Annotated in this window: 42 protein-coding genes, 2 pseudogenes and 1 riboswitch (1 of these 45 running past the window's edge); of the genes and pseudogenes, 24 read left to right on the forward strand and 20 right to left on the reverse strand. The window is 60.5% G+C overall.

The window, feature by feature from the left end:
- The 5 genes from AB8B31_RS18995 to AB8B31_RS19015 form a co-directional block, all read right to left on the reverse strand.
- Positions 1-543 carry the 5' portion of a ThuA domain-containing protein gene (locus AB8B31_RS18995; protein WP_018243682.1) on the reverse strand. It extends 207 nt beyond the left edge of the window, so 543 of the gene's 750 nt are visible here — the first part of the coding sequence; its start codon is at positions 541-543; the stop codon falls past the left edge of the window.
- A gap of 43 nt (positions 544-586) precedes the next feature.
- On the reverse strand, positions 587-1,669 hold the full coding sequence (locus AB8B31_RS19000; protein ID WP_018243683.1) for an ABC transporter ATP-binding protein: 1,083 nt from the start codon (positions 1,667-1,669) through the stop codon (positions 587-589).
- Positions 1,670-1,688: 19 nt separating this feature from the next.
- Entirely contained in the window at positions 1,689-2,600 is a 912-nt protein-coding gene (locus AB8B31_RS19005; RefSeq protein ID WP_166480760.1) for a carbohydrate ABC transporter permease, read from the reverse strand.
- Between the two features lies 1 nt (position 2,601).
- Positions 2,602-3,489 carry a carbohydrate ABC transporter permease gene (locus AB8B31_RS19010; protein ID WP_130759672.1) on the reverse strand — a complete coding sequence of 296 codons (888 nt, stop codon included), beginning with the start codon at positions 3,487-3,489 and terminating at the stop codon, positions 2,602-2,604.
- 104 nt (positions 3,490-3,593) lie between these two features.
- Positions 3,594-4,886, reverse strand: a complete 1,293-nt coding sequence (locus AB8B31_RS19015) for an ABC transporter substrate-binding protein (RefSeq protein ID WP_130759673.1) — start codon at positions 4,884-4,886, stop codon at positions 3,594-3,596.
- 203 nt (positions 4,887-5,089) lie between these two features.
- Between AB8B31_RS19015 and AB8B31_RS19020 the strand changes: the two genes are divergently transcribed.
- From AB8B31_RS19020 to AB8B31_RS19030, 3 genes are all read left to right on the forward strand, one after another.
- Positions 5,090-6,097, forward strand: a complete 1,008-nt coding sequence (locus AB8B31_RS19020) for a Gfo/Idh/MocA family protein (protein WP_028734727.1) — start codon at positions 5,090-5,092, stop codon at positions 6,095-6,097.
- Positions 6,098-6,106: 9 nt separating this feature from the next.
- Positions 6,107-7,105 (forward strand): LacI family DNA-binding transcriptional regulator, encoded by a 999-nt coding sequence (locus AB8B31_RS19025; protein ID WP_166480758.1) that lies wholly within the window; start codon positions 6,107-6,109, stop codon positions 7,103-7,105.
- Between the two features lie 203 nt (positions 7,106-7,308).
- Positions 7,309-9,552 (forward strand): glycoside hydrolase family 2 protein, encoded by a 2,244-nt coding sequence (locus AB8B31_RS19030; RefSeq protein ID WP_018243689.1) that lies wholly within the window; start codon positions 7,309-7,311, stop codon positions 9,550-9,552.
- Positions 9,553-9,660: 108 nt separating this feature from the next.
- Here the strand turns inward: AB8B31_RS19030 and AB8B31_RS19035 are convergent, their stop codons facing one another.
- The 4 genes from AB8B31_RS19035 to AB8B31_RS19050 form a co-directional block, all read right to left on the reverse strand.
- Entirely contained in the window at positions 9,661-10,776 is a 1,116-nt protein-coding gene (locus AB8B31_RS19035; protein ID WP_018243690.1) for an ABC transporter ATP-binding protein, read from the reverse strand.
- Positions 10,777-10,779: 3 nt separating this feature from the next.
- Positions 10,780-11,766: a carbohydrate ABC transporter permease gene (locus tag AB8B31_RS19040; protein WP_131703077.1), complete on the reverse strand. Its 987-nt coding sequence runs from the start codon at positions 11,764-11,766 to the stop codon at positions 10,780-10,782.
- A complete protein-coding gene (locus AB8B31_RS19045; RefSeq protein ID WP_131630967.1) occupies positions 11,763-12,716 on the reverse strand; it encodes a carbohydrate ABC transporter permease in 954 nt (317 codons plus the stop codon). The genes AB8B31_RS19040 and AB8B31_RS19045 overlap by 4 nt, the downstream gene beginning before the upstream one ends.
- 114 nt (positions 12,717-12,830) lie before the next feature.
- The gene (locus tag AB8B31_RS19050) at positions 12,831-14,090 is read right to left on the reverse strand and encodes an ABC transporter substrate-binding protein (protein ID WP_047623007.1); all 1,260 of its coding nucleotides are present in this window, start codon (positions 14,088-14,090) and stop codon (positions 12,831-12,833) included.
- A 308-nt stretch (positions 14,091-14,398) separates the two neighbouring features.
- Between AB8B31_RS19050 and AB8B31_RS19055 the strand changes: the two genes are divergently transcribed.
- The 4 genes from AB8B31_RS19055 to queE all read left to right on the forward strand — a co-directional run bounded on the left by AB8B31_RS19055 (position 14,399) and on the right by queE (position 17,427).
- Positions 14,399-15,451: a LacI family transcriptional regulator gene (locus AB8B31_RS19055; RefSeq protein ID WP_112905307.1), complete on the forward strand. Its 1,053-nt coding sequence runs from the start codon at positions 14,399-14,401 to the stop codon at positions 15,449-15,451.
- Positions 15,452-15,635: 184 nt separating this feature from the next.
- On the forward strand, positions 15,636-16,346 hold the full coding sequence (gene queC, locus AB8B31_RS19060) for a 7-cyano-7-deazaguanine synthase QueC (RefSeq protein ID WP_047623009.1): 711 nt from the start codon (positions 15,636-15,638) through the stop codon (positions 16,344-16,346).
- Positions 16,346-16,702 carry a 6-carboxytetrahydropterin synthase QueD gene (gene queD / locus AB8B31_RS19065; RefSeq protein ID WP_018446446.1) on the forward strand — a complete coding sequence of 119 codons (357 nt, stop codon included), beginning with the start codon at positions 16,346-16,348 and terminating at the stop codon, positions 16,700-16,702. Before queC ends, queD begins: the two co-directional genes overlap by 1 nt.
- Positions 16,699-17,427: a 7-carboxy-7-deazaguanine synthase QueE gene (gene queE, locus AB8B31_RS19070; protein ID WP_130717984.1), complete on the forward strand. Its 729-nt coding sequence runs from the start codon at positions 16,699-16,701 to the stop codon at positions 17,425-17,427. The genes queD and queE overlap by 4 nt, the downstream gene beginning before the upstream one ends.
- A 4-nt stretch (positions 17,428-17,431) precedes the next feature.
- On the opposite strand, the gene AB8B31_RS19075 is transcribed toward queE, so the two are convergent.
- The 6 genes from AB8B31_RS19075 to AB8B31_RS19100 all read right to left on the reverse strand — a co-directional run bounded on the left by AB8B31_RS19075 (position 17,432) and on the right by AB8B31_RS19100 (position 25,563).
- On the reverse strand, positions 17,432-18,652 hold the full coding sequence (locus AB8B31_RS19075; protein ID WP_047623012.1) for an adenylate/guanylate cyclase domain-containing protein: 1,221 nt from the start codon (positions 18,650-18,652) through the stop codon (positions 17,432-17,434).
- Positions 18,653-18,756: 104 nt separating this feature from the next.
- Positions 18,757-19,731: a class 1b ribonucleoside-diphosphate reductase subunit beta gene (gene nrdF / locus AB8B31_RS19080; protein WP_047623038.1), complete on the reverse strand. Its 975-nt coding sequence runs from the start codon at positions 19,729-19,731 to the stop codon at positions 18,757-18,759.
- An 87-nt stretch (positions 19,732-19,818) separates the two neighbouring features.
- Entirely contained in the window at positions 19,819-22,023 is a 2,205-nt protein-coding gene (nrdE, locus tag AB8B31_RS19085) for a class 1b ribonucleoside-diphosphate reductase subunit alpha (RefSeq protein WP_130759676.1), read from the reverse strand.
- Positions 22,002-22,406: a class Ib ribonucleoside-diphosphate reductase assembly flavoprotein NrdI gene (gene nrdI / locus AB8B31_RS19090; protein WP_130759677.1), complete on the reverse strand. Its 405-nt coding sequence runs from the start codon at positions 22,404-22,406 to the stop codon at positions 22,002-22,004. Before nrdI ends, nrdE begins: the two co-directional genes overlap by 22 nt.
- A 14-nt stretch (positions 22,407-22,420) precedes the next feature.
- Positions 22,421-22,642 (reverse strand): glutaredoxin-like protein NrdH, encoded by a 222-nt coding sequence (gene nrdH, locus AB8B31_RS19095; RefSeq protein ID WP_018243700.1) that lies wholly within the window; start codon positions 22,640-22,642, stop codon positions 22,421-22,423.
- A 265-nt stretch (positions 22,643-22,907) separates the two neighbouring features.
- Positions 22,908-23,131, reverse strand: a riboswitch (cobalamin riboswitch).
- Positions 23,132-23,295: 164 nt separating this feature from the next.
- A complete protein-coding gene (locus tag AB8B31_RS19100; RefSeq protein ID WP_130759678.1) occupies positions 23,296-25,563 on the reverse strand; it encodes a heavy metal translocating P-type ATPase in 2,268 nt (755 codons plus the stop codon).
- 71 nt (positions 25,564-25,634) lie between these two features.
- Between AB8B31_RS19100 and AB8B31_RS19105 the strand changes: the two genes are divergently transcribed.
- A complete protein-coding gene (locus AB8B31_RS19105; protein ID WP_130717990.1) occupies positions 25,635-26,057 on the forward strand; it encodes a MerR family transcriptional regulator in 423 nt (140 codons plus the stop codon).
- 68 nt (positions 26,058-26,125) lie between these two features.
- Positions 26,126-27,334 carry a TIGR03862 family flavoprotein gene (locus tag AB8B31_RS19110; RefSeq protein WP_130759679.1) on the forward strand — a complete coding sequence of 403 codons (1,209 nt, stop codon included), beginning with the start codon at positions 26,126-26,128 and terminating at the stop codon, positions 27,332-27,334.
- A 49-nt stretch (positions 27,335-27,383) separates the two neighbouring features.
- Here the strand turns inward: AB8B31_RS19110 and msrB are convergent, their stop codons facing one another.
- On the reverse strand, positions 27,384-27,869 hold the full coding sequence (gene msrB, locus AB8B31_RS19115; RefSeq protein WP_018243704.1) for a peptide-methionine (R)-S-oxide reductase MsrB: 486 nt from the start codon (positions 27,867-27,869) through the stop codon (positions 27,384-27,386).
- A gap of 209 nt (positions 27,870-28,078) precedes the next feature.
- Here msrB and AB8B31_RS19120 point away from each other — a divergent pair, with 209 nt between their 5' ends.
- From AB8B31_RS19120 to AB8B31_RS19165, 10 genes are all read left to right on the forward strand, one after another.
- Entirely contained in the window at positions 28,079-29,038 is a 960-nt protein-coding gene (locus AB8B31_RS19120; protein WP_130759680.1) for a helix-turn-helix domain-containing protein, read from the forward strand.
- Positions 29,039-29,204: 166 nt separating this feature from the next.
- Positions 29,205-30,713: an aldehyde dehydrogenase gene (gene adh, locus AB8B31_RS19125; protein WP_130759681.1), complete on the forward strand. Its 1,509-nt coding sequence runs from the start codon at positions 29,205-29,207 to the stop codon at positions 30,711-30,713.
- A 167-nt stretch (positions 30,714-30,880) separates the two neighbouring features.
- The gene (locus AB8B31_RS19130; RefSeq protein ID WP_130759682.1) at positions 30,881-31,273 is read left to right on the forward strand and encodes a DUF779 domain-containing protein; all 393 of its coding nucleotides are present in this window, start codon (positions 30,881-30,883) and stop codon (positions 31,271-31,273) included.
- Between the two features lie 106 nt (positions 31,274-31,379).
- Positions 31,380-31,976 (forward strand): DJ-1/PfpI family protein, encoded by a 597-nt coding sequence (locus tag AB8B31_RS19135; protein WP_028734550.1) that lies wholly within the window; start codon positions 31,380-31,382, stop codon positions 31,974-31,976.
- A 24-nt stretch (positions 31,977-32,000) separates the two neighbouring features.
- Positions 32,001-32,351 (forward strand): ribbon-helix-helix domain-containing protein, encoded by a 351-nt coding sequence (locus tag AB8B31_RS19140; protein ID WP_018243709.1) that lies wholly within the window; start codon positions 32,001-32,003, stop codon positions 32,349-32,351.
- A 177-nt stretch (positions 32,352-32,528) separates the two neighbouring features.
- Positions 32,529-33,236 (forward strand): SDR family NAD(P)-dependent oxidoreductase, encoded by a 708-nt coding sequence (locus AB8B31_RS19145; protein ID WP_018243710.1) that lies wholly within the window; start codon positions 32,529-32,531, stop codon positions 33,234-33,236.
- A 294-nt stretch (positions 33,237-33,530) separates the two neighbouring features.
- Positions 33,531-34,664 (forward strand): calcium:proton antiporter, encoded by a 1,134-nt coding sequence (locus AB8B31_RS19150; protein ID WP_018243711.1) that lies wholly within the window; start codon positions 33,531-33,533, stop codon positions 34,662-34,664.
- A 137-nt stretch (positions 34,665-34,801) separates the two neighbouring features.
- The gene (locus tag AB8B31_RS19155) at positions 34,802-35,566 is read left to right on the forward strand and encodes a DUF4239 domain-containing protein (RefSeq protein WP_026230670.1); all 765 of its coding nucleotides are present in this window, start codon (positions 34,802-34,804) and stop codon (positions 35,564-35,566) included.
- Between the two features lie 180 nt (positions 35,567-35,746).
- Positions 35,747-36,943 (forward strand): efflux RND transporter periplasmic adaptor subunit, encoded by a 1,197-nt coding sequence (locus AB8B31_RS19160; RefSeq protein ID WP_026230669.1) that lies wholly within the window; start codon positions 35,747-35,749, stop codon positions 36,941-36,943.
- A gap of 41 nt (positions 36,944-36,984) precedes the next feature.
- Entirely contained in the window at positions 36,985-40,155 is a 3,171-nt protein-coding gene (locus AB8B31_RS19165; RefSeq protein ID WP_130759683.1) for an efflux RND transporter permease subunit, read from the forward strand.
- A gap of 92 nt (positions 40,156-40,247) precedes the next feature.
- Here AB8B31_RS19165 and AB8B31_RS19170 read toward each other — a convergent pair whose 3' ends face one another.
- Positions 40,248-41,060: a hypothetical protein gene (locus tag AB8B31_RS19170; protein WP_026230668.1), complete on the reverse strand. Its 813-nt coding sequence runs from the start codon at positions 41,058-41,060 to the stop codon at positions 40,248-40,250.
- A gap of 267 nt (positions 41,061-41,327) precedes the next feature.
- Positions 41,328-43,851: pseudogene (locus tag AB8B31_RS19175) on the reverse strand (methyl-accepting chemotaxis protein).
- A 547-nt stretch (positions 43,852-44,398) separates the two neighbouring features.
- On the opposite strand from AB8B31_RS19175, the gene AB8B31_RS19180 reads away from it, so the two are divergent.
- The 5 genes from AB8B31_RS19180 (at position 44,399) to AB8B31_RS19200 (ending at position 54,977) form a co-directional block, all read left to right on the forward strand.
- Positions 44,399-46,087, forward strand: a complete 1,689-nt coding sequence (locus AB8B31_RS19180; RefSeq protein ID WP_130759685.1) for an ABC transporter ATP-binding protein/permease — start codon at positions 44,399-44,401, stop codon at positions 46,085-46,087.
- 100 nt (positions 46,088-46,187) lie between these two features.
- The gene (locus tag AB8B31_RS19185) at positions 46,188-46,856 is read left to right on the forward strand and encodes a CBS domain-containing protein (RefSeq protein ID WP_018446430.1); all 669 of its coding nucleotides are present in this window, start codon (positions 46,188-46,190) and stop codon (positions 46,854-46,856) included.
- Between the two features lie 406 nt (positions 46,857-47,262).
- A complete protein-coding gene (locus AB8B31_RS19190) occupies positions 47,263-49,728 on the forward strand; it encodes a phosphoketolase family protein (protein WP_113544240.1) in 2,466 nt (821 codons plus the stop codon).
- 30 nt (positions 49,729-49,758) lie between these two features.
- A complete protein-coding gene (locus AB8B31_RS19195; RefSeq protein ID WP_439007491.1) occupies positions 49,759-53,652 on the forward strand; it encodes a GH36-type glycosyl hydrolase domain-containing protein in 3,894 nt (1,297 codons plus the stop codon).
- Between the two features lie 5 nt (positions 53,653-53,657).
- Positions 53,658-54,977, forward strand: a complete 1,320-nt coding sequence (locus AB8B31_RS19200; protein WP_028734540.1) for a glucoamylase family protein — start codon at positions 53,658-53,660, stop codon at positions 54,975-54,977.
- 259 nt (positions 54,978-55,236) lie between these two features.
- Here AB8B31_RS19200 and AB8B31_RS19205 read toward each other — a convergent pair whose 3' ends face one another.
- Positions 55,237-56,415, reverse strand: coding sequence for an acetate/propionate family kinase (locus AB8B31_RS19205; RefSeq protein WP_130759687.1), 1,179 nt, complete (start codon positions 56,413-56,415; stop codon positions 55,237-55,239).
- Positions 56,416-56,451: 36 nt separating this feature from the next.
- Positions 56,452-57,012 (reverse strand): annotated as a pseudogene (locus AB8B31_RS19210) (phosphate acyltransferase); the annotation flags it as partial.
- Positions 57,013-57,671: the final 659 nt, after the last annotated feature.

A 57,671-nucleotide genomic window follows, 5' to 3' on the forward strand; every position in this document is an offset into this window, starting at 1 on the left:
GCTGCGGAACACCTCGCCGCCGGAATACCAGGAGATGAAGACAAGCTCGTCCGGCTGCGGAATGTCGAAGGGCTCGCCGTACATTTCCGAGGCATTGACCTCGAAATAGGGCGGCAGCCCCTCGGCGATCGGATGCGAAGGATTGACCACCCAGACGCGCTCCAGATCGCCATCCGGCGTCTCGCGCCAGGAGAGGTTGGCATTGGTGCCCATCAGCCGACGGAAGAGCTTGGAGTGGTGGCCGGAATGCAGCACCAGCAGGCCCATGCCCTTCAGCACGCGCTGCTGCACACGGTCGATCAGCCCGTCGCTGACCTCGTCATGGGCCATATGCCCCCACCAGAGCAGCACGTCGGTATCGTTGAGCACGCTGTCCGGTAGACCTTCATCAGGATCATCCAGCGTGCCGCGACGAATTTCGAAATCCGGATGGGCAATGCCGGCAGCGATCGCTCCGTCGATACGATCAGGATAGATCTCCTGAACCTCCTTGTGGAGTTGCTCGTGGCGTCCCTCGTTCCAGATGGTGACCTTGATTGTCATGGCATTCCTCGATGTCTAGGCTGTGATGTTTCAGGCGAAATTGTCAGGCGGTTGCCGGACGGATCACCCGGCCGGCGGAATCGAACAGATGGCAGGCGGCGGGATCGGCCGTCAGCGACACGCGGTCACCCGGCCGCACGGCGATATCGCCCTCAGCGCGCACCACGATCGGCTGCTCTTGCGAGCCGACGGTCATGTAGGTCTCGACGCCGAGGCGCTCGACGATGACGACTTCGGCTGTAAAGTGGTCCTGGCCCTCGGCGGCGATCTTCAGATGCTCCGGCCGGATGCCGAGCTTGGCATCGCCCTGCGGCAGCGCGCCGTTGGCATCGGCGAGATCGAGCGAAAGCCCGATCGGGCTGTTGAGATGCACCTTGCCGGCCGCCGGCCGCGTTATAGTGACAGGAATGACGTTCATCTTCGGCGAGCCGATGAAGGTCGCGACGAATTCGTTGTCCGGCTCATGATAGAGCGACATCGGCGCACCCGCCTGCGCTACCACGCCCTTGTTCAGCACGACGATGCGGTCGGCCATCGTCATCGCTTCCACCTGGTCGTGAGTGACGTAGACGACCGTCGCCTTCAGTTCGCGGTGCAGGCGTTGCAGCTCGGCGCGCATCTGCACGCGCAGCGCCGAATCGAGGTTCGACAGCGGCTCGTCGAACAGGATCAGCGCCGGCTTCTTGATGATAGCGCGGCCGATCGCGACGCGCTGGCGCTGGCCGCCGGAAAGCGCGGCCGGGCGGCGGTCGAGATAGTCGGTGAGCTGCAGGATCTCGGCAACACCCTCCACTTGCCGGCGGATCTCTGCCTCCGGCACCTTCTTCAGGCTGAGCGAGAAGCCGATGTTTTCGGCAACGCTCATATGCGGATAGAGCGCATAGGACTGGAACACCATGGCGATGCCACGTTTGTCGGGCGGCACGTCGTTGATGCGCTTACCGTTGAGGATGAGGTCGCCATCGTCGATGCCTTCGAGGCCGGCGATCATGCGCAGCAGCGTCGACTTGCCGCAGCCGGACGGACCGACGAACACCGCGAATTCGCCGTCTTCCACGGTGATGTCGACGCCCTTGATGACCTCGAGCGCGCCGTAGAACTTGCGAACGTTTCTGAGATTGATCATTTGTTTCTCTTTCTTGATCTCAGCCCTTCACGCCGCCCGAAAATGTCTGGACGAGGAAGCGCCGCGCAAAACCGAAGGCGACGACGGCAGGCAGCAGGTAGATGAATGCCAGCGCCGTCAGCAGGCCGTAATCGATCTCGTTGATGCGCAGAAAGGCGCGGAAGAGACCGAGCGGCAGCGTCTGCAACTCCGGCGACGACAGGAGGATCAGCGGCAGCAGGAAATCACCCCAGGCCGACATGAAGGCGAAAAGCCCGGCCGCAGCCAGCCCCGGCAGCGCCAGCGGGATCAGCACCCGGCGGATGCGCTGGATAAGTGTTGCCCCATCCATCAGCGCCGCCTCCTCGTAGTCCCTCGGTAGCCCGTCGAAGAAGGTCTTCATGATCCAGAGCGCCAGCGGCAACTGCATCGTCGCAAGCACCAGGATCAGCCCGAGATAACCGTCGATGAAACCGGTCCAGCGCATGATATCGCGGGCATAGCTGCCGAAGATCGGCCTAAGCACCGCCGCTTCCGCGTTGTTCAGCGTCAGCAGGAATTTGTAGAGCGGCACGACGAGCGCCGTCGGCGGCAGCACCCGGATGAGCAGGATCGCGTAGAGGAAGGGCAGCTTCCACCAGGCCCGGGTGCGCGATAGCGCATAGCCGCCAAGTCCGGAAAGCACCATGACGAGCAGCGTCGCGCCGCCGACCACGAACAGCGAGTTGAACAGCCACTTCGCCCCGTCCTCTTTGGTGAAGACCCTGACATAGTTGGCGAAGGTCCATTGCTCCGGCCAATGCAGGAAGAGCTGCGCATTGCCGTCGAACGAGGCGATCAGCACCCAGAAGAAGGGTACCGCGCAGAAGATCGAGATCAGCGACAGCGTCGCATAGGCAATGAGGTCGGACCGACCCCTATTTGCAATTTCGCTCGGGGAAACGACGGCCATGTCAGACCTCCACCTTCATGGCCCGGACATAGGCGATGCCAAGGATCAGCGAGATGACGAGCGCGACGACGGCGACCGCAGCACCGTAGCCCAGCTGGAACGCCGTGAAGGACTGGTTGTAGATATAGATGCTGACCACCTCGGTCGCCCCGCCCGGCCCGCCGCGCGTCAGCGCATAGACGAGGCCGAAGACGGCAATGGTGGAGACGGCCGAGATCAGCATGTAGAGCAGGATCGTCGGCATCATCAGCGGCAGGGTGATGCGGCGGAACATCTGCGAGGGTGTGGCGCCGTCCATGCGGGCGGCCTCATAGATCTCCGTCGGAATGGTACTGAGGCCGGCCGTTAACAGGATCATCGCCGTGGCGATGCCACGCCAGGTATTGACGACGATGATCATCGACAGCGGGAAGACCTGCAGCCAGTCGGCCGGCGTGATGCCGACGAAGCTGATGATGCGGCTGAGTGTGGCATTGTCGCCGCCCGCCAGCATCGAGATCCACATGAAACCGGCGACGACTTCGGGGGCTGCGTTCGGCAACAGGATGATCGACGAAAACACCCGCCGAAAGCGGATCGGGCGGCGCAGCGCAATCGCCGAGATCAGCCCGAGCACGAACTGGCCGATCACCGCCGAACCGATGACGAAGACGAAGGTGACGAACAGCGAATTCCAGAACTTCGCGTCGTTGAAGAGCCGCGTATAGTTCCTGAAGCCGACGAAGCGGGGCCGAAGGGCCGCGGCCCCGGTCAGCGCCTCGTTGGTGAAGCTCAGATAGATCGAATAGAGGGCCGGATAGATGACGAAGGCCAGAAGCAGCACCAGCGAGGGCAGCAGGATCAGCAACCATTGCCGCTCGGCACGCTTTTCATGAGAGTTTCTGGCCATGGAAGCTCACAACCTTATCGAATGAAGCCGGCGATCGAATGAAAGCGGGAAGACGCGGCGATGGCGCCGCGTCCCCGTCCTGGCGGAAGAGAGGGTGCCGGAGCTTACTTGACCATGTCGTCGCCGAGCGTTTCCTTGACGTAGTCGACAAGGATCTTCTGGGCGCCGGCGGCATCGGTCTCCTTGCGCAGTAGCGCTTCGGTGGCCCGCGCCACGCCTTCCGAAACCGTGCCGAAACCGGAGGCCTGTTTCAGGAACACGCCGTTTCCGGCCGCCGCATGGATCGGAACTAGTTCCGTCAGCTTCTGGAACTCGGCATTGTCAGCCGCATCCTTGCTGGCCGGGATGTTGCCGATGCGGGCGGCGTAGGAAACCTGCGTCTCGATCGAGCCGATCTCCATCAGCGCCTTGATCGCCAGCTCGGTATTGGCCGACTTGGAATTGACGGCCCACGGCGCGGCGAGATTGGCAAGCACATATTGGCCGCTGCTCTGGCCGGGAACGGTCCAGGTGCCGACCACCTTCGTCACGTCAGGGATCGGATTCTTGCTTTCGCGACCCCAGTCGAAAATATAGCACCAGGAGCCGCAGGTGGTGGCGACGAGCTTGCCGGCCGGGAACATCTGGTACTTCGGCACGACCCAGGGCTCAGGCCCGAGCAGCGGCTGCGTCGGCATCAGATCCTTGTCGATCAGTTCCTTGTAAACGTTGAAGACATCCTTGATGCCTTCGCCATTCAGATCGAGCTTGCCGTCGGCATCGACGAGCTGCGGCGTCTTGGAACCGACGAGCAGATGCTGGAAGCCTTCGTCGAAGGCGCCGCTTCCCCACGAGACGCCGGCCGGGAAGAGCAGGCCGTAGGCGCCGGTCTTCTGCTTGATTTCGGCCGCGCGGTCGAGAAGCTCCCGCCAGGTCTTCGGCTGTTCGGTCGAGATGCCGGCCTTTTCGAGAACGTCCTTGCGATAATAGATTTCCTGGATGCCGAGCATGAACGGCATCACATAGGTTTCGCCATCCGGGCTGACGGCAAGCTCCTTGGCGACGTCATAGAGCTTGGCGTAGCCATCCCAAGCCTTGAACTCCTTGGTAACAGGCGCGAGGTAGCCGGCTTCCACCATGTCGGCGACCGCAGCCGTGGTCGGGATGGAAAAGAGGTCGGGCGCGTTGCCGGCGCCGAGCTCCGTCAGAAGTTTGGTCAGGTAGTCCTTGTCGGGCGCCGGATATTCGATGACCTCGACGGTGACGCCATATTTCTTTTCGATCCGCTCGACCGTCGACTTCATCGCGTCGATGCCGGCCTGACCGTGATTTGCAATGCGGATTGTTTCAGCCTGCGCCAGCGTCGAAACCGCGCTCAGCAGAACGGCGCATAGGCCGCCAAGAACCATCTTCTTCAATTGAAGTCCTCCCTTTTTTAGAGACACGGCGCCCTCCAGCACCGGTTGCGAAAATGTACACGCATTCCCAATACTGACAAGATGGTTTTTGAAAAGATTCGAACGCGAGTTTTAATATACTGATATTGCTTATATATATAGATATTGCCATCGCTATACCGTTTGTGTAATCGTGTGCACAGTGCATTCAGGGAGGAATTTTCATGACTAGGAAATTGCGCCTCGGTGTCATTGGCGCTGGCTTGAAGGCGGCGGAATATGCCGAGAGCTGGGTCAAGATGCCGGAGGTCGAATTTGCTGCACTCGCCGACACCACGGCGGCTTCACGCCAGCGCCTGATCGACGTCTGCCTCGCCGCCGGCGCACCACAACCGAAGAGCTTCGAGGATTATCGCCGGATGCTCGCGGAATGCCGGGGCGAACTCGACATCGTCTACGTCTCTACCCCGCATGCCTTCCATGCCGAGCAGGCAACCGCCGTTGCCGAGGCCGGCCTCGACCTCTTCCTGGAAAAACCGATGGTGACGACGGTCGCCGAGGCCGAGAGGCTGATCGCCGCGCAGAAAAAGAGCGGCGTCACCATCGTCACCGCCTTCCAGGGCGGCCTCTCGCCGTTGGTGCTCGACACGCGCCGGCGGGCTCTCGCCGGCGAATTCGGCGAGCTGATCGCCATATCCGGCATGATCTGGGAAAGCTGGTCGTCCAACTATGACGGCCACTGGAAGCAGCAGCCTGATATCTCCGGCGGCGGCTTCATGTTCGATACCGGCGCCCATATGATGAACACCGTCTGCCTGCTCGCCAATTCGGATTTCGACAGTGTGTCGGCCTACATGAACAACCACGGCAGACAGGTCGATATCGCCACCGCCGTCTCCGCCCGGCTGAAAAGCGGCGCGCTGGCGACATTGACGGCCGCCGGCGAAGGCCCTCCGGGCTGCGCCTCCTACATCACCTTCTTCTATTCAAAGGCGATCGTGCGCATCGACGCCTGGGGCGGCTGGCGCGAGATCAGTGTCGGCCGCACCGCCGAGCCGCGCGAGGAGGCCGAGATTCTCGGCAACCCGATGAAGAATTTCCTCGCCATTCGCGAGGGAAAGATGGAAAACTCCGGCTCCGTTGAAATGGGCCTCAGATTCGCTAGGCTATGGGATGCAATCAAGGAATCGGCAGCGGCCGACGGCGCTTCCGTCAGGATCGTCGCCCAATAGGCGCTGAAGATGAGCGGTATGAGCAGACGGCGGATCACATCGAAGGAACTGGCGAAACTCGCCGGCGTCTCCTCCGCCACCATTTCCCGCGCCTTCTCGCCGGATTCACGCATCGGCAGCGCGACGCGCGACCGCATCCTCGCCGTCGCCCGTGAACATGGCTACCAGCCGAACGCTATCGCCCGCTCGCTGAACAACCAGCGCTCGCGCCTCGTCGCCCTGGTCGTCAATGCGATCGGCAACCCTTGCGAGGCCGAGGAGCAGCAGCTTCTCGTCCACCGCCTGCAGGCCAGACAATTGCTGCCGATCATCCTCTGCTGCGCCGATCATTCCGACCGGCTGCAGTTGATGCGCCTTGCCTCCACCTATCAGGTCGATCACGTCGTCGTCTTCTCCGACATGGTATCGATGCAGGATGCCGTCGATATCTTCCACACGACGAAGCCGATCATCGTCTCCTTCGAGCCGCTCGACAACGAAAACGTCTCCAGCATCCGCATCGACGGCTCTGAGGCCGCCGACGAGATCATCGACAAGATCGTCCACGACGGTAAGAAGCGTTTCGCCTACCTCTCCGGCACCAATTCCAGCTGGATCGACAAGCTCAGGCGCAAATGGTTCGCTGATGCGCTGACCAAGCGCGGCCTCGCCTTCGAGACGCAGGCCTTCGGCGATTATTCCTATGATTCCGGCTTCAAAGAAGCCGTGCTCCTGCTGCACCGGGACAAGGTTGACGCCATCATCTGTGGCAATGATGTCATGGCGATCGGCGCACGCGATGCGGCCCGCCGGGTGCTCGGCAAGAACACCCCTGATGATATCGCCATCGTCGGCCAGGATGGCATTGCCATGGCCGCCTGGGATTGCAATGACCTCACCACGCTGAGCCTCGACCACGTCGCCTTCATCGATGCCGTCGTCGAATTGATCGAACGCCATGACGCTGAGATCGAAGGCCCGCACAGCATCACGCTCACCTGCACCGCCCGCTGGGGCTCGACCGCCTGATGCATGTCGCCTGGAAGTGTACAGCGGTTCCGGGATGACGACATGCATGAAAAAAGCTAAAGCCCGTCGCATGAATCAAGTTCGCTGTGACGTGCTTAAGCGGCTCGCCCATCCATTGCATCGAGGAGGAATACCGATGACCCGATTTTCACGCGCCGAGAGGCGCCGCAATGTCCCTGATGCCGCAATCTGGAGAGCCTGAAATGCGTTCCGTCGTTTCCTTCAATGAAGGCTGGAGTTTCCACGAGGGCTTCGGCCAGCGCCTGCTCGAAACTTTCGATGCCGCCAAGTCGGTCAGCCTGCCGCATACCGCCGTCGAACTGCCCTTCAGCTATTTCGACGAGACCAGCTATCAGCGCGCCTTCACCTATCAGAAGGTGCTGCGCTGGCTGCCGGAATTCGAGGGCCGCGAAGTCTCGCTCGTCTTCGACGCCGCCATGGCCGACAGCGTCGTCTATCTGAACGGCGAGGAAATCATTGCCCATAAGGACGGCTACACCCCCTTCGAGGCCCGCCTCACCGGCAAGCTCGCCAAGGGCGAGAACCTCGTCACCGTCAAGATCGACGGCAGCGAAAATCCTGACATTCCGCCTTTCGGCGGCCGCATCGATTATCTGACCTATGCCGGCATCTACCGCGATGTCTGGCTGAAGGTCACCGACCCGGTCTCGATCCGCAATCTCAAGATCGAAACCACAGACGTTCTCGACCCGGAGAAATCGGCGACCATACGCGTCGACATCGCCAATCCCGAGGGCCGCAGCTTCTCGGCGACGGTCACCGCCACGCTGAAACAGGCCGACGGCACGGTGGTCGCCACTGCCGCAACCGAAACGATCGGCGACAGCACTAGGCTTTCCTTCGGCGGCCTCACCGGCATCGCCCTCTGGGACATCACCGATCCCACGCTCTATGACGTCACCGTCGAGCTCAGGACCGAACATGGCTCCGACCGTCTCTCCACACGGTTCGGCTTCCGCACCGCCGAATTCACGCCGGAAGGTTTCCTCCTCAACGGCAAGCCACTGAAGCTGCGCGGCCTCAACCGCCACCAGGCCTTCCCCTATGTCGGTTATGCCGCCGGCCGTTCCGCCCAGGAGCGCGACGCCGACATCATGAAGACGGTGCTGAAGTGCAATATCGTCCGCACCTCGCATTATCCGCAGTCGAAATGGTTCCTCGACCGATGCGACACGATCGGTCTGCTGGTTTTCGAGGAGATCCCCGGCTGGCAGCATATCGGCGATGCCGACTGGCAGCAGGAATCGATCGAAAACGTCCGCCGCATGATTGAGCGCGACTGGAACCACCCCTCGATCATCATCTGGGGCGTGCGCATCAACGAATCGCAGGATAGTCACGATTTCTACGCCGAGACCAACCGTCTCGCTCGCGAACTCGACAGCACCCGCCAGACCGGCGGCGTGCGTTATCTCACCGAGAGCGAACTGCTCGAAGACGTCTATACGATGAACGACTTCATCCTCGGCAACGAGGAACTGCCGGGCGCCAACCGCCCGCGCACCGCGCTGCGCGGCCAGCAGGAAAATACCGGACTGTCGCACAAGGTACCGTACCTCATTACCGAGTTCAACGGCCACATGCACCCGACGAAGATTTATGACCAGGAGCAGCGTCAGGCCGAGCATGTGCGCCGTCACCTGGAGGTGCTGAATGCCGCCTATGGCGATCCTGATATCTCCGGCGCTATCGGCTGGTGCATGTTCGATTACAACACCCACAAGGATTTCGGCTCCGGCGACCGCATCTGCTATCACGGCGTCATGGACATGTTCCGCGAGCCGAAATTCGCGGCCTATGCCTATATCAGCCAGTGCGACCCTTCCGAGGAGATCGTCATGAAGCCGGCGACCTTCTGGGCGCGCGGCGAACGCAATATCGGCGGCGTGCTGCCGCTGATCATCCTGACCAACTGCGACGAGGTGGAGCTGCGATATGGCGCGCTCAGCAAGCGCATCGGTCCAGATCGCGAGAATTATCCGCATCTGCCGCATCCGCCCGTCGTGCTCGACCATCGTCATTTCACTGCCGACGAGCTCGGCACCTGGGGTCTCGAATGGATCGACGGCACCTTCACCGGCTATATCGGCGGCGAGCCGGTGGCCAGCCTGACGCTGGCGGCCGATCCATTGCCGACGACGCTGGAGGTCGTTGCCGATAGCAACACGCTGAAAGCCCGTGAACGCGACAGCACACGCGTCATCATCCGCGCCCTCGACCAGCGCGGCCAGCGCCTGCCCTTCATGAACGACAGCATTTCGCTGAAGGTGCACGGCCCGGCAAGGATCGTCGGTCCGACCAACGTGCCGCTCCAGGGCGGCACCGCCGGCTTCTGGCTGGAGGCGACGGGGTTCACGGGCGAGATCACCGTCGAAGCGGTTTCGACGCGTTTCGCGCCGGTGTCGCTCAGCGTGACGGCTGCCTAGCGCATAACCCCGAAAATCGAAATCGATTTTCGGAAAGGATTATGTGCAAACTCAAAGTGTTAGAACGTCCTTAGCGCGTCTTATAGACGCGCGGCGCTCTAATGACTGTTACGAAATCTTGAGCTGGCTCTCGGGATCGAAGAACACGGCCTTGTCGAGATTGAATGCGAGGCGGGTGTTTTGTCCTGGAGCGATGCCGGTATCGGCGCGCAGGCGGGCGACGACGGATTTGCCGCCGAGCTTGGTGACGGCGAACGTATCGGAGCCGGCCGGTTCGACCACCTCGATCAGGCAATCGCCCTCGGTCAGCGAGCGCGCCTTGCGGTCGGCGCCATCGGGATCGGTCAAGGCCTCCGGCCGGATGCCGAAGATCACCTGTCTGCCGGTATAAGCGGTCAGGCCGTCATTGCCTGCGATGACCGGCAGCCTCAGCGGGGCGGCATTCGGCCGCTCCAGCGAGACTTCGAGCCCGCCGGCGCCGTTCTCGACGGTGGCGGTGAGCAGGTTCATTGCCGGCGATCCCATGAAGTCGGCGACGAAGATGTTGGAGGGGCTGTTATAGATCTCGGCCGGCGTGCCGAACTGCTGCAGCACGCCATCCTTCAGCACGGCGATCTTGGTCGCCAGCGTCATCGCCTCGATCTGGTCGTGGGTGACATAGACGAAGGTGGTGCCCATGCGCTGATGCAGCCGCTTGATCTCGGTGCGCATGTCGACGCGCAGCTTGGCATCGAGATTGGAGAGCGGCTCGTCGAACAGGAAGACCTGTGGATTGCGCACCAGCGCTCTCCCCATGGCGACACGCTGGCGCTGGCCGCCGGAGAGCTGGCTCGGCTTGCGGTCGAGCAGATGACCGATCTGCAGCATGTCGGAGACTTGCCCGATCGCCTTGACACGCTCCTCCTTCGGCACGCCGCGGATCTCCATGCCGAAGGCGATATTGCCGGCCACCGTCATGTTCGGATAGAGCGCATAGGACTGGAACACCATGGCGATGTCGCGCTTGGAGGGATGCAGGCCGCTGATGTCGCGCCCGTCGATCTTGATATCGCCGGAGGTGATCGTCTCCAGCCCGGCAATGGTGTTGAGCAGCGTCGACTTGCCGCAGCCGGACGGGCCGACCAGCACGAGAAAGCCGCCCTTTTCGAGTTCGAGGTCGATCCCCTTGAGAATGTCGACGGCACCGAAGCGTTTTCTGAGACCGGAGATTTCGAGGAAGGCCATGGATTACCCTTTGACAGCGCCCGCCATCAGACCGCGCACGAAGTAGCGGCCGGCGAGGATATAGACGATGAGCGTCGGCACGGCTGCGATCATCGCAGCCGCCATGTTGACATTGTATTCGACCACCCCGGTCGAGGTGTTGACGACATTGTTCAGCGCCACCGTCATCGGCATGGATTCACCGGTGCCGGCATAGGCAGACGCAAACAGGAAGTCGTTCCAGATATTGGTGAACTGGTAGATCACGGTGACGACGATGATCGGCAGCGAGTTCGGCAGCATGATGCGGCGGAAGATCTGGAAGAAGCTGGCGCCATCGACCTGGGCGGCCCGGACCAGCTCGGTCGGAAAGGCCTCGTAGAAATTGCGGAAGAACAGCGTCGTGAAGCCGAGGCCATAGACGACATGCACGAAGACCAGATTGACCGTCGGATTGCCGAAGCCGAAGCTCAAACCCGTGGCATTCTGCAGCGTCATGCCGAAGCGGCCGAGGCTGCCGAGGATCGTTGCCATCGGCAACAGCACCGACTGGAACGGGATGAAGCAGGCAAACAGCATCAGCCCGAACACCAGTGTGTGGCCGGGGAAGCGCCATTTGGTCAGGACATAGCCGTTCAGCGCCCCCATGATGGTGGAGATCGCGACAGCCGGCACGACCATCTTGATCGAGTTCCAGAAGTAGCCCTTGATGCCGGCGCAGGTCAGGCCGACGCAGGTCTCGCCCCAGGCCTTGACCCAGGGGTCGAAGGTCGGCGATTGCGGCAGCGCCAGCATGTTGCCGTTCTGGATCTCGTCCATGGTCTTGAACGAGGTGGTCAGCATGACGAAGAGCGGCATCAGATAGAGGACGGCAAAGATCAGCAGCAGGCCGTAGATGACAGTGCGGCCGATCCAGCGGGTGTTGTTGCTGTTCTTGCTGTCGTTCCTGTGATCGCTGCCATGCGGCAGCGGTGCGGTCGAGGTTGCTATCGGAGAGGTCACGCTGCTCATCGCGCCTTCTCCTTCAGTTCGGAATAGAGATAGGGAACGATGATTGCCGAGATGGTCATCAGCATGATGATGGCGCTGGCCGAACCGACGGCCATCTCGTTGCGCTTGAAGGTGTATTCATACATGAAGTTCGACGGCAGCCAGGCCGAGCCGCCGGGGCCGCCCGAAGTCAGCGCCACCACCAGGTCGTAGGACTTGATCGCCATATGGGCGAGCACGATGAAGGCGGACAGGAAGATCGGCCGCAGCAGCGGAATGACGATGCGCCGATAGAGCTGGAAGGCGGAAGCGCCATCGATCTGCGCTGCCTTCATGATCTCGCCGTCGATGCCGCGCAGACCCGCCAGGAACATCGCCATGACGAAGCCCGACGCCTGCCAGACGCCGGCGATGACGACGGTGTAGATGACGAAGTCCTTGTTCTTGATCCAGTCGAAGTGGAAGCTCGTCCAGCCAAAATGGTGCAGCGTCTGTTCCAGCCCGAGGCCGGGATCGAGGAACCATTTCCAGGCAACGCCTGTGACAATGAAGGACAGCGCCATCGGATAGAGGAAGATCGGCCGGAGCAGCCCCTCGCCACGGATCTTCTGGTCGAGCAGGATGGCGAGGAACAGGCCGAGCGCCAGGCAGATGCCGATATAGAGGAAGCCGAAGATCGCCATGTTGGTGATCGAGGTGTACCAGGAGGACGGCGGATCGCTCTCGAAGGTCCAGCGCCACAGCCGCTGATAGGCGCGCGCGCCGGTCAGCGCATAGGAGGGAAAGGTCTTGGAATTGGTGAACGACAGATAGGCCGTCCAGACGATGAAGCCGTAGACGAAGATGATGGTGATGACGAAGCTCGGCGCCAGCACGATCTTCGGCAGCGCATCCTGCAGCCGGCCCCTCAACGAGATCCCCGTCGATTGCCTCGGCGTCAGAACCGGATCGGTGGTCGCAACGGTGCTCATGGAATGTCATCTCCTTCCCGCAATCGGCCCTGCATGATCATCCCTGCATGATCGGCGCGGAGCCTGAAGCTTCCCCGCGAGCAGGCGGGGAAGCATTTGTCATCACACGTGGCCTCAGCGGGCGTCGTCGATCGCCTGGACGAGCTGCTTGACGGCTTCGTCGGAGGTCTTGATCTGGCCGTGGACGAACTTCGAGACGACATCCTTATAGGCATTGGCGATGGCCGGAGGAGCGCCGTACCCTTGCGCCAGCGAGCCGAACAGCGTGCCGCCTTCGTTGGCTGCCTTCAGGTCGGCGATGCCCTTCTTGCCGCAAGCGTCGAAGTCGGTGTCGGGAACGTCGGTACGGGCCGGCACCGAACCCTTGACGACGTTGAAGGCCGACTGGAAGCTCTTCGACAGCGTTGCCGTTGCCAGCGCCACCTGGGCAGCCTTGCGGTCGTCGGGGACGTTGAACATGCCGAACATGTCGGAGTTGTAGACCACGCTGCCGTCGGTGCCGGGGAAGCGGTAGCAGAGGAAGTCGGTATCCGGCGTCTTCTTGGCGGCGACGAATTCGCCCTTGGCCCAGTCGCCCATCACCTGCACCAGCGCATCACCCTTGATGACCATGGCGGTCGCCAGGTTCCAGTCGCGGCCCGAGAAGTTCGGGTCGACATATTTGATGATCGTCGCCAGATTGTCGAAGGACTTCTTCATCGTGTCGGACTTCAGCGATTCCTCGTCGAGATCGTTGAAGGCCTTCTTGTAGAATTCCGGCCCACCGGTCGACAGCACGATGGAATCGAACATCGTCGCTTCCTGCCAGTTCTGGCCGCCAAGAGCGAGCGGAATGACACCGGCGGCCTTGGCCTTGTCGAGCAGTGCAATCAGCTCGTCGAAGGTCTTCGGCTGGGTGCCGCCGATCTTGTCCATCACAGCCTTGTTGATCCACAGCCAGTTGACCGAGTGGACGTTGACCGGGGCTGCAACCCACTTGCCGTCATAGACCGAGAACTTCTGCAGCGCTGCCGGAACCGACTTGTCCCAGCCTTCCTTCTTCGCCGTCTCCGTCAGATCGCCCATGACGCCGGCCTGGGCATAATCGAGCACGGTATAACCGAGCATCTGCGAGGCTGTCGGATAGGTGCCGGCCGCGACCATTGCCTTCAGCGCCGTCATCGCCGCATCGCCGCCACCGCCGGCAACCGGCACGTCCTTCCAGGCAAAACCTTCCTTCGAAAGATCCTGCTTCAATACGTTCAGCGCCGCTGCCTCGCCGCCAGACGTCCACCAGTGCAGCATCTGCACTTCCTTCACGTCGGCGGCATGGGCAGCACTGAGGCCAGCCATCATCACGACAGCAATAGCTGCCGAGCTCAAAAACTTGCGCATGAATTTCCTCCCATTTGCAAATCGGCGGCGGGACCCTCCCTGCCGCCCGATGCTTCCCGCCATTGCAGCGGTCAGCATACGGCCGCACTCCTCCGCGCGGTTGACAATTTAAAACGTTATAAGCCTCCTGTCGTCAAGCCCTTTCTCGACTCTCGAGAAAAATATGGCTATTTCCGTAAGTTACTGAATATAATTAATATTTAATCCGTGGCTAACAGAAAGTTAAAAATTAAAACGTTTTCATTCGTCGATTGCACGCCGGATTCATCGTGTTATGGTATCGGCAATTCCAGCATGGAAAGCCAAGGGTGACCGAACCGTCCCGACCGCAGCGCGGCGAAAATCTCGATATCACGCATAAGCGCGGCAAGCCGACCTTGCGAACGATCGCCACGATCGCCGGCCTTGCCGTGACGACGGTGTCACGGGCGCTTTCCGATGCGCCGCAGATTTCGCTCGAGACCCGTCAACGCGTGCACCGCATCGCCCGCGAGATCGGCTATCTCCCTGACCGGGCCGCGCAGCGCCTGAAGACCGGCCGCACCAATGTCATCGCTATCCTGCTCGATTCGCACGAGGAAGTGGTCGGCTTCAGCACCTCGATCATGTACGGCATCGCCAAGGCGCTGAAAGAGACCTCCTACCATCTTGTCGTCGCCCCGAACTTCCTGTCGACGACCGATATCGAGGCCGCCGAATATATCATCCGCAATCACCTCGCCGACGGGCTGATCTTCACGCGCACCGAACCGCTCGATGCCCGCGTCCGCCTGCTGCTCGAGACCGGCTTTCCCTTCATCTGTCATGGCCGCACCGAATATTCGACGCCTCACCCCTATGTCGACTACGACAATTTCACCTTTGCCTATGAGGCGACGCGCCGGTTGATCACCAAGGGCCGCAAAAAGGTGGCGGTGATCCTGCCGCCGAAACGGCTTACCTTCTGCCAGCATATCCTGCATGGCTTCATGACGGCGGTGCGGGAGGCGGGCATCGCCTATGAGATCCCCGAGGCAGTCGATCTCGATACGCCAGCAGGCGTGCTGCGCGACTTCATCAGCAGCCGCGCTGATGCTCCGGATGCTCCGGATGGTTTCATTTGCCCCGGCGAAGTTTCGGCGCTTGCCGTCATCAGCGGCATGAGCGATGCCGGCCGCATACTGGCCGCCGATTATGATATCGTCGCCAAGGAGACGTCCCGCCTTCTCAGCCAGTTGCAGCCGAAGGTCGACACGATCCACGAGGATCTGACGGCGGCCGGCGAGGATCTGGGACGCATGCTGCTGCAGCGCATCAACAATCCGGACGCCCAGGATCTGCAGCTTCTTCTGCCGCCGCAGATCAACTTTCCGATCGGTTAGGCTACCCGGCTGCGAGGAGCGTTGGCATCAGACCCAAAAGCCATGAAAACCCCAGTGAAATCAACGACATCTCATTCCGCAATGACGCTCACGCTTCAAAACTGTTTCCATGACGCGTGATTTGTCCTAGAAGCACCGCGTAATCCGGTCGCAGCCCACCCGGTCAAAACAAGGGATCCAAAATATGAAAACCATCGTCGTCTGCTCAGGCGGACTGGACTCCGTTTCGCTTGCCCACAAGGTCGCGACGGAAAAGCAACTTATCGGCCTGGTCTCATTCGACTACGGCCAACGGCATCGCAAGGAACTCGACTTCGCCGCCAGCTGTGCCTCACGGCTCTCCGTTCCCCATCATATTATCGACATCGCCAGCATCGGCGGTCATCTCAGCGGATCGGCCCTGACGGACAATGTCGAGGTTCCCGATGGCCACTACGCCGAGGAGACCATGAAAGCCACCGTCGTGCCGAACCGCAATGCCATCATGCTGGCAATTGCGTTCGGTCTGGCTGCGGCGCAAAAGGCAGATGCCGTTGCCGTCGCCGTGCATGGCGGCGACCACTTCATCTACCCGGACTGCCGACCGGGCTTCATCGATGCTTTCCAGCGCATGCAGAATGAAGCGCTGGAAGGTTATGCCAGCGTGAAACTGCTTGCCCCCTATGTCGATGTTTCCAAAGCGGCGATCGTTGTTGACGGCGCGAAACACGGCACGCCGTTTTCGGAGACCTGGTCCTGCTACAAAGGCGGCGAGCTTCACTGTGGACGCTGCGGAACCTGCGTGGAACGCCGTGAAGCTTTCCATCTTGCCGGTGTTCCCGATCCCACGGAGTACGAAGACCGCGATTTCTGGAGAGCGGCCGTGTCGCGATACTCGGCCACGGAGGTGCGTTGATGTACCGCATCACCAAGGAGTTTCATCTCTCCGCCTCCCATCAATTGGATCACCTGCCTGCCGACCATCAATGCGCTCGGCTTCACGGTCACAACTACATCGTCATCGTCGAACTAGCTGCGGAAAGCCTGAATGATGATGGCTTCGTTCGTGATTATCACGACCTCTCGCCACTCAAGCGCTATATCGACGAAACATTCGATCATCGTCACCTGAACGACGTCTTCGGCCATTCGAAAGTCACCTCGGAATTTCTGGCAAGGCACTTTTACGACTGGTGCAAGCAGCGCTTTCCAGAGACCTCATCCGTTCGCGTCAGCGAGACCCCCAAAACCTGGGCGGAGTACAGGCCGTGAGCGTGGGGAGCATTCGCGTCAGCGAAATCTTTGGCCCGACCATACAGGGTGAAGGTGCCTTGATCGGGCTGCCGACGGTGTTCGTGAGGACAGGCGGCTGTGACTTCAGGTGTTCCTGGTGCGACAGTCTTCACGCGGTCGACAGCGCGTTCCGGGATCAATGGATTCCCATGTCCACTGAGGCGGTCTGGCATAAGGTTACGGAACTCTCGGGGGGCAAGCCACTGACGGTTTCTCTCTCCGGAGGCAATCCGGCGATACAGCCCTTAAGGCCATTGATCGAACTCGGCCATTCCCAAGGATACCGCTTTGCACTGGAAACACAGGGAAGTGTGGCCCAGGCTTGGTTTCGCGATCTCGATATCCTGGTCATCAGCCCCAAACCGCCATCAAGCGGAATGCTGACGGACTGGGACCAGGTGGATCACTGCCTTCAACTGGCCGCCGGTGGACCGGAGGTCGCATTGAAGATTGTCGTCTTCGACGATGCCGACTACGAATTCGCCCAGCGCGCGGGTCGGCGCTATCCCCAAATTCCCTTGTTCCTTCAGCCCGGCAATCATACGCCGCCGCCGCCCGATGACGATGACGCGCGCATTGATATCGACGGCGTGATGGATCGGATGCACTGGCTTGTCGAAAGGGTGACGGCCGACCAATGGTTTGCGGTACGCGTACTACCCCAATTGCACGTGCTGCTCTGGGGTAACAAGCGAGGAGTATAAGTTTCTAGCGCTCCGGAAAGGCGAAGACATCGACCGGCTCGCCGAGCCCGCGCAGCGGGAAGGTGCCGAGGCTGTCCATGTCTTTCGCGCAGTCCGCCATTTCGACAAAGGCCCGCGACAAGAGTACCGGACGCTTGACCTCCTTGGTCAGGGTTTCCAGCCGTGAGGCGACATTGACCGCCGGGCCGATGACGGTGAAATCGAGCCGCCGGCGCGAGCCGATATTGCCGTACATGACGTCGCCGACATGCACGCCGACGCCGTAGCGCAGCGGTTCGCGTCCGTTGCCCGCATACTGCTGGTTCAATTGCGCCATCAACGCCTGCCCTTCGCGGATCGCCTGCAGCAGATCGTGACAGGCCGTGTCCTTGCTCAGCGGGAAGATCGCCAGCAATCCGTCGCCCATGAACTTCAGGATTTCTCCGCCATACCGTTCGATCGGGTCGGACATGGCGTCGAAGTAATCGTTGAGCAGATGGATGACATCGTCACGCGGCCAGAGATCGGAAATCTCAGTAAAGTCGCGCAGGTCGCAGATCATGATTGCCGCACCGACGGTCGCGCCGCTGCCGCGCGTCGTGACGCCCGACAGGATCTGTTCGCTCGCATGCGGTCCGACATAGGTCTGCAGCAGCGTGCGCGCCATGATGTTCTTCAGCCGGATTTCGCTGACGAGGGTCAGTGCCGGCAGCAGATCGCGCAGGAAATCGACATGCTCGTTCGTAAAACCGCCCGGCCGGCTGGTGGAAAATGTCGCGACGTGCCGTTTGCCGAAAGTGTGCTCGACTGGCCAGGCGATATACTCCGTGAGACCGTCGTCGCGCAGTTCCTGATAGAATGAATCCTCGTCGTCGGCTGTATCTTCCAGCTGTTTGCGCACCTCCTCCGCCCCCTGATGGATCGCGTTGACGGGACTCTTCAGGAACTCCGGCGTATTTTCGATACCATAGGCAAATGTGTTGATCTTCGCCTCGGCCAGGCCTTCCTTCCAGAGGATGCGGGCGCCAATCCATTGCGGATGGTTCATCCTGAAATGCAATGTCGCCCGCGCCACCGGCACTCCTGATGCCAAAAGCTTCTCGCACATCTCCACCAGGATATTGTCGATGAACCGCTCGCCGCGCGTCTCGTTCACCAGCCAGTCGAGAATCCGTCTTCTGCGGACCGGCCAGACGCCTTCGCCCGCCTCGACGGCAGTCCCGGCCTTGTTCAAAAAAGACGACATCAAAAACTCCCGCTACGCCACGTCACAGGCGAGGACCAAATTTAGTTTCCGCTGAATGTGGGCGATGAGAGAGCAAATGATAAGAGGGAGACTGCGATCAAGCCTCAGAAATCCCAGTCCTCGTCCTCGGTCGCGACAGCCTTGCCGATCACATAGGAGGAACCGGAGCCGGAGAAGAAGTCGTGGTTCTCGTCGGCATTCGGCGAAAGCGCCGACAGGATTGCCGGATTGACCTTGCACGCCTCAGCCGGGAACAGCGCCTCATAGCCCAGATTCATCAGCGCCTTGTTGGCATTGTAGTGCAGGAATTTCTTGACGTCCTCGGTCAGCCCGACGCCGTCATAGAGCGCTTCGGTATATCTAGCCTCGTTGTCATAGAGCTCGAGCAGCAGCTCGAAGGCGAAATCCTTGATCTCCTGCCTTCTCTCCTCACCGAGCCGCTCCAGCCCGCGCTGGAACTTGTAGCCGATATAATAGCCGTGCACCGCCTCGTCGCGGATGATCAGTCGGATCATGTCGGCCGTGTTGGTGAGCTTGGCGCGGCTCGACCAGTACATCGGCAGGTAGAATCCGGAATAGAACAGGAAGCTTTCAAGGAAGACGCTCGCGACCTTCTTCTTCAGCGGATCGCCGGAGCCGTACTGCTCCATGATCAGCGCCGATTTCCGCTGCAGGAATTCATTCTCCTCCGACCAGCGGTAGGCATCGTCGACGTCAGGCGTCGAGCACAGCGTCGAGAAGATCGAGGAATAGGAGCGCGCATGCACCGCCTCCATGAAGGAGATGTTGGAAAGTACCGCCTCCTCATGCTGCGTCACCGCATCCTCCATCAGCCGGATGGAACCGACGCCGTTCTGGATCGTGTCGAGCAGCGTCAAACCGGTAAAGACGCGGATGGTCAGCTGCTGCTCGACCGGCGTCAGCGTCGCCCAGGAAGGAATGTCGTTCGAAAGCGGCACCTTCTCCGGCAGCCAGAAATTGCCGGTGAGCCGGTTCCAGACTTCGAGATCCTTATCGTCCTCGATGCGGTTCCAATTGATGGCGCGCACGCGGGACGCAGGTTTGATTTGCATGTTCATCGGGTGGTCCTTTTCGGGCGTCAGCGTCTGCATGGCGAAGGGAACTGCGGAACCCTCCCGCTTCTTGCAGCGTCAGCCGCAATCAAATCATAAGGTGCAGGATACGCAGCCCTGCACCTCGGTGCCGGACAGCGCCATCTGGCGAAGGCGTATGTAGTAGATCGTCTTGATGCCCTTCTTCCAGGCATGGATCTGCGCCTTGTTGATGTCGCGCGTCGTTGCCGTGTCGCGGAAGAACAAGGTCAGCGACAGGCCTTGGTCGACATGCTGGGTCGCCGCCGCATAGGTGTCGATGATCTTCTCCGGCCCGATCTCGTAGGCATCCTGATAATAGTCGAGATTGTCGTTGGTCATGAACGGCGCCGGATAATAGACGCGGCCGATCTTACCTTCCTTGCGGATTTCGATCTTCGAGACGATCGGATGGATCGAGGAGGTCGAGTGGTTGATATAGGAGATCGACCCCGTCGGCGGAACCGCCTGCAGGTTCTGGTTATAGAGGCCGGAGGCCATCACCGCCTTCTTCAACGTGGCCCAATCTTCCTGCGTCGGAATGTGAATGCCTGACGTCTCGAACAGCGCCCTGACCGTCTCCGTCGCCGGCTCCCAGAGCTGCTCTGTATATTTGTCGAAATAGTCGCCGGAGGCATATTTCGAATTCTCGAAGCCCTTGAAGCTCGTACCGCGTTCGACCGCCAAAAGGTTCGAGGCGCGGATTGCGTGATAGGTCACCGTATAGAAATAGATATTGGTGAAATCGACGCCTTCCTCGGAGCCGTAGAAGATACGCTCGCGGGCGAGATAACCGTGCATGTTCATCTGGCCGAGGCCGATCGCATGGCTCTCGTCATTGCCCTTCTCGATCGAGGGAACCGAGGAAATGTGACTCATGTCGGAAACGGCTGTCAGCGCCCGGATCGAGGTCTCGATCGTCTTGCCGAAATCTGCCGAATCCATTGCCGCCGCGATATTCAGCGAGCCGAGATTGCAGGAAATATCCTTGCCGAGATGTTTGTAGGAAAGGTCGTCATGATATTCGCTCGCCTCGCTGACCTGCAGGATTTCCGAGCATAGATTGCTCATCGAAATACGTCCGGCGATCGGGTTCGCCCGGTTCACCGTGTCCTCGAACATGATGTAGGGGTAGCCGCTCTCGAACTGGATTTCGGCAAGCACCTGGAAGAATTCGCGCGCCTTGATCTTCTTCTTCGAAATGCGGGCATCCGCCACCATCTCGCGATATTTTTCCGTCACCGAAATCTCGGTGAAAGGCACGCCATAGACGCGTTCCACGTCATAGGGCGAGAACAGATACATATCCTCATTGTTCTTGGCGAGTTCGAAGGTGATATCGGGCACGACGACGCCGAGTGACAGCGTCTTGATGCGGATTTTTTCGTCGGCATTTTCGCGCTTGGTGTCGAGGAAGCGCATGATATCGGGATGATGGGCATTGAGATAGACCGCACCCGCGCCCTGCCGCGCCCCGAGCTGGTTGGCATAGGAGAAACTGTCTTCGAGCAGCTTCATCACCGGGATGATACCCGAGGACTGGTTCTCGATATGCTTGATCGGCGCGCCTGCCTCGCGGATATTCGTCAGCGACAGCGCCACGCCGCCGCCGCGCTTCGACAATTGCAGCGCCGAATTGATCGACCGGCCGATCGATTCCATATTGTCCTCGACGCGCAGCAGGAAGCAGGAAACCAGTTCGCCGCGCTGCTTCTTGCCGGCATTGAGGAAGGTCGGCGTCGCCGGCTGGAAACGGCCGGAAATGATCTCGTCGACCATGTCGCGGGCAAGGGCCTCGTCGCCACGCGCCAAGGCCAGAGCCACCATGCAGATGCGGTCCTCATAGCGCTCGAGATAGCGCTTGCCGTCGAAGGTCTTCAGCGTATAGCTGGTGTAATATTTGAAGGCGCCGAGGAAGGTCGGGAAACGGAATTTCTTGGCATAGGCCTGGTCGAACAGATCCCGCACGAAATTGAAGGAATACTGGTCGAGAACCTCCTGCTCGTAATATCCCTCGGTCACGAGGTAATCGAGCTTTTCCCTCAGATTGTGGAAGAACACCGTGTTCTGGTTCACATGCTGGAGGAAATATTGCTTGGCCGCCAAACGATCCTTGTCGAGCTGAATCCGCCCCTCATCGTCATAGAGGTTCAGCATCGCGTTCAGCGCGTGATAGTCGAGGGTTTCGGCTGCTTTCGGCGGCCTCTCCCCGGCGGGCTGAGCAAAAATTTGATGCGGTTTTGCGCCCGCATCCCGCGTCAGGGTTGTTCCCGTGTCCAAAATCGTTCCATTCCGTGTTTGACCTTGGCGACGTCGTCGTCGGTGCCCATGAGCTCGAACCGGTAAAGGTACGGCACCTGGCATTTCTGCGAGACCACGTCGCCGGCGAGCCCGTATGTCTCGCCGAAATTGCTGTTGCCCGCGGCGATCACGCCGCGGATGTGTCCTCGGTTTTCCGCATCGTTGAGGAAACGGATCACCTGCTTGGGAACGGCACCCTTGCCGCCGTCGCCGCTATAGGTCGGCACGATCAGCACGAAGGGTTCGCGGATATGGAACGCGTCTGCGCCACCTGGCGGAATGCGCGCCGCGCGCAGACCGAGCTTGGCGACGAACCGATGGGTGTTCTCGGATCGGCTGGAATAATAGACGATCAGGCCCATCGCTTGTCCTCAGGTCAGGAGAGCGCGCTGATCATGTCGGGACGGAAGCCCGCCCAATGCTGCTCGCCGGCGATGACGACAGGCGCCTGCATGTAGCCGAGGCTGCGGACGCGATCGAGCGCTTCGGCATCCTGCGAGATATCGACGATGTCATAATCGACGCCCAGACGGTCGAGGGCGCGGTAGGTGGCAGTGCACTGGACGCAGGCAGGCTTGCTGTAGACGGTAATGGTCATGATATTCCTCGTGACGATGCGATTGGGCGCAGGACATCGATCGGAAATCTGTCGATATCCGTCGAAAAATTCTCTGATGATTTTGAGCTGTGCGGCTGTTTAGCCGCTGGGCGTACTCCGCCCTCTACCTCTAGCGGGTGGCGGCCTGAACTGAAATTCTGACATGACTTCACCCCGAAGTGGCTCATGAGGAGGTTCGGGCCTGCGAAACGCGATGCGGAGATTCCCCGCAGCCATGCAACGCGACCTTCCGGACACCCCGCCCGTGGACGTTTCGTTCGAGGCAGGTCTCCTGGCTCACGGGTCAAAGCGCCTGCCCAGCCTTCCCGGAGCATCATGCTCCAGTGACCTGAAATCGGACAGTTGCTCGCCGCTTACAGTTGCGGGGGCAGCCCCGGCATTGCCGCGCCATGATGGCGAAGCGCACCGAATTCCCGTCTTAGTCACCGATCCTCACGAATCGACGGAACCTCGAACACTAGATATGGTACGCGAATCGATCATGACGTCAACAAGTTGTTGTGGCGGCGCAACAATGGCGGCAACGAATCGCCGCGCCTGTGTATGATGTGGATAACGAAGCGTTAACGGAAAAGCGCTGTGGAGAACGCATCATAAAGAGAGCCGGCAGAAGCCGGCTCCTCAAACGACATTCATATTTTTATCCGAAGCAACCGCAGTGCATTGATCGTCACCAGCACGGTGGCGCCGGTATCGGCAAGAATCGCTGGCCAGAGCCCGGTGATCCCTATGATCGTCGTCACCAGAAACAGCGCCTTCAGCCCGAGTGCGATGGTGATATTCTGCAGGATGTTGCGCATCGTGCGTTTGGAAAGTTCGATCATCCGCGCCACGTCGCCAACGCGTCCGTGCAGCACGGCAGCATCCGCCGTCTCCAGCGCCACATCGGTGCCGCCGCCCATGGCGATGCCGATGTCGGCAGCGGCCAGCGCCGGAGCATCGTTGATGCCGTCGCCGACCTTGGCCACGATGAAGCCCTGGCGCTTCAATTCGCCAACGACCCGCTGCTTATCCTCTGGCATCATCTCGCCGCGCCAGTCGATGCCGAGCATGCCGGCAACGGCTGCTGCCGTCCGCTTGTTGTCGCCCGTCAACATCATCGCCTTGACGCCTGCTGATTTGAGGGCAGCGAGCCCGGCCTCGGCATCCTCACGCGGCTCGTCACGCATGGCGATCAGGCCGGCCGCAACACCGTTGACGAGCAGCACCGACACGCTCTTGCCCTCGTCGTTCAGCGCCGTGATGCGTGCATCCTGTTCCGCGCTGAGCGTCCCGCGCTCGCGGGCGGCAGGTGGCGACAGCAGATCCAGCGCCTCACCGCCGACTTTGCCGCTGACACCCTTGCCCGGCAGCGCTTCAAGCTCGAAGGCCGGCGGCACGGGAACGCCGTCCGTCTTGGCGCGGTTGAGGATCGCCAGCGCCAGCGGATGGCTGGAACCCTGCTCCAGCACCGCCGCGCGCGACAGCACCTGCGCCTCGCTCAGGCCAAAGGAAATGATGTCGGTCACCTGAGGCTTGCCTTCTGTCAGCGTGCCTGTCTTGTCGAAGGCGACCATCGTCACCTTGCCGAGCGTTTCCAACACCGCGCCGCCCTTCATCAGCAGCCCGCGCCGCGCACCGGATGAAAGCGAGGCGGCGATCGCCGCCGGCGTCGAGATGACGAGCGCGCAGGGGCAGCCGATCAAAAGGATCGCAAGGCCCTTATAGACCCATTCGCCCCACGGCCCAGCGAACAGCAACGGTGGAACGACCGCGACAAGCGCTGCGACCACGACGACGCCGGGCGTGTAATAGCGCGAGAACCGATCGATGAAGCGTTCGGTCGGCGCCTTCGATTCCTGAGCTTCCTCCACCAGCTTGACGACGCGGGCGATGGTATTGTCGGCGGCAGCCGCCGTGACGCGAACCCTGAGCACCGCATCGCCATTCACCGTGCCGGCAAAAACGACGGCATCGACGCCCTTGCGAACCGGCGTACTCTCGCCCGTCACCGGCGCCTCGTCGATCGCGCTCTCGCCTGAGATGATGATGCCGTCCGCCGAGATCCGGTCGCCAGGACGAACCATGATGATGGCGCCGACCGAAAGGCTTTCCGCCGGCACCTCCCGTGTCTGCCCATTGTCTTCGAGTAGCGCACTCTTCGGCACCAGGGCCGTCAGCGACTGGATGCTTTCGCGCGCCTTGCCCGCTGCCACCCCTTCCAGCAGCTCGCCAACGAGGAACAGGAACACGACAGTTGCCGCCTCTTCGCCGGCATTGATGATGACGGCGCCGACAGCGGCGATCGTCATCAGCATCTCGATCGAAAACGGTGTTCCTGAGAGGGCAGCCATGACAGCGCGCCGAGCGATCGGCACCAGCCCGATCAGCATGGCGACGATGAAGACATAGGACGCAATCGCCGGCACGAGATGGCCGACGGCATAGGCGGCAACGAGTGCCGCACCCGAAAGGATGGTCAGCCGGCCTTTCCTGCTCTGCCACCAGGGACCGGCCATCGGCGCATGGTCGTGCCCGTGCAGCCCCTCGATTTCCTTCTCGCCATGTTCGTGAGAATGGTCGTGGTCATGACTTGCATGATCGTGCCCTTCATGGTCGTGGTCATGGCCCGCGTGATCACCGTGATCATGTCCATGGTCATGACGGTGCTGCGAGCCGTGTTCATGCGCAAGCGCAGCGTTTCCGGCAAGCGGCGCGACGGAATAGCCGAGCCCGGTCACCTTCTTCTCAATCGTCTTGAGATCGCTGCTGCCATCATGCCGGACGGTCATCGTGCCCGCCATCACCGAGACGGAAACATCGGCGACACCCGCCACGCGCCTGACCGCCGTATCGATCTTGGTTGCGCAGGCGGCGCAATCCATGCCGCCAACCCGGTATCGTGTTTCGCTCTCAGCCATGAACCGCTTCCTTGTCAAGTAGAAGCATCCCTCCTACATCCTCTAGCGACTAGAGGTGCAAGAGGAAAATTATGAAAAGGATCACGATCGGTGAAGCCGCCCGCCAGAGTGGCGTCAAGGTACCGACAGTGCGTTATTACGAGAGCATCGGGCTGCTCGCGGCGCCGAGCCGCAGCGAGGGCAACCAGCGCTCCTTCGAACCCACCGATATCAGCCGCCTCGCCTTCATCCGCCACGCCCGCGAACTCGGATTCGAGATCGAGGCGATCCGCACGCTGCTCACCCTGCAGGATGATCCGCACCAATCCTGTGCCTCGGCCGACGCCATCGCCAAGGCCCGCCTCATCGAGGTCGAGCAGCGCATCCGCAGCCTGATGGCGCTGAAAGCCGAGCTGGAAACCATGGTGGAAGGCTGCGGCCACGGCCGCGTCGATCAATGCCGCGTCATCGAGGTTCTCGCCGACCACGGCCAGTGCACGCATCCCCACCACTGATCTCCGCCCTTGCAGGCGATCCGCGACCGCGCCAAAACTGAACGAGACAGAATCGGGCGAAGACATCAATGAACCAGAAGCGGATTGCAATCATCGGCGGCGGCCCGGCGGGTCTAGCGGCTGCCGAACTGCTTTCCCGTTCCGGTCATGCGGTGACCGTCTATGACGCCATGCCGACCTTTGCCCGCAAGTTTCTGCTGGCCGGCAAGTCCGGTCTCAACATCACCCATTCCGAGGATTATGCCCGTTTCACCACGCGCTTCGGAGCGGCCTCCGCCCGTCTGCGCCCCGCTCTTGATGCCTTTACCCCTGATGATATCAGGAATTGGGCAAGCGAGCTCGGGACGGAAACCTTCATCGGCTCGTCCGGCCGGGTTTTTCCGAAGGTGATGAAGGCCTCGCCTTTGCTGCGCGCCTGGCTCAGGCGGCTGGAGGCACAGGGCGCCACGCTGCGCACCCGCCACCGCTGGACCGGTTTTGCCGAAGACGGCTATGTTTTCGAAACGCCCGAAGGGCGCGGCATCGTCCATTGCGACGCAGCCCTGCTGGCGCTCGGCGGCGCAAGCTGGCCGCGCCTCGGCTCGGATGCTACCTGGGTACCTTGGCTGGCCGGCAGGGGTGTGGAAATTGACACTTTTCAACCCGCCAATTGCGGCTTCGTCGTCGGATGGAGCGGGAACTTCAGCGAGCGTTTCGCCGGCGAGCCGGTAAAATCAGTCACCGCCACGTCCGAGGCCGGCACTTTTCCCGGCGAATTCGTCATCACCGGCAGCGGCATCGAAGGCAGCCTCGTCTATACCCATACGGCCGCGTTGCGCGACCGGCTGCTGAACCATGGCAGCGCTTCCCTGACCCTCGACCTTGCACCCGGCCGCACCATCGACAGGTTGAGCCGCGACCTTGCGCGGCAGGACGCTAAATCGAGCTTTTCAAACCGCCTGCGCAAGGGCGCCGGCCTCAACGGCGTCAAGGCGGCGCTGCTGCGCGAACTCGCTGCCGAGCGCGACCGAGCCGATCCGGAGCGTCTCGCCCGCATGATCAAGGCTCTGCCGGTGCCGGTGATCGAAACCCGCCCGATCGCCGAAGCGATCTCCTCAGCCGGCGGCATCCGCTGGACCGGCGTCGACGAAAGCTACATGTTGAAGGCACTGCCGGGCACCTTCGTCGCCGGCGAAATGCTCGACTGGGAGGCGCCGACTGGTGGCTATCTCCTCACCGCCTGCCTAGCGACCGGCCGGGCGGCAGCCCGTGGCATCGAGGCCTGGTTGCAGCGCTAGAGCGCTGGAAGCTGTCAGCCTTGAGGCAAAACAACAAGATCATCCTCAATCAGACCGAGGCCGGATGGAAGGTCATAGCGAGACCATTCATGCAGTAGCGAAGCCCGGTTGGCTTCGGGCCGTCATCGAAGACATGGCCGAGGTGACCGCCGCAACGGCTGCAGTGCACGGCGGTACGTGCCATGCTGAAGGTCGTGTCGCCGGTCGTGCCGACGGCATTTTCAAGCGGCGCCCAGAAGCTCGGCCAGCCAGTGCCGCTGTCGAATTTGGTGGTCGAGGAAAAGAGGTCCTGGTCGCAGCCGGCGCAGGCGAAATTGCCCTTTCGCTCCTCATGCAGCAAGGCACTGGTGAAGGGATGTTCCGTCCCCGCCTGGCGCAGGATGACATATTGATCCGGCGTCAGCAGCTTGCGCCATTCCTCCTCGGTGTGGGTCACCGCAAACCTCTCGCCGGCGATTGCCTTGCCGGCCGGGCCTGAGCGAACCGCAAGCGCCCCAAAAGCAGCGCCCATCAGCAACAATCGTCTGTTCAGCATGGTCGGATCTCCTCATCTGGCAAACCTTGCTTCTGTACAGAACTACGAGGGAGAGGGGTCATTTGTTACGCCATGGCTGCCCAAACACCGAAACGTGATTTCAGCCACTTTCGTCAGGAGGCGCCGCACGCTGACGAGCGCCAGCGCCGGCCGATTGCAAACCAGCCGCTTTTCCATCAGAGTGTGCTGAAATTCGGTGGGAGGAGCCGATGCACGAACACTCAGCGCACGCCGAGTACGTCTACACGTCTGCCCAGCGCGACTCTGCGGCAGCCAGTTCTCCTGTTGTCGCCTCATGGCGGCGGTGCATGACCATGCACCAGCTCGCCCCCGAGGACCAGCGGGCTCCACTGCGCCTCACCGACCTGGAATTCCGCCGTGCGCGCGAGCAGTCCGATCAGCTGATCGCCAGCGCGACGGAAGAGCTCGATCGCCTCTTTACCACCGTTGGCAGGGCCGGCTGTTGCCTGCTTCTGACCGACAAGAACGGCATCGCGCTGGAGCGCCGGGGCGCTGCCGGCGACGACAAGGAATTCCGCGAACTCGGCCTCTGGACCGGCTCGGTCTGGACAGAGGCCAGCATCGGCACCAACGGTATCGGCACTGCACTTGCCGACGAGCGTGCCGTCGCCATCTTCCGCGATCAGCATTTTTTCAGCTCGAATACCAGCCTCAGCTGCACGACGGCGCCGATTCGCGATCATCGTGGCCGGGTGGCCGCAGCCCTCGACATCTCCGCATGTCGCGAAGACGTCAACGAGATGACGCTGGCGATCCTGACGCAGACCGTGCGCGATGCAGCGATGCGCATCGAGCTCAACCTCTTCCGCTCGGCCTTTGCCGGCGCCCGTTTCCTGATGGTCCCGGCCGGCACCAATTCCGCCGCCGCTTTGCTGGCCGTCGACAGGCACGATTTGGTGCTCGGCGCGACGCGCGCCGCCCGCGTCGCGTTGCAGCTGGACGACAAACGCATCGCCGCCGGCATTCCGGCAGCCGATGCCCTGCGCGAGGCTGGCGTTTCCCAGCAGGACGAGATGGTCGAGGCGGAGAAGGCGGCACTGCTGCGGGCGCTGTCGCGCGCCGGCGGCAATGTTTCGCAGGCGGCGATCGCGCTCGGCATCAGCCGCGCCACACTACACAGGAAGATGAAGAAGCTCGATCTCCACTGATCGGAGCAAAGGTCCCGCTCCTGGAGCAATCGTGACCCGATGCTGTCGCAGGTCTGCGACACTGTGCACTGCGGTATGGAAGACCCGCCCTGTTCCTTCCCCCAAAACATGCTCATTTTCCTCTCACTGGTTCGCTTGGGAACCTGGATCATCAAGGGAGGATGACATGCTTCATCAGAAAATCGTCGAGTCGCCGTTCAAGCTGAAATACGGCAACTATATCGGCGGCGAGTGGCGCGAGCCGGTCGAAGGCAAATACTTCGAAAACCTCACGCCCGTCACCGGCGGCAAGCTCTGCGACATTCCCCGCTCCAATGAAAAGGATATCAATCTCGCGCTCGACGCCGCCCATGCGGCAAAGGAAAAATGGGGCCGCACCTCCGCTGCCGAGCGCTCCAATATCCTCATGAAGATTGCCCAGCGCATGGAAGACAAGCTGGAATTGCTCGCCCAGGCCGAGACCTGGGACAATGGCAAGCCGATCCGCGAAACCATGGCGGCCGACATTCCGCTGGCGATCGACCACTTCCGCTACTTCGCCTCCTGCATTCGCGCCCAGGAGGGTTCGATCGGCGAGATCGACCACGATACCGTCGCCTATCACTTCCATGAGCCACTCGGCGTCGTCGGTCAGATCATCCCGTGGAACTTCCCGATCCTGATGGCCACCTGGAAGCTGGCACCTGCACTTGCCGCCGGCAACTGCGTCGTGCTGAAGCCCGCCGAGCAGACACCGGCCTCGATCCTGCTCTGGGCCGAGATCGTCGGCGATCTGCTGCCGCCCGGCGTGCTCAACATCGTCAACGGCTTCGGCATAGAAGCCGGCAAGCCGCTGGCGACCAGCCCGCGCGTCGCCAAGATCGCCTTCACCGGCGAGACGACGACCGGCCGGCTGATCATGCAGTATGCCAGCCAGAACCTCATTCCGGTGACATTGGAGCTCGGCGGCAAGTCGCCGAACATCTTCTTCGCCGATGTGATGGCCGAGGACGACGACTTCCTCGACAAGGCGCTCGAAGGCTTTGCGATGTTTGCCCTCAACCAGGGCGAAGTCTGCACTTGCCCGAGCCGCGCCCTCGTCCAGGAATCGATCTACGACCGCTTCATGGAAAAGGCCGTGAAACGCGTTGAGGCGATCAAGCAGGGCAACCCGCTCGACACCGCGACGATGATCGGCGCCCAGGCTTCGACGGAGCAGCTGGAAAAGATCCTCGCCTATCTCGACATCGGCAAGCAGGAAGGCGCCGAGGTACTGACCGGCGGCTCGCGCAACGATCTCGGCGGCGAGTTGGCGAACGGCTATTATGTCAAGCCGACGATCTTCAAGGGTCACAACAAGATGCGTGTGTTCCAGGAGGAGATCTTCGGACCGGTGGTTTCGGTCACAACCTTCAAGAACGAGAAGGAGGCGCTCGAAATCGCCAACGACACGCTCTACGGCCTCGGCGCCGGTGTCTGGAGCCGCGACGCCAATCGCTGCTATCGTTTCGGCCGCGAGATCCAGGCCGGCCGAGTCTGGACCAACTGCTACCACGCCTACCCGGCCCATGCCGCCTTCGGCGGCTACAAGCAGTCGGGCATCGGTCGTGAAACCCACAAGATGATGCTCGACCACTACCAGCAGACCAAGAACATGCTGGTGAGCTACAGCCCGAAAGCACTCGGCTTCTTCTGAGAGCAGCCGATGATGTTATGATGAAAAGCCTTCTCCCCCGACACGGGGAGAAGGCCTTGTCTTTAGAGCGGCACGCATCCCGTAGGACGCTCTAACGCTTTGAATTTGCGTATAACCTTTCCGAAAATCGATCCGATTTTCGGGGTTATCCGCCGGAGGAGGCAGCCATGGAAACCACCGTCAACGGCGAAGCGCGTGTTCTCGCAACCGACACAGCTCTCGATTTGGTCGCAGAAATCAAGCGGGATCATCCCGATATCCTCTTCCACCAGTCCGGCGGCTGCTGCGACGGCTCCTCGCCGATGTGTTATCCGACTAATGAATTCATGATCGGCGACAACGACGTCAAGCTCGGCGAGATCGGCGGCGTACCGGTCTACATCAGCGCCAGCCAGTTCGAGGCATGGAAGCATACGCAGCTGATCATCGACGTCGTACCGGGCCGCGGCGGCATGTTCTCGCTCGACAATGGCCGGGAGAAACGCTTCCTGACCCGCTCCCGCCTCTTTGGCGGCGGCGAGGCTTGCACAGTGCCTGATGTGAAGGTCAGGGCGGTTTAATGCCGTCGCCTTATCGGGTACGAATTTTGCCTGTAGTATTCCCATAGTACCTGCACTCTGTCGCTGTTTGCTACTCTCCGCCAGTTGGTTTCAAAGGGAGGAAACGATGCCAGCCTCAAAGATCCTGATGATCACCGGTGATTTCACCGAAGATTACGAAACGATGGTGCCGTTCCAGACGCTGCTCGCCTGCGGCTACACAGTCGACGCCGTCTGCCCCGGCAAGAAGGCCGGCGAGACCATCGCCACTGCCATTCACGATTTCGAAGGCGACCAGACCTATTCCGAAAAACGCGGCCATAATTTCGCTCTGAATGCCACCTTCGACAGCGTGCGCGCCGAAGATTACGATGCGCTCGTCATCCCCGGCGGGCGGGCGCCCGAATATCTGCGCCTCAATGCCGAGGTCATCAAATCCGTGCGACACTTCTTCGACGCCGGAAAACCCGTCGCCGCCATCTGCCACGGCGCACAGCTGCTTGCCGCTGCCGGGGTTTTGAAGGGCCGCACCTGCTCGGCCTATCCCGCCTGCCGGCCGGAAGTCGAACTTGCCGGCGGCATCTATGCCGACATCGCTATCAGCGATGCAGTCTCGGACGGCAATCTGGTCACGGCACCCGCCTGGCCCGCCCATCCCTCGTGGCTGCGTCAGTTCATGGCCGTGCTCGATGCCGCAGCACTGCTGGAAACCAACGCCGCCTAAGAAGGGCGGCACCGGGAGGACGACATGTGTGAATTGTTCATCAAGGCGGATGCGCGGCTCTGGGAAAGCGCCACCCGGTCACTGCGCATCGACGGCATGGTCACCAGCGTCAGGCTGGAGAATTTCTTCTGGTCGAAGCTCGAGGAGATCGCCCGCCGCGACGGCATGAACGTCGTCCAGCTGATCACCCGGCTGCATCATGAATCGATCGATGCCGGCCATGATCTTGGAAACTTCACATCCTTCCTGCGGGTCTGCTGCGCCCGCTATCTCGACCTGCAGCTCGCAGGTGACATCCCGGCCGACGTCACCCGCCCAATCTCCGGTCTCGACGCCCCTGGAATTCTCGGCCGAGAACGGGCGAAGTATCACTGAAAGCCGGTCCGACCGGACCATCGGACAATGACGGACGGAACTGCCCGCGGATAACTCCTCGGGCAGTTCCGCAAGATGTCTGACCTGGTCTTCCCCAGCGGGCTTGCACTGCCGGCCAGCCTGGATCAACAATGCGCGGCATCATCCAGCACCGGCACCGTCAGGAGATCGATTGCCATGAACGACCAGAAAGCCGTGATCGTCACCGGAGCCGGCGGCAACCTCGGCAGCGCCGTTGTCCGCGAGCTTGCCAACGCCGGCGCAAAACTCGTCTGCATGAACCGTTCGAGCAGTGAGCTGGAAGCCTTGGCCGGTGATCTTCCTGCCTCCACCGAGTTTCTGTCGATCGCCGGAACGGATCTCACCGATTATGCTTCCTGCGCCGCCGCCGTCGCCCGGGCCGTAAAGCGCTTCGGCGGTGTCAGCGCATTGGTCAATACCGTCGGCGGTTTCCAGATGGGGCCGGTCGGGCCGGAGGCCCCCGCGCAGTGGGAGACGATGATGACCGCAAACGCCCGCACCGCGCTGACGATCAGCGCCGCGGTTCTCCCGACCATGAAGGCCGCGGGCTACGGCCGCATCGTTCATATCGCCGCCGCGCCCGGCCTGAAGGCCGGCGCCAAGCAGGCCGCTTACGCCGCCTCGAAAGCCGCTGTCATCCGTCTGACCGAGGCGATCGCTGCCGAATGCCGCGACGACCGCATCACCGCCAACTGCATCCTGCCCGGGACAATCGACACGCCTGAGAATCGCGCGGCCATGCCCGATGCGAAGACCGATGGCTGGGTGTCGCCGCAATCGATCGCCCGCCTCATCGCCTTCCTGATTTCGCCGGCCGCAGCCGTCGTCACTGGCGCAGCAATCCCCGCGACCGGCCGCGAATAGTGGAAGACGCGGCGTGAGCCGCCGTCGAAACGCGCTTCAACCGCCGCGCCGAGCTTTGGCCGGCCTCGCCTTGCCTTCCGTTTCGGCGGCAGTCCGTTTGTCGTGAGCAATGGGTGATGAGACTACAGAGACCTGCGAGTTTTAATCAGTGACACACGATCTGGCTTGAGGTTCGGTTCGCCTTAAGGCAGCCTCGTCTCCGCCCGCTCATGCGACGGGCACAAGACAGCGGGCGGACACAATGGTCGTGAGGATCGCATTGCGGCGGCATTTGCCAGAAGGCGGGTGGTTTCGATGACAGACGGTCCGGCATTGCGCGCTGTCGGCGCAAACAGCCTGCTACGCGAGGAATGGTTCCTGGGCGTCAGCGTCGCAACGAGCTTGGCGTTTCTTGTTTTCCAGGAGCAGCTCTTCGGGCAGCTTTCCGATCCGCTTTGGTTCACTGTCGTTTTCGCGTGGCTGTTCGCTGCCGTCCTCGGCTCCGCTCTGTCGGTTGTCCGGCACGCGGATCATTTGGCTGAGCGGCTGAAGGAACCCTACGGCACGCTCATTCTGACGCTTGCCATCACCTCGATCGAGGTGATGGCAATATCAGCCGTCATGCTTCACGGCGAGAACAATCCCACGCTTGCGCGCGACACCCTGTTCGCCGTCGTCATGATCATCCTGAACGGCATGGTCGGTCTGTCCTTGCTGCTGGGCGCATGGCGGCGACCGGAACAGCAACATAATCTGCAGGGCGCCAACGCCTATCTCGGGGTCATCGTACCGCTGGCGACCCTGAGCCTGGTGATGCCGACATTTCTTGCAGGCCCGGACGGACAGCATCCATCCGCACCGAGACAACTGATACTGGGTATAATATCGGTCGGCCTTTACGCTACGTTTCTGTTTCTTCAGGCCGGCCGCCATCGGGACTATTTCACTGACGACAGCAACCGGCACGAGCCCATCAGCGAACGTGTCCCTCGCCACGGACCGGTCTGGCCTCATGCCATTCTGCTTTTCGCCTATATGGCTCCCGTCGTCTTTCTCGTCGAACAGCTTGCCCTGCCGATCGATTACATTATCGAAACCCTGCATGCTCCAACCGCATTTGGCGGTGTTGTCATGGCCATCCTGGTCGCTACGCCTGAGGCAATCAGCGCCGTGCGTGCGTCCATCGCCAATAATCTTCAGCGTTCCGTCAATATCTTCCTTGGTTCGGTGCTGTCGACGATCGGGCTGACGGTGCCGGCGATGCTTGTTGTCAGTCAGCTTTATGGACACCCCGTGACACTCGGCCTGGAGCATGGAGATCTGGTGATGCTCCTGCTCACTCTTGCCGTCAGCATCATCACCTTTGCCAGCGGCCGCACGCATCTCATGCAAGGCGCTGTCCATCTGGTGCTTTTCCTGGCTTACGTGCTGCTCATTTTCCAGCAATGAAACCGCCCGATGGCGACCGCGCGAGGGCAAGCAAGTAAAGATTCCCGCGCTTGGTCTGTCTTCCGCTATGATGACGGGAGCTATGGCACAGCTTGCAAGATGGCTGCACGACTTACGTGGCGATACGGAGACCGGACTTGGGCTCACTAGTGGTTGGCGGGCTTGTATTTCTATGTCTGTCGATGGCGACGTCGATAGGATTGATCGTGCGTGCCCGCTTGCCCGATCACCATCTCAATGCGGAATCCAAGGACGCCATCAGGCTGGCAACCGCAGTGGTGGGAACGCTGTCGGCCCTGGCGCTCGGCCTTCTGATCGCATCCGCCAAGTCGACCTACGACAACGCCGAAGTGGAGATGAGAACGGCGGCTGCACGGGTACTGCTGCTTGACCGCGTCATGGCGCAATACGGGCCGGAAACCGACAAGGCGCGGCAATTGCTGCGTGAACTCATCGAGAAACGACTGAGCCGCGGCTGGACTGCCGAAACCACCGACGAGCCATCCGCCAAAGCGCTGGGAGAATATCAGGATATAGAGTCGGTTCAGGCCGACCTTCGATCACTGGCGCCGAAGGATGCGGCGCAGCGCTCTCTCCAGGCGCGTGCTCTGGAGGTGAGCGGCATGGTAGCCGAAACCCACTGGCTGCTGGTCGAATCCGGTAAGGAGGGTTTGCCCTGGGCCTTCCTTACCGTTCTCGTCTGTTGGCTCGCGCTGCTTTTCGCGACCTTCGGGCTGCAGGCGCCGACCAATCCGACGGTGCTGTCAATTCTGCTTGTTTGCGCCCTGTCCGTTGCGGGCGCGATTTTCCTGATTTCGGATATGGCCAATCCCTATGTCGGGCTGGTCCATGTTTCGGATGCACCTTTGCAGTCTGCCATCGAACGCCTCGGGAAACCCTAGAGCCACGTCATGGCGTCCGTCGAGAGTGAGCTTCGACACAGTTTAATTGTGCGCCAGCCGCTATTGCAATTTGCAGCAATGCCGCGACATAATATCGCATGCCCGGAACTTTTCGGAGAGGGGTCGTCTCCGCCGAGGCACGCATGAAGACTGGGGCTCGTAAACATCGGGGCGGCGGCAATGCGTGTGAGATTGTATCAGGGTCTGCACCTGTCCGTGGTGCTTGCCGGCATGGCAATTCTCGCTGGCTGTGAGGAAAGTGGCAATACTTACGTTGCTCCTCCTCCACCTCCAGTACGCGTCGCCCAACCGGTGCAACAGCCGGTGACGATCTATTTCGAACTCACCGGCAATACCGCGCCGCTCAATGCTGTCGATATCGAGGCGCGCGTCCAGGGCTATATCCAATCGATCGACTACCAGGACGGCATGACGGTAATGAAGGGCACCAAGCTCTTCGGCATCGAGCGCGACACCTATCAGGCGCAACTGGATCAGGCGAAGGCGTCACTCGCCTCGCAGCAGGCTTCCCAAGTCGGCGCCAAGCAGGAGTATGACCGCCAGCTTAATCTGTCGAAGCAACAGGTCACCACGCAGACCGCAGTCGACAGCGCCAAGGCAACGCTCGACGAAGCGAATGCATCCATCCTCAACGCTCAGGCCAATCTCGATCTCGCGACGATCAACCTCGGATATACCGAGGTGCTTGCCCCCTTCGACGGCACCGTCACGGATCACCTCGTTGATATCGGTGCGCTTGTCGGCGTATCCGGCCCCACCAAACTCGCCAGCATCGTGCAGACGGATCCGCTTTATGCCTATTTCAACGTCAGCGAAACTCAGGTGCTGATTATCAAGGAAAGCCTGGCGAAGCAGGGTCATACCTTCAAGCAGACGGACCTTCCCAGCATTCCTGCGGAAATCGGCCTGCAGACGGAACAAGGTTATCCGCACAAGGGCCATCTCGACTACGTCTCGCCGCAGCTCGATGCCTCCACAGGCACGCTTCAAGTGCGCGCGCTGTTCGACAACAAGGACCGCGCCATGCTGCCCGGTCTCTTCGTGCGGGTTCGGGTGCCGGTCGGCCATAACGACAAGGCTCTGCTGGTGCGCGACGACGCCATCGGAACGAACCAGTTGGGCAGCTACCTGCTTGTCCTCGGCAAGGACGACGTCATCGAGCAGAAGCAGGTCAAGACCGGCCAGCGTGAAGGTGCGCTCCGCGTCATCGACTCCGGTCTCGATCCGGCCGACTGGGTCGTGACCCAAGGTATCCAGCAGGCCATCCCCGGCAGCAAGGTCACGCCCGAGAAAATAGAAATGAACCCGCCGGCAGCTGCCGCCGGCGATGCCAAAGCCAAGACCACCACGCAATGAATTCGCCACCATGGTTCATCTGAACGTCTAAGGACAACAGCATGATCTCGCGCTTCTTCATCGAGCGACCGATACTCGCCAACGTTCTGGCGTTGGTTTTCGTGCTCATCGGCGCGGTGGCCCTTTTCCAACTGCCTGTGGCGCAATATCCGAATGTCGTCCCGCCGACGGTACAGGTGACGACACGCTTTCCGGGCGCCAACGCCCAAACCCTCGTTGACACCGTCGCGCTGCCGATCGAGCAACAGGTCAACGGCGTGCAGGACATGCTCTACATGCAGTCGACGAGCGCCAGCGACGGCACTTATTCGCTGACCGTGACCTTTGCCATCGGAACGGATCCGGACCAGGCCCAGGTTCTCGTACAAAACCGCGTTGCCATAGCGATGTCATCGCTTCCCGAAGCGGTGCAGCTTCAGGGCGTGACGACGCAAAAGAAATCGACGGCGATCCTCGGCTTCGTCACCCTGACCTCGCCCGATAGCCGCTATGACAGCCTGTTCCTGTCGAACTATGCCGTCATCAACCTGCAGAATGAACTTGCCCGCCTGCCGGGTGTCGGCAACGTTACCGTGTTCGGCGCCGGCCAGTATGCCATGCGAATCTGGATGGATCCGAACCTGCTGCAGGCGCGCGGCCTGACACCGCAGGATGTCGTCAGCGTCGTGCAGCAGCAAAGCCAGGAGGTCGCTGCCGGCCAGATCGGCATTCCGCCGGTGCCGAAAGGGCAGGTCTTCCAATACACGCTGAACGTCAATGGCCGGCTGAACGAGGCGGCAGACTACGAAAACATCATCGTCAAGGTCGAGAGCGGACAGGGCGGCCGCGTTACCCGCATCCGCGATATCGGCCGCGTCGAACTCGGCGCCCAAACCTACAGCCAGTCCTTCATGCAGAACGGTCGACCGGCGGCCGGTATCGGCATTTTTCAGCTGCCGGAGGCGAATGCCATCGCGGTGGCCCAGGCGGTGAACACGAAAATGCAGGAGCTCTCGAAGAGCTTCCCGCAGGGCCTCGAATATCACGTGCCGTTCGACACGACGAAATTCGTCGAGGCCTCTATCAACGAGGTTTACGTCACCTTGATCGAGGCGGGTGTTCTCGTTCTCATCGTCATTCTCGTCTTCCTGCAGGATTGGCGGGCGATGCTCGTGCCGGCAACCACCGTTCCGGTTACCATCATCGGCGCCTTCGCGGCCATGGCGGCATTGGGCTTCACCGTCAACCTGTCGACGCTGTTTGCCATCGTTCTCGCCATCGGCATCGTCGTCGATGATGCCATCGTCATCGTCGAAGGGGTTGCCCGGCACATCGAGGCGGGCATGTCCGGCCGACAGGCGGCCGAGAAGGCGATGGAGGAACTGCTCGGCCCGGTCATCGGCATTACGCTGGTGCTGATGGCCGTTTTCATTCCGGCCGCCTTCCTGCCCGGCCTGACCGGGCAGCTCTATCGGCAGTTCGCCCTCGTCATCGCAGCCACGGCGCTGATCAGCGCGATCAATGCCGTCACCCTGAAACCGACGCAATGCGCGCTTTGGCTGCGCCCGCCTGTCCCACCAGAGAGACGCAACGTCTTCTATCGCGGCTTCAACAGGGTCTACGACAGGGGTGAACGCAGCTATGCCGGACTGATCGGATCGATGACCCGCCACAGCGGTATCATGGTCATAGCAGCATTTGCGCTGATCGGGGTCGCCGTCTGGGGGCTCGCCCGCCTACCGACTGCGTTTCTGCCCATCGAGGATCAAGGCTATGTGCTGATCAGCGCGCAGTTGCCCGACGGCGCCTCGAAAGAGCGCACCGACGCGGTGATGGAAGAGGTCGGCAAGATCGCCGAAGCCACACCCGGCGTCGATCAGGTGCTGACCATCAGCGGCATTTCCGTTCTCGATAACAATGCCAGCCTGCAGAATGCCGGCGTTGCCTATGTCGTGCTGAAAGATTGGGACGAGCGCGGCAAGCAGAAGGGGGAGGATCTGCTGTCCATCTACCAGCATCTGAATAGCGCGCTGCAAAGTGTGCTGGCCGCCAAGACGCTGGTGATCGTCCCGCCTCCGATCCAGGGCGTCGGCAATGCCAGCGGCTTTACCATGCAGGTCGAAATCAGGAACGGCATTTCCGACTACCCGCTGCTGCAATCGCTTGCCGATACGATCGTCAAGAACGGCAGTGCCCAATCGTCGCTGCAAAGGCTGAGCACGCCTTTTCGCTCGAACGTGCCGCAACTCGCCGTTTCCGTCGATCGCATCAAGGCGGAGACGCTGGGAATTACGGTGGGGCAGGTCTTCTCCGCTCTCTCCGGCTATGTCGGATCGAGCTATGTGACCCAGTTCAACAAATTTGGCCGCACCTTCCAGGTCTATGCGCAAGCCGCTTCCGATTTCCGGGTCAGCGCCGAAGACATCCGCAATCTGAAGGTCAAAGCCGGTGACGGGACGATGGTGCCACTCGGCACGGTCGTCGATGTCTCGACGACGCAAGGCCCGTCTCTGATCAGCCTCTACAATCTCTACCCCACAGCAACCATCGTTGGTGGGTCTGCCGCCGGCTTCAGTTCCGGCCAGTCGCTCGACGTCATGGAGCAGATTGCCGATCGCACACTGCCGCCGGGCACAGGTTTCGAGTGGACGGCGCTGTCCTATCAGGAGAAGGCCGTGGGAGGGCAGATCTATTTCATCTTCGCGCTCGCCATGCTCCTCGTCTATTTCGTGCTCGCGGGCCAGTATGAAAGCTGGATCTTGCCTTTCGCCGTCATTCTCGCCGTGCCGCTCGCCCTCCTCGGCACGGTGGCAGCACTCACGGCAGCCGGCGTTGCCAACAATCTCTATACGCAGATCGGCCTTATTCTGCTGATCGCGCTTGCATCGAAGAATGCCATCCTGATCGTCGAATATGCGCGGGAAAAGCGGGCGGAAGGCATGGAAATCCTGGACGCGGCCGTCGAGGCCGCCCGCCTGCGCTTCCGGCCAATTCTGATGACCTCCTTCGCCTTTATCCTCGGCGTCCTGCCGCTGGTGCTGGCGACCGGCGCCGGCGCATCGGCCCGCAAGTCAATCGGCATATCGGTCTTCAGCGGCATGATCGCCTCGACCTGCCTGGCTGTGCTCTTCGTACCGTCCTTTTACGTCGTGTTGCAGCGCCTCGAGGAATATTGGAAAGGCCGCGCAAAGGCCGCAGGCGTCGCAGAGGCAGAGATGCCGAAGGTTCAGTAAGGCTGTTGCAACAACCTGTTGCGCGATCACCTGCGGTTTCGCGCCGGGGCAGGTTGTTGGCGGCACTTCACAGTGCGAGTTTCGAACAAGCGCTATAATCCCGAGGTCAGTACCCTGTGGCAGGCAGGCGACACACGTTGCAGATTGTCCCGCAGGCAAGCGATACCCCGCCCTCCACCCAAAGGCACCATGCGGCATAGGGCCTGGAAATCCGATCCGCAGGTTTCGCGCAGGATCATCAGTTCCTCGCGTGGCGAGAAGGCCGGCATCATGGCCCGAGGAGCAGGCGTGGTCGCAACCGTCGCAGCAGCACCGCCGGTGGCTGGGCTTGATCCGGCTGATCCTCCCCCAGTTGATCCTCCTAAAGCCGCAACGGCTTGTTGGCACGGCGCCGATAGAGCGGCATTGTGCTGTTGCAAGCAGCTGAGTGCCTCCGTGCCGCCCGGTGTGACGCCCGAGCATTGCGTCATGAAATCGCGTTGGCAGGCCGATTTGACGGCGTTGCGCTGCGCCTGCGTCGGCTGATGTGCCGGTGCGCCCGTCGCCGGCGCTGGGGTGGTCGACCCAGTGGTCGCGGGCGCAGCCGGAGCCGGCTCCGCGGATGTCGACTTGGGTTTGCTCACCGCCGACACCGCCTTCCGGCAGCCAGCCGACAGTGTGGCATTATGCTGTTGTAGACAAGTGAGCGCCTCGATGCCGCCCGGCGTCACCCCTGAACATTGCGCTATGAAATCGGATCGGCATTCCGCCCTGATCGCATTGCGCTGCTCTTCAGTCGGCGCCTGTGCGGACGCGACTCCAGCTGAGAACGCCGCTACACAGAGCGCTGGCAATCCCAAGACAGCAAACCAAAGACGACGCCTTCCATGCGGAGCCGTCAGTAAAGAAGATGCCCATTGCCGCATTTATTCCTCCCCCTATAAATCCATGATCTACTTCATGAAATCGAACGCCCTGCTGAATAGGATAATAAACGCCCGCCATTCGGTGGGACGTTGCTTGCCGTTGCGAAAATATTAAAACGCCGGCTCCACGTATATTAGAATATTGCTATTTTAGCAACGATCGTGCGCCTGAAAACTGATCAAGGGAAACGTATCACTCATCAGCTTTCTGATCGGAAACCATGCATATCAAAGCAAGTTAACAGGCTCTGCGAATACGTGCTGCCGTCATGCCGCAGCCTCGTATCCTCTTGAAGCCGGGCTCTCGCGGGCCTTCAAGCCGAAAGCGTGCAATCATGTCGGTAAGTGCAAGCGCCTCGGACGATAGCTGTTGGGTGGCAGCATTCGTCTCTTCCACCATCGCCGCATTTTGCTGCGTCATACGATCAATATCGTTCACCGACGCGTTGATCGAATGAAGTGTCGTTGCCTGTTCGCGGCTTGACGAGGCGATGAGTTCAATATGGCCGACGATGTGGACGATCTCGCTGGAAATCTCCGTCAGCGCATCGCCCGTGCGGCCGACGAATTCGGAGCCGGACGCAACCTCTCGAACGGAATTATTGATGAGCTCGCCGATTTCCTTGGCTGCGCGAGCCGATCGCTGCGCCAGCTCCCGCACCTCCTGCGCCACGACAGCAAAGCCCTTGCCGGCCTCACCGGCTCTCGCCGCTTCGACTCCCGCGTTCAGGGCCAAGAGATTGGTCTGGAAAGCGATGGAGTCGATGGCGCTGACAATCTGAACGATCTTGCCCGACGCGTCCTCAATCCGTCCCATGGCCGAAACCGCGTCTTGGACCACTGAAGCCGAGGCGTCGGCGCCCTGTTTGGCGCGTTGGACAAGCGCAAGCGCTGCTGCTGCCCGTCCTGAAGAGGTGTTGACGGCGGAAGAAATCTCCTCCACTGCCGCTGCGGTTTCTTCAAGTGCAGCCGCCTGCTTTTCCGTTCGACTGGCCAGGTCATCAACGGCTTCCGCCATCTGTCGGCCATTGTCGCTAATGAGGGAAGACGTCTCGCGGATATCGCAGAGCGTCTCCCTGAGACCCGCCACCGACATGTTGAAATCGATACGGATCCGGTCGAGTTCGGCGGCAAAGGGCGTATCGATCGAAAAATTCAACTCCCCGCGCGACAGCCGTGTGAGTCCGTCTGCAAGCGCCTCAATTGCGGCGTCAACCTGGGCCTTGGCGCTACGTCGCTGGAGTTCGTTGTGGGCGCGCTCAGATTCCGCATCACTACGTGCGATCTCGGCCTGTTGTTCCATTTCGACATTCGACAGCGCATTTTGTTTGAAGACGGAAAGCGCACGGGCCATTTCCCCGATTTCGTCGCCCCGTGCCTCGCCGGTGATTGTGGTATCGAGCCTTCCCTCTGCGATCTTGCGCATCGCTGCGGTAATCTGGGTGATCGGTCCCTTCAGGGTGACGACCAGCGCGGCACCTGCGGTCATAGCAATCAGGATGCCAATGACAATCGCGCCGCCGGATATCCTATTGGCCTGTTGACGATCCTGCCCAGCATTTTGCCTCTGCGTCTCGGCGAATTGAGCAAGCAGGTTCCAGGTGTTGTCGATCTGCCCCGCAGCGCTGTCGAACTCAGCCAGCTTGCGCACCGCACCTTCGGAGAGCGCTGCCGCGTCCGCCGCAAGCAGATCGAGGACGGGTTGAGCCTTCTTCGGAATTTCGGCAAAGACCGGATCGTCGTTCACCACGCCGGCGAGACGGTCGAGCTCGGTCTGATACATGTAGATCGACTGCTGGACTTTCTTCACTCGCGCGTCGTCTGGATTGCCAGCGAGTTCGGCGAAGCCGACGCGGATCTCGTTATTGCTGTTAACGATGGCGCGCAGTTCGTTGCCGACATTCGTCGCCTGAGAGATATCCTTGTCCGACGCGGCAAGCGCAAGCACGGAGGTCCGCATCAGATCGTCGCCAATCGTCTTGAGACTGTCGCCAGTTGCAGCAAGATTGGCGACGGCGGTATCCGTTGCTGGGACATCCAAAATGTCAGGCGACACCTTCGAAGCGTTGGCGATGGCATCCACAGCAGCGGCATACTGCGCGGCGAGGGCTTCGGTCGCTACAGCAGGCGAAAGCTGCTCCTTTGCCTTTTGCAAATCGGGCGCATATTTGGCTAGCAGGCTTACTTTGTCAGCCGGCGTCGTCGCGTTCGTATAGTCATTGCGAAGTTTTGTCGCGACACTGGCGGCGGCGCTGATGGAGACGGAATTGCTCAGGCCGCTCTTGTTGGCATTTTCCATCTTTTTCGCACTGGCCATCAGCATGAACGAGCGCTTGCCAACCTGCCCTTGCAGGTCAAGTAGTGCAGCGGAAGCAGCGTCCACATCACTGAGAATTTTCTGCTGTCCCGTTTCGATTTGCCAGATCGCTTCGATCTTTTGCGGGATGATTTGCGACTGATCAAGCGCCCGGTCAAGAAGCCCCACATCGGTCGTCGGCCTTAGCCTCTCGATCGTCTGCTTCAGGTTTGCCAGTTGCTCTCGGGCGTCCGCAAGCGCGGTATCACGAGCTTCCTGCGACGGTTTCATCAGAAAGCCGGTCATGCTGGAAGAAACATGTTTGAACCCGTTCAGGGACTGCAAGACATGGTTGGAGATCTCCATCCGTCCCTCGAGCAGGCTGGACGCGTAGTACCCCGTCAGTCCCACTGCGCATAGACTAATGACGAATGGTGCCAAAAGTACGAGCACCTTCGTCTGAATGCGAACCCGCGACATCAAGCCATTTACCACGAATGCACCCTCACCACCGATTGCAGCTAAGCTGTCATTCTTTGCTTAAGAACCGATAAATGAGTTGATCCGAGGACCATGCACGCTTCGCCTATCGGGGAGAAGGGCGTGGTTCAGACACTCGAACAAGCATGTAAGCAGATCGGGTATTAATCATAAGCGGCCCGTGCTGAGGAACTTCTGGAAACGCAAAAAGCCCTCCTTGTCGTCTGCGCTGAACAGGCAATGCACCCGCTCTACGAGGACGTAGTTGGTATCGATTATCTCTTATCAAGAGCCAAGGGGCTTATTCGCCCATCTATGGCTGGCTGCACGCTCCGCGTATGTCTGTTGATGCGCGATCTCGCCGTGGAGGCGATCCTCATTGCCGATTCATCGCCGACGACGTCACAGGAAGTGTGAGCAGGCCGCCGGTTGAGGGAGTATATTGGTCAGATTATCCCGCAGATCTTCACTTTACGGCCTTCTCATAGACGTTCGGTTTTGGGGCTGCCAACGACTAAGAGGCCATTCCTACTCGTAACTCGAGCTCGCCAAAAGGGATGCCATGGACACGCGACAAATTCCCTTCAAGGTGACCGCCGTTCGCTTCGTACGAGCGGTCAGGGTCTTCATGACATCGGAGGTCGGCAGCAAAGCTGGCTTGATGTTTGCCGGGCTCGTGGCGCTCTTGTTCGCGCTCAGCAGCCTGAACGTCGTCAACAGTTACGTTGGCCGTAACTTCATGACCGCGATCGCCAATCGCGAAACGCCCGAATTCATCCGGCAGGCAATATTCTATATCGGGGTCTTTGCGGCATTCACCATCGTCGCGGTCGTCTCCCGGTTCATTGAGGAACGCCTTGCGCTGCTCTGGCGGGAATTCCTCACCCGGCGGGCCATCAATCTCTATCTCGCCGACAGGGCTTATTATCAGCTGGATGTGTCGGGACAGCTTAGCCACCCCGACCAGCGGATCACTGAGGACATGCGTGTATTCACGGTCACTACGCTGTCCTTCGTCCTGATGGTACTCAACAGCAGCCTCACAATCATAGCCTTTTCCGGTGTGCTGTGGTCGATAAGTCCCCTGCTGTTTGTGGTGGCCGTTCTGTATGCCGCTTGCGGGTCGTACCTGACGATCGCGCTTGGGCGACCGCTCATCAAACTGAACTACGATCAGCTCGACAAGGAGGCCAGCTTCCGCTCCGGCCTAATTCAAGTTCGAGAAAACGCCGAATCCATTGTGCTGGCGCATTGCGAAGAACAGCAGAGCTTTCGTCTACTGCAGCGACTCGAGGACGCGGTCACCAATTTTCGCAAAGTCACCGCGATCAATCGCAACGTGGGATTCTTCACCACGGGTTACAACTGGCTGATCCAAATCATTCCCGCCTTAATCATTGCTCCTGCCTACATGAGAGGGGACATCGACTTCGGCGTGATCACCCAGTCCGGCGCAGCTTTCGCAATGCTGGTGGGAGCTTTTTCGCTGATCATAACCCAGTTCCAGTCCATCTCGACGTTCGCTGCGGTCGTGGCGCGGCTTAGCTCGCTGATGGAGGCTATAGAACAGGTACGAGCACCCGTAGGATCAGGTATCGCGATTGTCGAAGAAAAAGGGCGTCTGGCCTATGAGACGTTGACTCTGCTGTCATCGGCGAGCGAAGTTCCTTTCGTCAAAGACTTGTCGGTTTCGATCCCCATCGGGATGCGTGTCTTGATCACGGGGCCGGCTCAAGCTGCACGCGTCGCGCTGTTTAGAGCGACAGCCGGCATTTCCTTCAAGGGCTCCGGGCGCATCATTCGCCCAGGTCCCGACGATATACTCTTTCTCCCTCAGCGGCCTTATCTGCCGACAAGCACGCTGCACCAGATTCTCGTACGCAACGTACGCTCGAGCAAAATCCCGGACGACCGCATCATCCAGCTCCTGCACGAGCTCAATCTCGAACGGGTGCTAGCACAAGCGGGCGGGTTACATGCCGAGAAGGATTGGGAAAAGTTGCTTTCGCTGCAGGAGCAGCAGCTCCTCGCGCTCGTCAATATTCTTCTCGCGGCCCCGCAGTTCGTCTTCCTGGATCGAATCGACACGACGCTCGGTCTCGAACAATTTCCCAGGATCCTGCAGATACTTTCTGATAATTCGATCACCTGCATCAACAACGCGGAAACTGACGTCCTGCGCGATTGCCACGATGCGGTGTTGGAATGCGGTGAGGATGGCAGCTGGACATGGACGGTGAACCGCGCCTGAGACAGGGCGCGGCAACGCCGTTAATTTGGTTGTCGTACACCCGCAACAGGTTTAATTTAGCAAATCCTCGTTGCCCTCTTTGGGGGAAGGTCGTGCGGAGATGCTAGTCAAAGATGTGATGACCACGAAGCTTGTCGGTGTATCACCGGATAACAGCGTTCGGCGAGCCGCCGAAATCATGCTCGCAAATCAGGTTAGTGGCGTCCCGGTCATCGACGATGCGGGTCGCCTGATCGGGATCCTCAGTGAAGGTGATCTGCTGCGGAGAACGGAGTTAGGAGGGGCAGCCGCCGCCGAACTCGGAACGTTTGCCCTTACCGCCGAAGAGAAAGCCACGGCTTACGTCAAGAGCAACGCGTGGAAAGTTGCCGACGTCATGAGCCGCGACCCGGTCGTCGTAGGCGAGGACACGTCTCTGGGCCAGGTCTCAGCCTTGATGCAGAAACACCGGATAAAACGTATTCCCGTGATGAGAGATGGCGTGCCGATTGGCATCATCAGTCGTGCAGATCTGCTGAAGGCGATCGTTGCTGCCGATCGTGATGAAACCGCACCAGGTGACGAGGCCATCCGTCGCAGCATTGCGATACGCCTCAGCGAAAATTCAAGTCTTCTAGGAAAAGACATGGCCGTAACGGTTACTGACGGTGTGGCCCACCTGTGGGGAAGCATCGACACGGAGGAATGCAAGAGGGCAGCGCGCGTCGCTGCCGAAAGTGTCAGGGGCGTGACGCGAGTGGTTGAACACTTCTCCGGCGATCGTCCGTGAGAGTCAGCGGGCTCTTTGCCATCGGCTTCGGATTAAACCTCAGACACCTTCGAATTTGACTGTGCTTCAGACGCGTTTCGTGAGAGTATTAGCTCTTACGCATAGACAGCCTGGCACGAAGCCGTTTTCGACGGCAGGGCGATACATAGGAGCTGGAGGCATTGGTGATGGACCGCCGCAACGGCGTGCCAGCGCCTTAGGCTGATTGAAACGGGCACCATATCGCATATTCGGTCGATAACGATCGCGGGGCAGATTATGCCTCGCGCTTAGCATTCCTTCCGCCAAGCATCGCACCGCCCTCTTCAATCGCTGGCACTTAAAAACTCCTGGCATTTAAAAACTCGACGATTTCTCGCCTTGGAAGATCTTACCGTAGCAATCTGGGCTCAGAGGAGGAGATACCATGGTTTCGCTCAAGACGACTGGAGACGCAAAGGTCGCCATACACAAGAAGATAGCAACGGGCGGCCCCCTTTCGAAAAAAGAATTACAGTCGATGGACGCCTATTGGCGGGCATCGAACTATCTGTCGGTGGGTCAGATCTATCTTCTCGACAATCCGCTGCTGAAAAAACCATTGAAACGCGAGCATATAAAGCCACGGCTGCTTGGCCATTGGGGCACGTCGCCGGGCTTGAACATGCTTTACGTGCACCTCAACCGCGTGATCAAACGCGATGATCTTGAAATGATCTACGTCATCGGACCCGGACATGGCGGACCGTCGCTGGTTGCACACGCCTATCTCGAAGGCACCTACAGCGAAGTCTATCCCAATATCGGCCAAGACGACGAAGGCATGAAGAAGCTGTTCAAGCAGTTCAGCTTCCCCGGCGGCATCCCCAGCCATGTTGCGCCGGAAACCCCCGGCAGCATCCACGAGGGCGGCGAGCTGGGCTATGCCCTTAGCCACGCCTACGGGGCGGCGTTCGACAACCCGGATCTGATTGTCGCTTGCGTTGTCGGCGACGGGGAAGCCGAAACGGGGCCGCTTGCGACGGGATGGCACGGCAACAAGTTCCTCAATCCGGCTCGCGACGGCTGCGTGCTGCCGATCCTGCATCTGAACGGCTACAAGATCGCCAACCCGTGCTTCCTGGCCCGCATTCCCCGTGAAGAGCTAAGGAAATTCTTCGAAGGCATGGGTTACACGCCATATTTCGTCGAAGGCAGTGACCCAGAAAGCGTGCACCAGCAATTGGCCGGCGTGCTCGACACAGCAGTGACGGATATCCAGGAAATATGGGCAGCAGCCCGCACCAAGGGCAACGTGAAACGTCCGATGTGGCCGATGATCGTTTTCCGCACGCCGAAAGGCTGGACCTGCCCCCCCGAGATCGACGGTAAGAAGTGCGAGGACTACTGGCGGGCGCACCAGGTGCCGATGGGCGACATGGACAAGTTGGAGCACATCCAAATCCTGCAGGAATGGATGAAGAGCTACCGCCCAGAGGAACTGTTTGACGACAATGGCCGCTTCAAGCCAGAGCTGGCGGCGCTGGCCCCCGTGGGGCATCGTCGGATGAGCGACAATCCGCATGCCAATGGTGGATTGCTGTTGCGGGACCTGAAGATGCCCGACTTCCGCGACTACGCAGTCTCCGTTCCAAGGCCCGGGCAAACCCACACCGAGGCGGCGCGGGTGATGGGTAAGTTTCTCCGTGATATCATGAAGATGAACATGGACAGCAAGAACTTCCGACTGTTCAGCCCCGATGAGAACAACTCCAATCGCTGGCAGGATGTATTGGAGGTCACCGACCGCTGCTACATGGCGGAGATCTATCCGGAAGATGATCATCTGTCGCCCGATGGCAGAGTGATGGAGGTGCTCAGCGAGCATCAATGCCAAGGTTGGCTGGAAGGTTACCTGCTGACCGGCCGGCATGGCTTCTTTTCCTGTTATGAAGCTTTCATCCATATCATCGACTCGATGTTCAACCAGCACGCCAAATGGCTGAAGGTGTGCAACGACATTCCATGGCGGCGATCGGTCGCCTCGCTTAACTACTTCCTGAGTTCCCACGTCTGGCGGCAAGACCACAATGGCTTTAGCCATCAGGACCCGGGGTTCATCGATCACGTGGTCAACAAGAAGGCGGAGGTTGTCCGGGTCTATCTGCCGCCGGACGCCAATACATTGCTCTCGGTGACGGATCACTGCTTGCGCAGCCGCAACTACGTCAACGTCGTTGTCGCAGGCAAGCAGCCCGCCCCGCAGTGGCTCACGATGGATCAGGCCATCAAGCATTGCAGCGAGGGTCTCGGCATTTGGGAATGGGCAAGCAACGACAAGGGAAGTGAGCCAGACGTCGTGATGGCATGTTGTGGCGATGTTCCAACAGTTGAGACGCTGGCGGCAGTCGAGCTGATCCGGGAGCACCTGCCGGAACTGAAAGTCCGCGTCATCAACGTGGTGAACCTGATGAAACTTCAACCGCCATCCGAGCATCCACACGGGCTGCCGGATCGCGATTTCGATGCACTGTTCACCAAGAACAAGCCGATCATCTTCGCCTTCCACGGCTATCCGTGGCTCATTCACCGGCTCACCTACCGCCGTACCAATCACGGCAATCTACACGTCCGCGGCTACAAGGAAGAAGGAACGACGACGACGCCGTTCGACATGGTGGTCCTGAATGAAATGGACCGTTTCCATCTGGTCGAGGACGTCATCGACCGGCTGCCGCAACTCGGTGCGCGCGCTGCCTATTTCAAACAGGCAATTCGCGAGAAGCTGATCGAACACAGGCAATACATCGAGAAATACGGCGACGACATGCCAGCAATCAGCGGCTGGAAATGGGGCTCGAAAGGCCAGCCGGGAAGGTCCCAAAGAACCTCGACCGAAGGGGATAATGCTTGAGCGGCGGCGTCCAATCGAACGGAGGTTCCAGTGGCAACGAGCACGTCCGACGCAGCACGACATGACAATATCGCGGAGCCGGCGAATCCCGGCTCCGCGGTCGCCTTGCTTTCCAACGATCGGTATAGTGTGCTGGTCACGGCCGCCGGGGCCGGTTACGGAATGTGGCAAGGCCTGGACATTACCCGGTGGCGCGAGGACAGCACCCGCGATTGCTGGGGCCAATTTTGTTATATCAGGGATCTGACGGACAACGATCTCTGGTCCATCGGAAAGCAGCCAATATTTCGCCGTTTAAATGTCTACAAGCACGCCTTTCACGGAGACAGGGCCGAATTTTTCTGTCACGCCGGTGACATTGAAATCGTCTCGAAGATCTGTGTCGCGTCCGATGTGGACGCGGAGGTGCGTGTGCTCATGATCATGAATCATGGTACACGGGAACGAACCCTCGAACTGACAAGCTATGCCGAGGTCTGCCTGATCAATCGTCGCGCGGATATGGCGCATCCGGGTTTTGCCAAGCTATTTATAGAAACCCGGTTTGACGAGGCGACAGGCGCTCTGTTTGCCCGCCGCAGGCCACGTGCTGCCGGGGAGAAAGCCACTTGGGCAGTTCACGTTTCCTCATCGAACGTGCCGTCTGCCGAAGCGGCCGAATATGAAACCGATCGGCTGAGATTTCTTGGCCGAGGCCGGACGATAACCAACCCCTCGGTATTCGACGTGGGCGCATCGCTCTCCGGAACAACCGGCCCTGTCCTCGACCCGATTTTCTGTCTGCGGCGAACGGTTCGTCTGGCGCCAGGCGCCGACGCGCGCGTCGCCTTTGTCACAGGAGCGGCAGACGATCAGTCGGCCGTGCAGCGCATCGCCGAGAGATACGCCAAGTTCGACGCGGTCGAACGAGCTTTCTCCGATGCGTCAAGGAAATACGAAAGCGAGCTCCGGACACTGAACCTGAAGCCCGACGATATCTCGCTGTTCAATCGGCTGGCCGGGAGCGTCGCATTTGCGAACCAGGCCATGAGGCAGGCGCCCGTTATCCCGAGAGATCGATGGGATCAAGCGGCTCTCTGGGTTCAAGGTATCTCCGGCGACCTCCCGATCGTGCTGGTCCGCGCGGATGGCGATGGGGATCATGCGCTCGTTCGCCAGGTGACGATGGGCCATGATTTCGCTCGACGGAGGGGCTTGAGATTTGACCTGATCCTGCTTGACGGGGGTGGTGCAGAAAGCGCCAAGCGGCTGGCCGAAAAGCTGCAATCAGGCCCGCAAGCGGACATGATCGGCAAACCCGGCGGAATCTTTATCCTTTCCGAGCCCGGTACCGAAAGCGACCACCTGGCGACCATCGCCGCGGCGGCGCGCATCGTTCTGCTGGGAACCGGCGGTGAACTCAGCGATCAACTCAACCGGCCCTTCCCGGCCACGTCACCTCTTTCGCCCACCATCACCACTGGGCTGAGCGAGCAACCCACAGCCCCTCCGCCTAAACCAGCCGAGGATTTGCAATACTGGAATGGGTTCGGCGGCTTCACAGCCGATGGACAGGAGTATGTGGTGCACGTGAGCGCGCTGAAACCCCAAGCCGCCGCCCTGCCGCCTGCGCCTTGGAGCAACGTGATCGCAAACCCGCATTTTGGCTGTCTGACGACTGAAGCCGGTCTCGGCTACACATGGTCGGAGAATAGCCAGATGAACCGGCTAACACCGTGGTCGAACGACCCGGTTACGGATGCGCCGGGCGAAGTCCTCTATTTGCGGGATGAGGAAACCGGAGATATCTGGACGCCGACACCCCTGCCCATCGGTCCTGGTGCGGCGGTGACCGTTCGACACGGCCAAGGCTACAGCCGTTATATCGGTCACTGCCGTCACCTCGATCAAGAGCTGACGGTCTCCGTTTCACTCAACGATCCGGTCAAGATCATTCGTCTCAGGCTTACTAACAATGATGTTCGGGCTCGGCACGTCACCGCAACCTATTTCGCTGAGTGGGTACTTGGGACCCACCGCGAAGACGCGGCGACGCGGATTGTCTGCACGCGGGATACGCGGTCGGGCGCCATCGTCGCCAGAAACCCCTGGGGCGGAGCCTTTGCCGGGAAGCTGGCTTTCGCAGCCGCCAGTCAGCCGGCGCGCTCGGCGACATCTGACCGCGCGGAGTTTCTTGGCAACTATGGTTCCGTATTTCAGCCAGCGGCTATGCTGCGAGCCAATCTTGCAGAACGGTTCGGTCCATTGCTGGATCCCTGCGCTGCGCTGATGGTGGATATCTCCTTGTCACCCGGCGAAAGCAGAGAAATCGTCTTTGTCTTGGGAGAGACTACCGACCTCGATGAAGTCCGCAGGCTGGTCCACGAGCATGCCGACTCCGAGCGTGCGGTCAGTAGCCTGTCGGCTGTTGTCCGCCAGTGGGACGATATTCTAAACTCGATCCAGGTGACCACGCCCGATGTCGGGATGAACTTGATGATGAACCGCTGGTTGCTGTACCAGGTTCTGGCGTGCCGTGTCTGGGCGCGTACATCCAATTATCAGTCCGGAGGCGCTTACGGCTTCAGGGATCAGCTCCAGGACGTGATGGCTCTGGTCTACAGCGCTCCGAGCGAGGCCCGCTCCCAGATCCTGCGATCGGCAGCACGGCAATTTGAGGAGGGGGACGTCCAGCACTGGTGGCATCCTCCATCCGGTATCGGCGTGCGTACCCGGATCACCGATGACCTCTATTTCTTGCCTCTGGTCGTTCACCACTACGTGTCCACGACGGGCGACGTTCAACTGCTTGATGAGATGGTTCCCTTCATCACGTCGCCGGTGTTGAAAGAAGACCAGGAGGAAGACTTCAGCCAGCCGGCGACCAGCGAACAGTCCGGCTCCATCTACGAGCATTGCATCCGTGCGCTGGAGCATGGCTATCGATTGGGCAGCCACGACCTTCCTCTCATGGGAACCGGTGACTGGAACGACGGCATGAACAAGGTCGGCGCCGAAGGCAAGGGAGAGAGCGTCTGGAACGGCTGGTTCTTCCTCACGGTCCTGAAATCATTTGCCGAGATTTCAGTGTCGCGTGGAGATCAAAGCAGAGCCGCCTGGTGCCGCGAGCGAGTCGAGGCGCTGCGCACAGCCCTTGAGGCCAACGCCTGGGACGGTGGTTGGTATCGCCGGGCCTATTTTGACGATGGCACGCCGCTCGGGTCGGACCTGAACGACGAATGCCAGATCGACGCCATCCCGCAGGCCTGGGCTGTCATTTCGGGCGAAGCCGATGCTGGACGAGCTTCAAACGCGATGCGTGCGGTCCACGACCGGCTGGTACGCCAAGAGGACAAGCTGATCAAACTCTTCGACCCGCCTTTTGACGAAGGCTTGCTACAGCCCGGCTACATCAAGGGCTATGTCCCGGGCATCCGTGAAAATGGCGGCCAATACACGCATGCGGCAACCTGGGTTGTCTGGGCGACCGCTTTGCAAGGCGACGGCGATCTCACCTTAAAGCTTTGGAACCTGATCAATCCGATTTGTCATGGCGCCACGCGAGATCAAGTCGAACGCTACAAGGTGGAACCATATGCGGTCAGCGCCGATATCTATGGCGCGCCGCCACACACTGGGCGCGGTGGATGGACCTGGTACACCGGATCGGCCAGCTGGTTCTACCGCGTAGCGCTCGAGGCAATCCTCGGCTTTCGCCAGCAAGGGCCGTTTCTGCGGTTCGAGCCGTGCGTTCCGGCAGGCTGGCCGGCCTATGAGATCGCATACCGATATCGATCAGCGACCTACCGCATCCGTTTCGACAACGCGAAGGGCATCGGCCGAGGCGTGCACTCCGTCACTCTGGACGGTGAACCAGTCGCGAACGAAGCCGTCTCGCTTGTGGATGACGGACGCATGCATAACGTCCACATCATAGTTGGTTAGCGGCCATGCCCGAAATGCTCTCAACCGACGCTGATCTCGACCGCATGCCAACGGACCAGGACCTCGCTCGGCTGCAATTCACCACTCTTTTGTACTATCTCCAATGCACAAACCCGGACAACGGCCTGGTGCGCGACAAGACAGAACCGAACGCCCCGGCAAGCATCGCGGCGATTGGCATGGCGTTGGCGACCATCCCCGTGGTTGTAGAACGCGGCGTCCTCATCCGCGAATTTGCGGCAAAGATCACCCGCAATCGCTTGAGATACCTGATGGCATGCCCGCAGGGGCCGGAGCCGGATTCATCCGGCTACAAAGGGTTTTTTTATCACTTTCTAGACATCGAAACGGGGCGCCGGGTTTGGCAATGCGAGTTGTCGACAATCGACTCGGCTTTCCTGTTCGCAGGTGCCTTGACCGTTGCCACCTACTTTGATGGCGACACGGCCGCTGAGGCTGAAATCCGCCAGCTCGCGATGGCGCTTTACGAGCGTGCCGACTGGAATTGGGCCTGCGATGGCGGTGCAACTTTAACGCATGGCTGGCGTCCGGAGAGCGGTTTCATTCCCTATCGATGGCGTGGCTATGATGAAGGCCTGCTGCTCTACATCATTGGTCTGGGATCCCCAACTCACCCTTTGCCGCCCGAGTGCTATGCCGCCTACACCGAAACCTACGAATGGCGGAATATCTACGGCCGCGAGTTGTTGTATTCAGGACCGCTTTTTACCCATCAACTGTCGCACATGTGGATAGACTTTCGAGGCATCCGCGATGCGTTCATGCGCCACCATGACACCGACTATTTCGAAAACAGTCGGCATGCGACATATATCCAGCAACAATACGCAATCCGCAACCCGATGAACTTTGTAGGGTATGGCGAACATTGTTGGGGGTTCACCGCATGCGACGGCCCGGGTTGGGGTAAGCGGACGATAGATGGGGTCGATCGGGAGTTCTTCGACTACGTAGCCCGCGGGGCTCCTTTCGGACCTGACGATGGGACTATCGCGCCATGGGTCGTTGTCGCCTCGCTGCCGTTCGCGCCGGAGATTGTCGTGCCAACTGTCCGCAACTTTGCGCGGATGAAGCTCGGTATGACGCGGCTTTACGGCTTCAAACCGTCGTTTAACCAGACATATGCGGTGGAAAACAGTCAAGCCGGATGGTGGGTAAGCCCTTATCACTTCGGCATCGACCAAGGACCGGTGGTGCTGATGATCGAAAACTATCGGACCGGCTTGCTCTGGAACATCATGCGCCAATGCAAGCCCATCGTGACCGGGTTGAGACGTGCGGGATTTTCAGGGGGCTGGCTTTAGATTGGATGCCGCTTGGATTCTATCGCCTCACGCCCGCGGATGCCAACTCTCGCCTTCGTTGTCAATTGGTATCTTCCGGGCATGCGAAGGCGAGCTGGATTACTTCAACTTGGCGGGATCAAGGGGTCGGCGGCTGTTTTGTTCGCCGCATGCTCAGTCGACAATATGATAGCCGCCGTCCACATAGAGCTCCTACCCAGTGATTGGGCGCGCGGCGCTTCTCGGGCCGAAAGGGTTGATCATGCGCATTACATCGGTTTCAGGGTGCTGTTATGAGTGCAAGCGTGTGGCGGGCGATCATCAGTTCCTCATCCGTCGGCAGGACGTAGAGCGCGACGCGGCTCGCAGAAGTGGAAATGAGCACCGCGCCCGCTTCGTTGGCCGCGGGATCGAGTTCGGCTCCCAGCCAGGCAAGCCGTTCGGCGATGCGAGCGCGGATTGGCGGCGAATTCTCCCCGACGCCAGCCGTAAAGACGAAAGCGTCAAGACCTCCAAGCGCGGCGGCAAGCATGCCGGCACTGAGCGCACAGCGATGGACGAAGTGATTGATGGCGAGGGCCGCACGCGGGTCATCGCTGGCAAGAAGATCGCGCATGTCGGCCGAAATGCCTGACAGCCCCTTCAGACCGGACGCCCTGTAGAGAAGGTCAGTAACCTCCCCCATGGTCATTCCTCTGTGATCGAGCAGGTATAGCACGATGCCGGGATCCATCTGGCCCGGGCGGGTGCTCATCGGCAAGCCATCGAGTGCCGTGAAGCCCATCGTAGTCTCAAGGCTGCGTCCGTCCATCAGCGCGCACATGGACGCACCGCTGCCGAGGTGGGCAACTATGATGCGTCCACCGGCGATTCCGGGCGCGACTTCGGCCAACCGCTCGGCAATGTATTCGTAGGACAGGCCATGAAAGCCGTATCGTCGTACTCCGTGCTCGTAGTAGTCCCAGGGTAAGGCGTAGCAATCAGTATGCGGGGCGTGGCCGCGATGGAAAGCGGTGTCGAAACAGGCGACCTGCGGCACATCCGGATTGATTTCCATCGCGAGGCGGATCGGCGCGAGGTTGTTCGGCTGGTGCAGCGGAGCAAGCTCCTGGAAAGTCGCAAGCTTGTCGAGTGTGTCGCGGTCTATGAGGATCGGTTTCGCATAGTCCGGGCCGCCATGAACGACGCGATGACCAGTGGCACGGAGCGTGAAACCCTTAAGGGTCAGCAACCACGCACGGATTTCAGCGATTGCCGCCGGCAGGTGGTCGACTACCTCCGGCGCATATCGACGATCAACCAGGACCGTTCCGTCGGCGGCGCTCGCCGCTAGACGGGGCCGTACTCCGATGCCATCGATCTGGCCGCGAATGCGGCAATTGGGGCCGGTGTCGGCGATCTCAAAGATCTGGAACTTTAGGCTTGACGAGCCGGCGTTGACGACAAGGATCGCGTCCATGGTTCAGGCCGCCACTTGTGTCACACGCCGCCGGGCGGCGGAATGGATCACCACACGGGGCTGACCGAGCCCGACCGTCGTCCAGAGGTCGATTGCATTCTGCACGATGTCGCGTTTAACATCGAGGTCGGGAGAGATGTTGATCGCCGCGTCGGTGATGAAGAGCGTGTCGGCGTGGTCAGGCACATCCATCACGAAGATATGGCTGACGCGGCGTTCGGTGCGCAGGCCGGTGGCGGGGGCCGTGATGTCGCGCATCAGTTCGTCCGTATGGAGGCTGCCCTTCATGAGGAACTCGCCCTTTCCCTCTCGTACCAGGACGACTGCCTTCGCCGCAGCGGCGTGGCTATTTGGAACGTCGACGATTTCGTGCTCTTTCAGATCAAGCCCATTCTCCGCGGCCACCGTCTGAATTCTTGCGGCGGGCTCCACCAGGACTGGTACGATCAGTCTGTTCTCGGCGTCAAGCGCGCCCTGCAATGACGTCTCGTCGCAGGGATGCGCCACGATCGTGACGGCAGGCGCAACCTCCCGTGCAGCGGCAATCAGTCGGTCGTATTTTGATTGTTCAGGTTTGGTCGTGGAAAGGTCGGTCATTGGGAAGCTCCCTCTGCTTCGATCAGGATGCGTTGCGAACGCGAGCGCTCTTGCTTGCCGGTCCGCGGACTGGGTTGCTGCCGAATTCCTCCTTGCCGAGGCTGAACAGCTCGGCCACACGATCGAGGCAATCGGCTCCCGCCGGCTTCCAACGCCCGACGACACCAGCAGCTCGCGCAGGGCCTCGATGGCCTTTCGGCGCTCGTCCATGTCCGCCGGCAGGAGTGCCGGAATTGTCCCAAGGACCCGGGCTCGTCGATCAAGAGGACGAAATACTGTTCTCGCATCATCGTCTTGAACCCAGCCAGCGTCAATCGACCTGCGCTGGCACGACTTTCGTAGCCGAGGCGCAAGGGGTGGGGATGCCGCATCGGCCACCGGCGGCGTAATGGCCGCCCGGACGGCTGGCTAGGCAAAGACGCGGTAGTTCGCGAGATTGATCTCCGAAAGTCGGGCCGCAGCGGCGGAGCGATGTTCGTCCTCGATCTCATTGCCGGCGGCCCTACGGGCATGCGTGTTTGCCAGCGGCTTCCAATAAGCAATCGATCCAGTGACTCGATTGCCCGCCGAGCGGGCTGCTCCACGAGGAGCGTTTTGATTTTTGGAGGGAAAGATTTGGTTGCGGGGGCCCGAAGCCACTGAGACTTGTAACTTCGGCG

This window comes from Rhizobium sp. 62_C5_N11_2, assembly GCF_051811185.1.
GTDB classification, from domain to species: Bacteria; Pseudomonadota; Alphaproteobacteria; order Rhizobiales; family Rhizobiaceae; genus Rhizobium; species Rhizobium leguminosarum.

Coding starts and splice junctions, on each gene's coding strand:
- nrdH (WP_018243700.1), bottom strand. CDS start 22,642: ATGACCATTACCGTCTACAGCAAGCCTGCCTGCGTCCAGTGCACTGCC.
- adh (WP_130759681.1), top strand. CDS start 29,205: ATGCTTCATCAGAAAATCGTCGAGTCGCCGTTCAAGCTGAAATACGGC.
- AB8B31_RS19045 (WP_131630967.1), bottom strand. CDS start 12,716: ATGAGCACCGTTGCGACCACCGATCCGGTTCTGACGCCGAGGCAATCG.
- msrB (WP_018243704.1), bottom strand. CDS start 27,869: ATGCTGAACAGACGATTGTTGCTGATGGGCGCTGCTTTTGGGGCGCTT.
- nrdI (WP_130759677.1), bottom strand. CDS start 22,406: ATGGGCCTGATCGTCTATTATTCCAGCCGATCCGAGAACACCCATCGG.
- AB8B31_RS19130 (WP_130759682.1), top strand. CDS start 30,881: ATGGAAACCACCGTCAACGGCGAAGCGCGTGTTCTCGCAACCGACACA.
- AB8B31_RS19165 (WP_130759683.1), top strand. CDS start 36,985: ATGATCTCGCGCTTCTTCATCGAGCGACCGATACTCGCCAACGTTCTG.
- AB8B31_RS19020 (WP_028734727.1), top strand. CDS start 5,090: ATGACTAGGAAATTGCGCCTCGGTGTCATTGGCGCTGGCTTGAAGGCG.
- AB8B31_RS19190 (WP_113544240.1), top strand. CDS start 47,263: ATGGTTTCGCTCAAGACGACTGGAGACGCAAAGGTCGCCATACACAAG.
- AB8B31_RS19025 (WP_166480758.1), top strand. CDS start 6,107: ATGAGCGGTATGAGCAGACGGCGGATCACATCGAAGGAACTGGCGAAA.
- AB8B31_RS19035 (WP_018243690.1), bottom strand. CDS start 10,776: ATGGCCTTCCTCGAAATCTCCGGTCTCAGAAAACGCTTCGGTGCCGTC.
- AB8B31_RS19040 (WP_131703077.1), bottom strand. CDS start 11,766: ATGAGCAGCGTGACCTCTCCGATAGCAACCTCGACCGCACCGCTGCCG.
- AB8B31_RS19110 (WP_130759679.1), top strand. CDS start 26,126: ATGAACCAGAAGCGGATTGCAATCATCGGCGGCGGCCCGGCGGGTCTA.
- AB8B31_RS19205 (WP_130759687.1), bottom strand. CDS start 56,415: ATGGACGCGATCCTTGTCGTCAACGCCGGCTCGTCAAGCCTAAAGTTC.
- AB8B31_RS19170 (WP_026230668.1), bottom strand. CDS start 41,060: ATGCGGCAATGGGCATCTTCTTTACTGACGGCTCCGCATGGAAGGCGT.
- AB8B31_RS19000 (WP_018243683.1), bottom strand. CDS start 1,669: ATGATCAATCTCAGAAACGTTCGCAAGTTCTACGGCGCGCTCGAGGTC.
- nrdF (WP_047623038.1), bottom strand. CDS start 19,731: ATGAACATGCAAATCAAACCTGCGTCCCGCGTGCGCGCCATCAATTGG.
- AB8B31_RS19100 (WP_130759678.1), bottom strand. CDS start 25,563: ATGGCTGAGAGCGAAACACGATACCGGGTTGGCGGCATGGATTGCGCC.
- AB8B31_RS19150 (WP_018243711.1), top strand. CDS start 33,531: ATGACAGACGGTCCGGCATTGCGCGCTGTCGGCGCAAACAGCCTGCTA.
- AB8B31_RS19185 (WP_018446430.1), top strand. CDS start 46,188: ATGCTAGTCAAAGATGTGATGACCACGAAGCTTGTCGGTGTATCACCG.
- queD (WP_018446446.1), top strand. CDS start 16,346: ATGTACCGCATCACCAAGGAGTTTCATCTCTCCGCCTCCCATCAATTG.
- AB8B31_RS19030 (WP_018243689.1), top strand. CDS start 7,309: ATGCGTTCCGTCGTTTCCTTCAATGAAGGCTGGAGTTTCCACGAGGGC.
- AB8B31_RS19010 (WP_130759672.1), bottom strand. CDS start 3,489: ATGGCCAGAAACTCTCATGAAAAGCGTGCCGAGCGGCAATGGTTGCTG.
- AB8B31_RS19180 (WP_130759685.1), top strand. CDS start 44,399: ATGGACACGCGACAAATTCCCTTCAAGGTGACCGCCGTTCGCTTCGTA.
- AB8B31_RS19105 (WP_130717990.1), top strand. CDS start 25,635: ATGAAAAGGATCACGATCGGTGAAGCCGCCCGCCAGAGTGGCGTCAAG.
- AB8B31_RS19135 (WP_028734550.1), top strand. CDS start 31,380: ATGCCAGCCTCAAAGATCCTGATGATCACCGGTGATTTCACCGAAGAT.
- AB8B31_RS19075 (WP_047623012.1), bottom strand. CDS start 18,652: ATGTCGTCTTTTTTGAACAAGGCCGGGACTGCCGTCGAGGCGGGCGAA.
- AB8B31_RS19005 (WP_166480760.1), bottom strand. CDS start 2,600: ATGGCCGTCGTTTCCCCGAGCGAAATTGCAAATAGGGGTCGGTCCGAC.
- AB8B31_RS19160 (WP_026230669.1), top strand. CDS start 35,747: ATGCGTGTGAGATTGTATCAGGGTCTGCACCTGTCCGTGGTGCTTGCC.
- AB8B31_RS19145 (WP_018243710.1), top strand. CDS start 32,529: ATGAACGACCAGAAAGCCGTGATCGTCACCGGAGCCGGCGGCAACCTC.
- AB8B31_RS19140 (WP_018243709.1), top strand. CDS start 32,001: ATGTGTGAATTGTTCATCAAGGCGGATGCGCGGCTCTGGGAAAGCGCC.
- AB8B31_RS19200 (WP_028734540.1), top strand. CDS start 53,658: ATGCCCGAAATGCTCTCAACCGACGCTGATCTCGACCGCATGCCAACG.
- AB8B31_RS19120 (WP_130759680.1), top strand. CDS start 28,079: ATGCACGAACACTCAGCGCACGCCGAGTACGTCTACACGTCTGCCCAG.
- AB8B31_RS19050 (WP_047623007.1), bottom strand. CDS start 14,090: ATGCGCAAGTTTTTGAGCTCGGCAGCTATTGCTGTCGTGATGATGGCT.
- queC (WP_047623009.1), top strand. CDS start 15,636: ATGAAAACCATCGTCGTCTGCTCAGGCGGACTGGACTCCGTTTCGCTT.